Annotated in this window: 42 protein-coding genes (1 of these 42 running past the window's edge); 33 read left to right on the top strand and 9 right to left on the bottom strand. The window is 51.1% G+C overall.

Annotated features, from left to right (window positions below; genetic code table 11):
* The 7 genes from ynfE to ACLQ7H_RS22465 form a co-directional block, all read left to right on the top strand.
* A protein-coding gene (gene ynfE / locus ACLQ7H_RS22495) for a selenate/tellurate reductase subunit YnfE (protein ID WP_411754574.1) crosses the window boundary here: on the top strand, positions 1-2,045 show its 3' portion. The gene continues 409 nt to the left of window position 1, outside the view; the window shows 2,045 of its 2,454 coding nt (coding positions 410-2,454); its start codon lies off the left edge, out of view; it ends in the stop codon at positions 2,043-2,045.
* A gap of 225 nt (positions 2,046-2,270) precedes the next feature.
* Positions 2,271-4,718, top strand: coding sequence for a DMSO/selenate family reductase complex A subunit (locus ACLQ7H_RS22490; protein ID WP_411754573.1), 2,448 nt, complete (start codon positions 2,271-2,273; stop codon positions 4,716-4,718).
* Between the two features lie 11 nt (positions 4,719-4,729).
* Positions 4,730-5,347, top strand: a complete 618-nt coding sequence (locus ACLQ7H_RS22485; RefSeq protein ID WP_411754572.1) for a DMSO/selenate family reductase complex B subunit — start codon at positions 4,730-4,732, stop codon at positions 5,345-5,347.
* A 1-nt stretch (position 5,348) separates the two neighbouring features.
* Positions 5,349-6,209: a DmsC/YnfH family molybdoenzyme membrane anchor subunit gene (locus tag ACLQ7H_RS22480; RefSeq protein ID WP_411754571.1), complete on the top strand. Its 861-nt coding sequence runs from the start codon at positions 5,349-5,351 to the stop codon at positions 6,207-6,209.
* Positions 6,210-6,257: 48 nt separating this feature from the next.
* Positions 6,258-6,866, top strand: coding sequence for a Tat proofreading chaperone DmsD (dmsD, locus tag ACLQ7H_RS22475; RefSeq protein ID WP_021804934.1), 609 nt, complete (start codon positions 6,258-6,260; stop codon positions 6,864-6,866).
* A complete protein-coding gene (gene napF, locus ACLQ7H_RS22470; RefSeq protein WP_411754570.1) occupies positions 6,866-7,432 on the top strand; it encodes a ferredoxin-type protein NapF in 567 nt (188 codons plus the stop codon). Before dmsD ends, napF begins: the two co-directional genes overlap by 1 nt.
* A 121-nt stretch (positions 7,433-7,553) precedes the next feature.
* Positions 7,554-8,699, top strand: a complete 1,146-nt coding sequence (locus ACLQ7H_RS22465; RefSeq protein ID WP_411754569.1) for an MFS transporter — start codon at positions 7,554-7,556, stop codon at positions 8,697-8,699.
* Between the two features lie 51 nt (positions 8,700-8,750).
* Here ACLQ7H_RS22465 and pflA read toward each other — a convergent pair whose 3' ends face one another.
* The 4 genes from pflA to ycaO form a co-directional block, all read right to left on the bottom strand.
* Positions 8,751-9,491: a pyruvate formate lyase 1-activating protein gene (gene pflA / locus ACLQ7H_RS22460; RefSeq protein ID WP_024484611.1), complete on the bottom strand. Its 741-nt coding sequence runs from the start codon at positions 9,489-9,491 to the stop codon at positions 8,751-8,753.
* A 310-nt stretch (positions 9,492-9,801) separates the two neighbouring features.
* The gene (pflB, locus tag ACLQ7H_RS22455) at positions 9,802-12,084 is read right to left on the bottom strand and encodes a formate C-acetyltransferase (protein ID WP_411754568.1); all 2,283 of its coding nucleotides are present in this window, start codon (positions 12,082-12,084) and stop codon (positions 9,802-9,804) included.
* 60 nt (positions 12,085-12,144) lie between these two features.
* Positions 12,145-13,005, bottom strand: a complete 861-nt coding sequence (gene focA, locus ACLQ7H_RS22450) for a formate transporter FocA (protein WP_179246450.1) — start codon at positions 13,003-13,005, stop codon at positions 12,145-12,147.
* Positions 13,006-13,455: 450 nt separating this feature from the next.
* A complete protein-coding gene (ycaO, locus tag ACLQ7H_RS22445) occupies positions 13,456-15,219 on the bottom strand; it encodes a 30S ribosomal protein S12 methylthiotransferase accessory factor YcaO (protein ID WP_411754567.1) in 1,764 nt (587 codons plus the stop codon).
* A gap of 148 nt (positions 15,220-15,367) precedes the next feature.
* Between ycaO and ansB the strand changes: the two genes are divergently transcribed.
* The 18 genes from ansB (at position 15,368) to ACLQ7H_RS22355 (ending at position 36,875) form a co-directional block, all read left to right on the top strand.
* Positions 15,368-16,414, top strand: a complete 1,047-nt coding sequence (gene ansB / locus ACLQ7H_RS22440; RefSeq protein ID WP_411754566.1) for an L-asparaginase 2 — start codon at positions 15,368-15,370, stop codon at positions 16,412-16,414.
* Positions 16,415-16,779: 365 nt separating this feature from the next.
* Positions 16,780-17,625 carry a type VI secretion system baseplate subunit TssF gene (locus ACLQ7H_RS22435; protein WP_411754565.1) on the top strand — a complete coding sequence of 282 codons (846 nt, stop codon included), beginning with the start codon at positions 16,780-16,782 and terminating at the stop codon, positions 17,623-17,625.
* 80 nt (positions 17,626-17,705) lie between these two features.
* Positions 17,706-20,012 (top strand): hypothetical protein, encoded by a 2,307-nt coding sequence (locus ACLQ7H_RS22430; RefSeq protein WP_411754564.1) that lies wholly within the window; start codon positions 17,706-17,708, stop codon positions 20,010-20,012.
* Positions 20,009-20,521, top strand: a complete 513-nt coding sequence (locus tag ACLQ7H_RS22425; RefSeq protein WP_411754563.1) for a hypothetical protein — start codon at positions 20,009-20,011, stop codon at positions 20,519-20,521. The genes ACLQ7H_RS22430 and ACLQ7H_RS22425 overlap by 4 nt, the downstream gene beginning before the upstream one ends.
* 275 nt (positions 20,522-20,796) lie before the next feature.
* Positions 20,797-21,489, top strand: coding sequence for a DUF421 domain-containing protein (locus ACLQ7H_RS22420; protein ID WP_411754562.1), 693 nt, complete (start codon positions 20,797-20,799; stop codon positions 21,487-21,489).
* Positions 21,490-21,736: 247 nt separating this feature from the next.
* A complete protein-coding gene (gene serC / locus ACLQ7H_RS22415) occupies positions 21,737-22,822 on the top strand; it encodes a 3-phosphoserine/phosphohydroxythreonine transaminase (RefSeq protein ID WP_411754561.1) in 1,086 nt (361 codons plus the stop codon).
* A gap of 116 nt (positions 22,823-22,938) precedes the next feature.
* Positions 22,939-24,225, top strand: a complete 1,287-nt coding sequence (aroA, locus tag ACLQ7H_RS22410; protein ID WP_411754560.1) for a 3-phosphoshikimate 1-carboxyvinyltransferase — start codon at positions 22,939-22,941, stop codon at positions 24,223-24,225.
* A 281-nt stretch (positions 24,226-24,506) separates the two neighbouring features.
* Entirely contained in the window at positions 24,507-25,196 is a 690-nt protein-coding gene (gene cmk, locus ACLQ7H_RS22405; protein WP_411754559.1) for a (d)CMP kinase, read from the top strand.
* A gap of 191 nt (positions 25,197-25,387) precedes the next feature.
* Complete coding sequence (gene rpsA / locus ACLQ7H_RS22400; RefSeq protein ID WP_411754558.1) at positions 25,388-27,061, top strand: 30S ribosomal protein S1; 1,674 nt, start codon at positions 25,388-25,390, stop codon at positions 27,059-27,061.
* 60 nt (positions 27,062-27,121) lie between these two features.
* Positions 27,122-27,406, top strand: coding sequence for an integration host factor subunit beta (gene ihfB, locus ACLQ7H_RS22395; protein WP_114191982.1), 285 nt, complete (start codon positions 27,122-27,124; stop codon positions 27,404-27,406).
* Between the two features lie 345 nt (positions 27,407-27,751).
* Positions 27,752-30,028, top strand: coding sequence for a ComEC family protein (locus tag ACLQ7H_RS22390; RefSeq protein WP_114196258.1), 2,277 nt, complete (start codon positions 27,752-27,754; stop codon positions 30,026-30,028).
* 36 nt (positions 30,029-30,064) lie between these two features.
* On the top strand, positions 30,065-31,813 hold the full coding sequence (msbA, locus tag ACLQ7H_RS22385) for a lipid A ABC transporter ATP-binding protein/permease MsbA (protein WP_114196263.1): 1,749 nt from the start codon (positions 30,065-30,067) through the stop codon (positions 31,811-31,813).
* Positions 31,810-32,787 carry a tetraacyldisaccharide 4'-kinase gene (gene lpxK, locus ACLQ7H_RS22380; RefSeq protein ID WP_411754557.1) on the top strand — a complete coding sequence of 326 codons (978 nt, stop codon included), beginning with the start codon at positions 31,810-31,812 and terminating at the stop codon, positions 32,785-32,787. The genes msbA and lpxK overlap by 4 nt, the downstream gene beginning before the upstream one ends.
* A 409-nt stretch (positions 32,788-33,196) precedes the next feature.
* On the top strand, positions 33,197-33,409 hold the full coding sequence (locus tag ACLQ7H_RS22375) for a cold-shock protein (protein ID WP_114196264.1): 213 nt from the start codon (positions 33,197-33,199) through the stop codon (positions 33,407-33,409).
* Between the two features lie 93 nt (positions 33,410-33,502).
* Positions 33,503-34,729, top strand: a complete 1,227-nt coding sequence (locus ACLQ7H_RS22370; protein WP_411754556.1) for a winged helix-turn-helix domain-containing protein — start codon at positions 33,503-33,505, stop codon at positions 34,727-34,729.
* A gap of 144 nt (positions 34,730-34,873) precedes the next feature.
* A complete protein-coding gene (locus tag ACLQ7H_RS22365; RefSeq protein WP_114196261.1) occupies positions 34,874-35,056 on the top strand; it encodes a Trm112 family protein in 183 nt (60 codons plus the stop codon).
* Positions 35,053-35,808 carry a 3-deoxy-manno-octulosonate cytidylyltransferase gene (gene kdsB, locus ACLQ7H_RS22360; protein ID WP_114196262.1) on the top strand — a complete coding sequence of 252 codons (756 nt, stop codon included), beginning with the start codon at positions 35,053-35,055 and terminating at the stop codon, positions 35,806-35,808. The genes ACLQ7H_RS22365 and kdsB overlap by 4 nt, the downstream gene beginning before the upstream one ends.
* A gap of 173 nt (positions 35,809-35,981) precedes the next feature.
* Entirely contained in the window at positions 35,982-36,875 is an 894-nt protein-coding gene (locus ACLQ7H_RS22355) for a YcbJ family phosphotransferase (RefSeq protein ID WP_411754555.1), read from the top strand.
* A gap of 6 nt (positions 36,876-36,881) precedes the next feature.
* Here the strand turns inward: ACLQ7H_RS22355 and elyC are convergent, their stop codons facing one another.
* Positions 36,882-37,664, bottom strand: a complete 783-nt coding sequence (gene elyC, locus ACLQ7H_RS22350; protein WP_411754554.1) for an envelope biogenesis factor ElyC — start codon at positions 37,662-37,664, stop codon at positions 36,882-36,884.
* 151 nt (positions 37,665-37,815) lie between these two features.
* On the opposite strand from elyC, the gene cmoM reads away from it, so the two are divergent.
* The 7 genes from cmoM (at position 37,816) to ACLQ7H_RS22315 (ending at position 48,613) form a co-directional block, all read left to right on the top strand.
* Positions 37,816-38,601 (top strand): tRNA uridine 5-oxyacetic acid(34) methyltransferase CmoM, encoded by a 786-nt coding sequence (cmoM, locus tag ACLQ7H_RS22345; protein ID WP_411754553.1) that lies wholly within the window; start codon positions 37,816-37,818, stop codon positions 38,599-38,601.
* Positions 38,598-39,920 (top strand): chromosome partition protein MukF, encoded by a 1,323-nt coding sequence (gene mukF, locus ACLQ7H_RS22340; RefSeq protein ID WP_411754552.1) that lies wholly within the window; start codon positions 38,598-38,600, stop codon positions 39,918-39,920. Before cmoM ends, mukF begins: the two co-directional genes overlap by 4 nt.
* Positions 39,901-40,620: a chromosome partition protein MukE gene (gene mukE, locus ACLQ7H_RS22335; RefSeq protein WP_114196153.1), complete on the top strand. Its 720-nt coding sequence runs from the start codon at positions 39,901-39,903 to the stop codon at positions 40,618-40,620. The genes mukF and mukE overlap by 20 nt, the downstream gene beginning before the upstream one ends.
* Positions 40,621-40,622: 2 nt before the next feature.
* Positions 40,623-45,071, top strand: a complete 4,449-nt coding sequence (gene mukB / locus ACLQ7H_RS22330; protein WP_411754551.1) for a chromosome partition protein MukB — start codon at positions 40,623-40,625, stop codon at positions 45,069-45,071.
* A gap of 248 nt (positions 45,072-45,319) precedes the next feature.
* Positions 45,320-47,164, top strand: coding sequence for a L,D-transpeptidase (ldtD, locus tag ACLQ7H_RS22325; RefSeq protein WP_411754550.1), 1,845 nt, complete (start codon positions 45,320-45,322; stop codon positions 47,162-47,164).
* Positions 47,165-47,344: 180 nt separating this feature from the next.
* Complete coding sequence (locus ACLQ7H_RS22320; protein ID WP_411754549.1) at positions 47,345-47,893, top strand: DUF882 domain-containing protein; 549 nt, start codon at positions 47,345-47,347, stop codon at positions 47,891-47,893.
* 69 nt (positions 47,894-47,962) lie between these two features.
* Entirely contained in the window at positions 47,963-48,613 is a 651-nt protein-coding gene (locus ACLQ7H_RS22315) for an MBL fold metallo-hydrolase (RefSeq protein ID WP_411754548.1), read from the top strand.
* Between the two features lie 242 nt (positions 48,614-48,855).
* Here the strand turns inward: ACLQ7H_RS22315 and ACLQ7H_RS22310 are convergent, their stop codons facing one another.
* From ACLQ7H_RS22310 to pncB, 4 genes are all read right to left on the bottom strand, one after another.
* A complete protein-coding gene (locus ACLQ7H_RS22310) occupies positions 48,856-50,046 on the bottom strand; it encodes an amino acid aminotransferase (protein ID WP_411754547.1) in 1,191 nt (396 codons plus the stop codon).
* A gap of 273 nt (positions 50,047-50,319) precedes the next feature.
* Positions 50,320-51,420: a porin OmpF gene (gene ompF, locus ACLQ7H_RS22305; protein ID WP_411754546.1), complete on the bottom strand. Its 1,101-nt coding sequence runs from the start codon at positions 51,418-51,420 to the stop codon at positions 50,320-50,322.
* Positions 51,421-51,720: 300 nt separating this feature from the next.
* The gene (gene asnS / locus ACLQ7H_RS22300; RefSeq protein WP_114196147.1) at positions 51,721-53,121 is read right to left on the bottom strand and encodes an asparagine--tRNA ligase; all 1,401 of its coding nucleotides are present in this window, start codon (positions 53,119-53,121) and stop codon (positions 51,721-51,723) included.
* A 238-nt stretch (positions 53,122-53,359) separates the two neighbouring features.
* A complete protein-coding gene (gene pncB / locus ACLQ7H_RS22295) occupies positions 53,360-54,565 on the bottom strand; it encodes a nicotinate phosphoribosyltransferase (protein WP_411754545.1) in 1,206 nt (401 codons plus the stop codon).
* A gap of 242 nt (positions 54,566-54,807) precedes the next feature.
* Between pncB and pepN the strand changes: the two genes are divergently transcribed.
* Positions 54,808-57,426 (top strand): aminopeptidase N, encoded by a 2,619-nt coding sequence (gene pepN / locus ACLQ7H_RS22290; protein ID WP_411754544.1) that lies wholly within the window; start codon positions 54,808-54,810, stop codon positions 57,424-57,426.
* The last annotated feature ends 245 nt before the right edge of the window (positions 57,427-57,671 follow it).

The raw sequence follows: 57,671 nt of genomic DNA, 5'->3' as shown, positions 1-57,671 counted from the left end.
AACGCATCAGTTGGGAAGAGGCTTACAGCGAAATCGCCGCCAGCCTGCAACGTATCGTCGCCAAATACGGCAATGAAGCGGTTTACATCAACTATACCTCCGGGATTGTCGGCGGCAATATCACCCGCTCTTCGCCATATGCCTCGCTGGTTGCCCGCCTGATGAACTGTTATGGCGGTTTTCTCAGCCACTATGGCACCTACAGTACCGCCCAAATTGCCTGCGCGATGCCTTATACCTACGGCAGCAATGAAGGTAACAGCACCTCTGATATTGAAAACAGCAAACTGGTAGTGCTATTTGGTAACAACCCGGCAGAAACCCGCATGAGTGGCGGTGGCATCACCTATTTCCTGGAACAGGCGCGGGAACGTTCAAATGCGCGCATGATCGTCATCGATCCACGTTATACGGATACGGCTGCCGGGCGGGAAGATGAGTGGATCCCGATCCGCCCAGGCACCGATGCCGCACTGGTCGCCGGATTAGCGCATGTGTTGATCAGCGAGGAGTTGGTCGACCAACCGTTCCTGGATAAATACTGTGTGGGTTACGATGAGAAAACCTTGCCTGCAGGTGCGCCAGCCAACGGTCACTACAAGGCTTATATCCTGGGGCAGGGGCAAGATGGTGTTGCGAAGACCCCACAGTGGGCATCCCAAATCACCGGTATTCCGGCCGATCGTATCATCAAGCTGGCTCGTGAGATCGGCAGTGCCAAACCGGCTTATATCTCGCAAGGTTGGGGGCCACAGCGCCAGGCAAATGGTGAGCTCACCTCGCGGGCTATTGCGATGCTGCCGATCCTGACCGGCAACGTGGGGATCAACGGTGGTAACAGCGGCGCGCGCGAGTCAACCTACACCATCACCATTGAACGGATGCCGGTGCTGGAAAACCCGGTAAAAACGCAGATTTCCTGCTTCAGCTGGACCGATGCCATCGCCCGCGGCCCGCAAATGACCGCCAAACGTGATGGAGTGCGCGGCAAAGACAAGCTGGACGTGCCGATCAAGTTTATCTGGAACTATGCCGGTAACACCATCACCAACCAACACTCCGATATCAACAAAACTCACGACATTCTGCAGGATGACTCCCAGTGTGAAATGATCGTGGTGCTGGAAAACTTTATGACCTCCTCGGCGAAATACGCCGATATTCTGCTGCCGGACCTGATGACGGTCGAGCAGGAGGACATCATCCCGAACGACTACGCCGGCAATATGGGCTACCTGATCTTTATCCAGCCAGCGACCTCTGCCAAGTTTGAGCGTAAACCCATCTATGAAGTGATGAGCGAGGTGGCGCGTCGCCTTGGGCCTGAGGTACACCAAAAATTCACCGAAGGGCGCACTCAGGAGCAGTGGCTGCAATATCTTTACGCCAAAATGTTAGAGAGGGATCCCCAGTTGCCGTCCTATGAAGCCTTGCGCAGCATAGGGATTTACAAGCGTAAGGATCCCAATGGGCACTTGGTAGCCTATAAAAAATTCCGTGACGATCCCGCCGCCAACCCGCTGAAAACGCCCTCGGGCAAGATCGAAATCTATTCTGCCAAGTTGGCAGAGATCGCCAGCAGTTGGGAGCTGGAGAAAGACGAAACCATCAGCCCGCTGCCGGTCTATGCCTCAACCTTTGAAGGTTGGGATGACCCGTTGCGTAAAACCTATCCGCTGCAAATGTTCGGTTTCCACTACAAGGCTCGGACCCACTCCAGCTACGGCAATATCGATGTGCTGCAGGCGGCTTGCCCACAGGAAGTCTGGATCAACCCGCTTGATGCCAGCCAGCGCGGCATTGCCAGCGGTGAAACGGTGCGGGTATTCAATGGCCGTGGCGAAGTTCGCGTGGCCGCCAAGGTGACGCCGCGCATCATGCCGGGCGTAGTAGCTATGGGGCAGGGAGCTTGGCATCAAGCCAACATGAACGGCGATCGTATCGATCATGGTGCCTGTATGAACACGCTCACTACCCACCGGCCATCGCCGCTGGCGAAAGGCAATCCGCAGCATACCAATCTGATCGAGATCGAAAAGGTATGAAATAATAATCATTATCAATAATGGCAGCAATATCAGCGATTTATTGATTATGAGCAAAGTGGAACTACCTCTTTTGGAGGATAGTTCCATTTAGAGCAGGTCACAATTAAAACACTTTTACCTGCTTTTTGAAGTCTATCTGCATTGGGAGCGGCGTAACACGTTGATTGCAGGTTTTATTGCCAGTTCCACTGGCTCTTTTATGCAACCCAGAGCGAAGTCATTATGAGTGAATCCGAAAAAAAACCACTGTCCGGGCTACAGTGCTCCAGGCGAAAGCTGGTTAAAAACAGCGCCATTGGCGGGCTTGCCCTCGCCGTTGGTGGCGTTTCCCTGCCTTTCAGCCGTCTTGTCAACGCTGAAACCTCTCCGGCATCCGCCCTTGCCAAACCCGAAGAAAAAGTGGTGTGGAGTGCTTGTACCGTCAACTGTGGCAGTCGTTGCCCGCTGCGAATGCATGTTGTCGATGGAGAGATCAAATATGTTGAAACGGATAATACCGGCGCTGATGTCTATGGTGACAAACATCAGGTGCGAGCCTGCCTGCGCGGCCGTTCGATGCGGCGTAGGGTCTATAACCCAGACCGGTTGAAATATCCAATGCTGCGTGTGGGTAAACGTGGGGAGGGCAAATTCAAACGTATCAGTTGGGATGAAGCCTTTGATCTGATCGGTGCGAACTTACAACGGATTATCAAAGAATACGGTAATGAGGCAATTTATCTCAATTACGGTACAGGTACTCTGGGTGGTACCGTTGCCCGTTCTTGGCCCCCGCTAAACTCTCCTGTAGCTCGCTTGATGAACTGCGTCGGCGGCTATTTAAATCACTATGGCACCTATAGTACCGCACAGATCAGTTGTGCGATGCCTTATACCTATGGAGGCGGTGACGGGAATAGTATCTCGGACGTAGAGAACAGCAAGTTGGTGGTTATGTTTGGTAATAACCCCGCAGAAACCCGAATGAGCGGTGGGGGTATCACCTATCAGTTGGAGCAGGCGCGCGAGCGTTCGAATGCCCGGATGATTATTATTGATCCGCGCTACACGGATACGGCGGCAGGGCGAGAAGATGAATGGATCCCGATCCGCCCAGGCACCGATGCCGCACTGGTCGCCGGATTAGCGCATGTGTTGATCAGCGAGGAGTTGGTCGACCAACCGTTCCTGGATAAATACTGCGTGGGTTACGATGAGAAAACCTTGCCTGCAGGTGCGCCAGCCAACGGTCACTACAAGGCTTATATCCTGGGGCAGGGGCAAGACGGCGTTGCGAAGACCCCACAGTGGGCATCCCAAATCACCGGTATTCCGGCCGATCGTATCATCAAGCTGGCACGAGAGATGGGTAGCGCAAAACCGGCGTATATTTGTCAGGGATGGGGGCCGCAACGCCATGCCAACGGTGAACAGACGGCCCGTTCCATCGCCATGTTACCAATATTGACAGGTAATGTAGGTATTTCTGGCGGTAATACCGGTGCACGTGAAGGGAGTTATTCGCTGCCATTCGAACGTATGCCGACGTTGGAAAATCCAGTAAAAGCCAGCATTTCAGTGTTCTTGTGGACCGATGCGATTGAGCGTGGGCCAGAAATGACGGCAACCTCTGACGGTGTGCGTGGCAAAGAAAAACTGGATGTACCCATCAAGTTTATCTGGAACTATGCCAGTAATGCCTTAATCAATCAGCATTCTGATATTAATAAAACCCACACCATCCTACAGGATGAAAAAAAATGTGAAATGATTGTTGTTATTGACAATCACATGACGTCATCCGCGAAATATGCCGATTTGATATTACCCGACTGTACTGCCTCCGAGCAGATGGATTTCTGTCTGGATGGTTATACCAGCAACTTGGGCTACGTCATTTTTGCCAGTCAGGCAATCCAACCGCGTTTTGAGTGTAAAACTATCTATGAAATGTGCCGCGAAATTGCCAGCCGCTTAGGCGTGGAGGCACAGTTTACCGAAGGTAGGACCCAAGAGCAGTGGTTGCGCCATCTGTATGACAAATCGCGTGAAAAATTGCCTGAGTTACCGGAGTTTGAAGTGTTCCAGCAACAGGGGATTTTCAAAAAAATGGACCCTCGTGGTCATTTTGTTGCTTTCAAGGACTTCCGTAACGATCCCGTCAGCAATCCATTGAAGACGCCTTCAGGAAAAATCGAGATCTATTCCGCCCGCTTGGCGGAGATCGCTCAGACTTGGCATTTACCCACCGGAGATATTATCGATCCGTTACCGGTTTATGCGCCAGGGTTTGAAAACTATAACGATAAGCTAAGCGAAAAATATCCGCTGCAAATGACCGGTTTTCATTATAAATCTCGTGTGCACTCCACTTACGGCAACGTCGATGTACTCAAGGCGGCCTGCCTGCAGGAGATGTGGATCAATCCGATTGATGCCCGGCGCCGTAATATCAACAACGGTGATCTGGTAAAAATCTTTAACGATCGTGGTGAAGTACATATTGCTGCCAAGGTGACACCGCGCATCATTCCTGGGGTTGTCGCTCTGGGAGAAGGTGCTTGGTATGCCCCGGATGAAAACAAGATTGACCATGGGGGGAGTATGAATGTCTTAACGACTCAGCGTCCTTCTCCACTGGCAAAAGGCAATCCTCAACACAGCAATTTAGTTGAAGTCACCAAGATCTAAGGGAACAGCTAATGACAATACAATATGGTTTTTATATTGACTCTGCACGCTGTACCGGTTGCAAAACCTGTGAGCTTGCCTGTAAGGATTACAAGAACCTGACCCCGGACGTCAGTTTCCGCCGCATCTATGAGTATGCCGGCGGTGATTGGCAGCAGGACGGCGATAGCTGGCACCAGAACGTGTTTGCCTATTACCTGTCGATCGCTTGTAACCACTGTGAAGATCCCGCTTGCACCAAAGTGTGCCCAAGTGGCGCCATGCACAAGCGGGAAGACGGCTTTGTGGTGGTGAACGAAGAGGTGTGCATCGGTTGCCGTTACTGCCATATGGCTTGCCCATACGGCGCACCGCAGTACAACGAAGCGAAAGGGCACATGACCAAGTGCGATGGCTGCTATGAACGCGTCGCCGTTGGCCAAAAGCCGATTTGTGTCGAATCCTGCCCGCTGCGTGCCCTGGATTTTGGCCCGATCGACGAACTGCGTAAACAACATGGCACCCTGGCGCAAGTGGCACCGTTACCGGCTGCGCATTTCACCAAACCGTGCATCGTACTGAAACCTAACGCCAACAGCCGCCCGAGTGGTGACACTACCGGCCATCTGGCTAATCCGAAGGAGGTTTAAAATGGCAACGGGATGGCATGAATGGCCGCTGATGGTGTTCACCGTATTAGGGCAGTTTGTGGTGGGCGGCGTCATCGTAATGGGGCTGGCGTTGATCGCCGGTAATCTGACCGATCGCCAGAGTAAGGCGGTACACGGTTCTATGTTTTTCCTGTGGTTGCTGATGGGGATCGCCTTTATCGCCTCCGTGATGCACCTGGGGACGCCGATCAAGGCCTTTAACTCACTCAATCGCATCGGTGAGTCGGCGTTGAGTAATGAGATCGCCAGCGGTTCGGTGTTTTTTGCGGTTGGCGGCCTCTATTGGCTGTTGGCAGTGTTGAAAAAAATGCCGCAGGGGCTGGGTAAAGCCTGGCTGGTGGTCACCATGGTGCTGGGCCTGCTGTTTGTCTACGCCATGACGCGTGTCTACCAGATCGATACCGTACCGACCTGGCATAACGGTTACACCACGCTGAACTTCTTCCTGTCAGTGTTTATCGGCGGCCCGCTGTTGGGCGTTTTGCTGCTGCGGGCGGCCGGTTTGCAAGTGGCTAGCCGTGGCCAATTGATGATGATCAGCGTGCTGGCGCTGCTGCTTAGCCTATGCTCGGCGCTGTTGCAGGGCAGTGAATTGGCTACCATCAGCAGCTCGGTACAGCAGGCGTCGGCGCTGATCCCGGAATATGGCCAACTGATGGTATGGCGGCTGGTATTGCTGGTTCTCGGCCTGGGTTGCTGGATTTGCCCGCAGTTGCGTCGTGGTAACGCCAGTGTGATGGGGTTGACCCTGGGCTTTGTGTTAGTCTTTGCCGGTGAGTTGATCGGCCGTGGCGTGTTCTACGGCCTGCATATGACCGTTGGCATGGCCGTGGCTGGCTAACGTTAATCTGGGCGCGGCCTGGCTGCGCCCCTGGAGAAGCCCCAAGTTATGATGCTTGAAAAAATTGCCCTGACTGGCCGTGTGCTAGGTGTTTTATTGTATGCCCCACCGGAGAGCAAAGAGTGCCAGCCTTTACTGGATTCTCTGGCCGACCCGCAGTGGTTGACCGAATGGCCTTATGAAGGCGCACAAGAGGCAGCTGCACTGATTGCCGAAGGCCTGACTGGAAATCAGCCAGAGACGTTGTCAGAGGCTTATCAACGTCTGTTTGTTGGCCCGCATACGTTGGTTGCTCCGCCTTGGGGTTCGGTCTACCTGGATAGAGAGAGCGTGCTGTTTGGTGATTCGACGCTGCGCCTGCGCCAATGGTTGCGGGTGAACGGTATCGAAGCCCAGCGCGACCAGAATGAGCCGGAAGACCATATTGGCACTTTGCTGATGATGGCGGCCTGGCTGGCCGAAGAGAAGCAGCACAAAATGATTTCCGGGCTGATTGCGCTGCACATTCTGCCTTGGGCACCGCGTTATCTGGAACTGCTGCAGCAACATGCCGGACATCCGTTCTATCAAGGCGTGGCTCAGTTGGCACAAATCACGCTGGCAGCCTGGGCGGAAGAGTGCCCGTCACCGGTGCCGAGCCTGGAACTGTATTTCTGATGAATAACGACCAGCAGTTATCTGCGCAAGGCAATAGCCGACGCCGGTTGCTGACTGGTTGGCTTGATCGTAGTAAATCCTTGCCTGAGCGGGAAGCACCTTCTGTGACATTGCCTGTGGTGGCTCGTCCACCTCAGGCTTTGCCGGAGGTGTTGTTCAGCGCGTTGTGCAACGGCTGTGGCGGCTGCGTGAGTAGCTGCCCGTATGGTTTATTGAGCCTCGATCAAGGCAAGGCGGTTTTGAGCATCGATTTCACCGAGTGTGATGCCTGCCGTAAATGCACCAGTGCCTGCCAAACCGGGGCGCTGCGTGACAAAATGCCCTGCGATACGCTGCTGCGCCCGCAAATCAGCCATAGTTGCCTGGGGCGGCAAGACAACTGCCGAATGTGTACCATCAACTGCCCGCAACAGGCTTTATCCTTCCAGCTTTCTGAAAACGGTGCCCGCCAATTGCAGTGTGACGATACGCTGTGTAATGGCTGCGGACTGTGTAAGCTATCCTGCTTTCATGGGCATATTTCCCTGGCCGCCTCGGGTGAAAAATCGCTGCCGGAACAGCTATAAAGCCACTTTTAACCCGTTGTTAAACATATTGTGCGATCGCCCGTTAACCGCCGATTGACTTTTTTATCGCCAGTGGCATGATGCGCGCACTCTACTCTGTCTGTTCGGTTTCAATTTCACTATGTCCGCATATTCTCGCCCAGTGCTTATGTTGCTCTGCGGTCTATTGCTGCTTACGGTTTCGATCGCCGTTTTGAACACTTTGGTTCCCCTTTGGTTAACGCATGCCCAATTGCCAACCTGGCAAGTGGGGGTGGTCAGTTCGTCTTATTTTACCGGGAACCTGGTGGGAACGCTGGTGGCGGGCAAACTGATCAAGCGGATTGGCTTTACCCGCAGTTATCATCTTGCCTGTCTGGTCTTTGCCTTCGCTACCGTGGGTATGGTGCTGTCGTTGGACTTCTGGAGCTGGATCGGCTGGCGCTTCTTTGCCGGGGTAGGGTGTGCCTGGATTTGGGTGATCGTTGAAAGCGCGCTGTTGCGCAGCGGTAACTTGAGTAACCGTGGCCAACTGCTGGCGGCGTATATGATAGTTTACTATCTCGGTACGGTTGCGGGGCAGTTGCTGCTAAGCAGTGTTTCAACCCAACTGCTGGATGTGGTGCCGTGGGTGACCGCCGTTGTGATGGCCGCCATGCTGCCGATGCTGTTTGCACGGGTGAATCACCAGGATGACGAGCCGCAGCAGGCCTCGATCTGGCAGATGTTTAAACGTCGTGACGCCCGGTTGGGCATCAACGGCTGTATTATCTCGGGGATTGTGCTGGGCTCGCTGTACGGCCTGATGCCGCTGTATTTAAACCATCAGGGGATGAGTGATGCCAACGTGGGCTACTGGATGGCGCTGCTGGTCAGTTCCGGTATCGTGGGTCAGTGGCCTATCGGGCGCTTGGCCGATCGCTATGGTCGCCTGCTGGTGCTGCGTATTCAGGTATTCGTGGTGATCCTTGCCAGCATCGCGATGCTGGGTAACTATGCGATGGCTCCGGCGCTGTTCATTCTGGGCTGCGCTGGCTTTACCCTGTACCCGGTGGCGATGTCCTGGGCTTGTGAAAAGGTGCTGCCCCATCAGTTAGTGGCGATGAACCAGGCATTATTGATGAGCTATACCGTCGGCAGCTTGCTAGGCCCATCGATGACGTCGATGCTGATGCAGAGCTACTCCGATCGGTTGCTGTTTGTGATGATTGCGGTAGTCGCTTTGATTTATCTGGTGATGCTGCTGAAGAAACCCGACCATCACCATACTCCGTTGGCCGCGGCCTGAAAGACAAAACCCGGCAGATAAGTCGGGTTTTTTGTTCGAACCGGGAGAGGCTTAATAGATCACTTTATGGCCGTAGCTTTCCAGGATCCCTTTTACTCGATCCATGGTGTCGGCTTTTGGCGGATGAACGCCGTCCAGCTTGTACTCTTCGCCCATCGCGATCCATTTATGCTTGCCTAGTTCGTGGTAAGGCAACAGCTCAATCTTCTCGATATTGGTCATATCCTTGGTGAACTCACCGAGCAGATGCGTCGATTTATCATCATCAGACCAGCCCGGTACCACCACGTAGCGGATCCAGGTGCGTTGATTTCGCTTGGCCAGATAACGGGCAAACTCCAGCGTGCGATGGTTGGAGACCCCCACCAGGTTCTGGTGAATATCGTCATTCATCTGTTTCAGATCGAGCATTACCAGGTCGGTAGTATCCAGCAGCTCATCGATCACCGGGTCGTAACGGCGGACAAAACCGTTGGTGTCCAGACAGGTACTGATGCCTTCCTTGTGACAGGCGCGGAACCAGTCGCGGACAAATTCGGCCTGCAGGATCGCTTCGCCACCGGACGCCGTTACGCCGCCGCCGGAAGCGTTCATAAAGTGGCGGTAGGCCACGGTATCGGTCATCAGCTCTTCAACCGTGACCTCTTTGCCGCCGTGGGTGTCCCAGGTATCGCGGTTATGGCAGTACAGGCAGCGCATCAGGCAACCCTGGAAGAACACGATAAAGCGGATACCAGGGCCATCAACGGTGCCACAGGATTCGAAAGAGTGGATGCGGCCTTTCAAGGACATTGCGGGTTTCTCCAAAATTGACTGTCAAACGCAGTCTAAAATAGGCTGGTAACCGCCAGGCAGGGAATCAACGATGTGGCGAAAAAAGGCGCCAGGTAAAACGATTCCTGTTGGCCGGTTACGTACCGGATCACTGTTTTGCCAGATATCCATGCAGTATATACCCTTGACTGGCTAAGCAGCAGCGTAGATACCTGGCAAAACAGACTCAAAACCAGAGTCAGGGGTTATGTAGTAAAAAGGCCGGAATATCCGGCCTTGGTGAGACTTGTTCTGCGGGGCAGAGCGATCCGCCCCGGCGAAACACTGATTAGATCGACTGGGTGAAAGTACGAGTAATCACGTCTTGTTGCTGTTCTTTGGTCAGCGAGTTGAAGCGTACTGCGTAACCCGATACGCGGATGGTCAGCTGAGGATATTTCTCAGGATTTTCCATCGCGTCCAGCAGCATTTCACGGTTCATCACGTTCACGTTCAGGTGCTGACCGCCTTCGATGGACGCTTCGTGGTGGAAGTAACCATCCATCAGACCCGCCAGGTTGGCTTTACGCACGTCGTCGTCTTTACCCAACGCGTTAGGCACGATGGAGAAGGTGTAAGAGATACCATCCTTCGCATAGGCAAACGGCAGTTTGGCTACGGAGGTCAGTGAGGCTACAGCACCTTTCTGATCGCGGCCGTGCATTGGGTTGGCACCTGGACCAAATGGAGCGCCAGCACGACGACCATCTGGAGTGTTACCGGTTTTCTTACCATAAACCACGTTAGAGGTGATGGTCAGCACGGACTGAGTTGGCACCGCATTACGGTAGGTACGAAGTTTCTGAATTTTCTTCATGAAACGTTCTACCAGGTCACAAGCGATGTCATCGACGCGAGAATCGTTGTTACCGAACTGCGGATATTCACCTTCAATTTTGAAGTCGACAGCCAGGCCGTCTTCGTCACGGATGGTGGATACTTTGGCGTACTTGATAGCAGACAGGGAGTCGGCTGCTACGGACAGACCCGCGATACCACAAGCCATGGTGCGATAAACATCACGGTCATGCAGAGCCATCAGTGCAGCTTCATAGCTGTACTTGTCGTGCATGTAGTGAATGATGTTCAACGAGGTCACATACTGCTTGGCCAGCCAGTCCATGAAGTGGTCCATACGTTCCATGACTTTGTCATAGTCCAGCACGGTGTCCATCATTGGGGCTTCTTTCGGGCCAACCTGCATTTTGAGTTTTTCATCAACGCCGCCGTTGATTGCGTACAACATGGTTTTCGCCAGGTTGGCACGCGCACCGAAGAACTGCATTTGCTTACCGACAATCATCGGGCTGACGCAACAGGCGATGGCATAGTCATCGTTGTTGAAGTCTGGGCGCATCAGGTCGTCGTTTTCATACTGTACGGAGGAGGTGTCGATAGACACTTTCGCGGCGTATTTTTTGAAGTTCAACGGCAGTTTTTCAGACCACAGGATGGTCATGTTTGGCTCTGGAGATGGCCCCATGGTGTACAGCGTGTTCAGGAAGCGGAAGCTGTTTTTGGTCACCAGCGTACGACCATCAACACCCATACCTGCCAGGGATTCTGTTGCCCAGATTGGGTCACCAGAGAACAGCTCATCATACTCAGGAGTACGCAGGAAGCGAACCATACGCAGTTTCATGACCAGATGGTCGATCAGTTCTTGCGCCTGGAGTTCAGTCAGTTTACCGGCCTTGATATCGCGCTCAATGTACGCGTCCAGGAAGGTAGATACGCGGCCGAAGGACATGGCTGCACCATTCTGGGATTTCACCGCGGCCAGGTAGCCGAAGTAGGTCCACTGTACGGCTTCTTGAGCGGTGGACGCTGGGCCAGAAATGTCGTAGCCGTATTTGGCAGCCATTTCTTTAATCTGAGCCAGGGCACGGTGCTGTTCAGCAATTTCTTCACGCAGCTGGATGGTCATTTCCAGATCTTCGCCATTTTCCAGACGGCTCTGCAGAGACTTGAACTGGTTCAGCTTGTCAGCCATCAGGAAGTCGATACCGTACAAAGCAACGCGACGGTAGTCACCGATGATACGACCACGGCCATACGCATCTGGCAGACCGGTTAACACGCCAGACTTACGGCAGTTCAGGATGTCTTTGGTGTAAACATCGAATACGCCCTGGTTGTGGGTTTTGCGGTATTCGGTGAACACTTTCTTCACTTGTGGATCCAGTTCACGGCCATAAACCTTGCATGAACCTTCAACCATCTTGATGCCGCCGAATGGGATCAGCGCGCGCTTCAGAGGAGCATCGGTCTGCAAACCAACGATGGTTTCCAGATCTTTGTTGATATAGCCCGCATCATGAGAAGTCACGGTAGAGACGACATTGGTATCGAAATCAACTGGCGCATGGGTGCGGTTTTCCAGTTTGATCCCTTCCATAACTTTGTCCCACAGAGTGGTAGTGGCTTGACTTGCGCCAGCCAGGAAGGATTCATCACCCTCGTAAGGAGTGTAGTTTTTCTGGATGAAGTCACGTACGTTGACTTCTTTCTGCCAGTCACCTTCGCTGAAACCTTGCCAAGCGGTCGCTAACTTCTCGTTAAGTTCGGTCATTATACACCTACCTTCTAATGTGAATTTCTTTGTAAACCCGGCGCCGTGCCAGCCAACAGATTAGTGATTCTGTTGGCCGCCACGCAGATAAATTACCCAGTAAGTCAACCCAACCAGCAGACCACCGCCAATGATGTTACCAATGGTGACGGGGATCAGGTTGTCGATGATAAAGTTGCTTACGGTCAGATGAGCGAATTGCTCGGGTGCTGCCCCCACGGCTTGCCAAAACTCTGGCGTGGCAAAGTGCTTAACCACTATACCCATAGGGATCATAAACATGTTGGCGATACTGTGCTCAAAGCCGCTGGCAACAAACATGGCCACCGGCAGGATCATGGCGAACATCTTGTCCATCAGGCTGCGGCCGGAGTAGCTCATCCAGACCGCCAGGCAAACCATCAGGTTAGCCAGGATACCCAGACAGACGGCTTCGATAAAGGTGTGGTGCAGTTTATGGTCGGCGGTTTGCAATACGTTCAAACCCCACAGGCCATTGGCTGCCATATACTCGCCTGAGAACCAGATAAGAGCAACGAAGAACAGGGCACCAATCAGGTTGCCAATATAGACGTTTAACCAGTTAAGAGCCAGTTGCCCCCAGGTAATACGCCCGCTGGCTTTGGCAATCACGGTCAGTACGGTGGAGGTAAACAGGTCCGCCCCGCAGACGACGACCAGCATTAACCCCATGGAGAAGCAGATACCACCCACCAGCTTGGCGAGGCCGAAAGGAATGGCGGCGGTGCCGGTGGTCGCTGTGATATAAAAAACAAAGGCGATAGAAATGAACACACCTGCGGTGATCGCTAAATAAAAAGTCGTCAGCGGATGCTTGGTGGCTTTATACACCCCCGCATCCTCGGCAACTTTCGCCATAGCGGCAGGTAACAGCATATCGAAGGGGTTGTCAGCTCTCACACTAACTCTCGCTCTTAAGGGTTATTACAACACACTGAGATACTAGCAAAGCAGTATAGGGTAAAAATTGACTTGGATCATAACGCGCGGAAGTAAAACGGCTTAAAACCGCAAAATCAGTAGGGTTTATTGAGTTATATTGTTGATTTTTATGTAAAAAATATTTTTTAATGTTTACAAAAAATTTTGAAGTTAACGGCGCTTTGGGCTGAGAAGAGTTAAATTTTTGTACTTATTGTCGCTTTTTAATGAATGAACGTTAATTAATGGGTAATTAATATTTCACGCTGGCGTAACAATTGGCGGTTTAATTATCCTGTTGGCCGATAAGTGCGCTTTTTTATAAAAACATTCAACACTAGGGTTTGCCTGTTTTTTGATCGACGATCGCATCAAGGCTGCTTCTTTGGGAGTAACGCCGGTAACGTTCTACCGGCGTATCAATCAGGCTTATGCCTGCGCCCAATGACGGCGTTTGGCGGTTTGCAGTTTTTCGTAAGCCGCCAACAGCGCTTGATGCGCTGGTAGAGCTTTCAATTCACTGTCGATGGCAAACAGACCGTTGAAGCGCTCTTCGCCGCTCATGGCCGCAGAGGCCGCATCAACCGCGTCCTGGCCATACATCTTCACGAAGGCCGTATGATATTGGGCAGGGTCGCGTTCTGGCTCCAACGCCAACAGCAGCAACGTCTGCAGGCAACGATAGTAGTTGCTGCGCTCAGGGGTAAACAGCGAGGCGTTGAACTCCTGCGTCCACTCGGCCCAGATCAGCGCCTGTTCGAGATCGCCACCGGCTAGTGCCAGCATGGATTTCAGTTCGCCAACGCGCAGGGTGTACCAGGCGTTGTCTTTACCTGACGCAATGCCCAACAGTTCGCGTACGCGGGTAAAGTCGTCTAACCCTTCATCATCCAACTGCTGGATCAGTGCCAGATACTCTTCCGGCTCCAACTCGCTGCCTGGCAGTTGCAGTAGGGTTTCGCGCAGGTGTGCGCCCATGCTGTTGTTTGCCAGCAGCAGATCTTCTGCGGGATAGATGTCGGACATCCCCGGTACGATGATGCGGCAGGCGTAAACGTCCAGGTGTTCGTAATCGGCGATGTACACTTCGGCATCTTCTTTATTAAAGATGCTCATCAGGGTGGCGAACTCTTCCTGCGTACTGCCGCTGAAGCTCCAGTCGACAAACGGATAGTCGGCATCCTGTTTGAACATATCCCAGGAGATCAAACCGCTGGAATCGATGAAGTGAGTTTCCAGGTTGGCGTGCTCGGCCACTTCTTCGTCATCGAAGGTCGGGGCGGTAAACACATCCAGATCTTTTAAGCCGCGCCCTTGCAATAGCTCGGTAACGGTACGCTCCAGTGCGACCCCGAAATCGGGGTGAGCGCCAAAGGAGGCAAAGCAAGTGCCGTTGGCGGGGTTGAACAACACCACGCAGATCACCGGATAGTTACCGCCTAACGAAGCGTCATAAGAGAGGATCGGGAAGCCTTCGGCCTCCAGCTTGGCGATCGCCTCAACTACGCCTGGATAGCGGTTCAGCACTTCGCTCGGGATTTCCGGCAGGCTGATGGACTCGGCGATGATGCGGTTTTTCACATAGCGTTCGAACACTTCGGAAAGGCCCTGAACCCGCGCTTCGTTGGCCGTATTGCCAGCGGACATGCCGTTGGACACATACAAGTTGCCGATGATGTTCATTGGAATATAGACGGTCTGCTGATCCGACTGGCGGGAGAAGGGTAGGGCGCAGATGCCACGATCGCTATTGCCAGACTGCAGATCGATCAGATCGCGGGCAGTCAACTCCTGTTCCGGATCGTAGAAGGCGTGGGTGCGCTCATCCAGGATACCTTGTGGCAGCGAGTTGTCGGCCGGGATCGGGAACCATTTTTCATTGGGATAGTGAACGAAATCGCCTTCGGCAATCTGTTGGCCCAAATAGAAATCGGCGAAGAAATAGTTGGTCGACAGGCGCTCGAAATACTCGCCCAGCGCGGAAGCCAGCGCGGCCTTTTTGCTGGCACCCTTGCCGTTGGTGAAGCACAGCGGGCAATCGCGATCGCGGATATGCACTGACCAGACGTGTGGCACCGGATTCAGCCACGAGGCTTCTTCGATATTGAAACCCAGATCGGTTAATTTCTGCTGAAAACGGGCGATGGAGTCTTCCAGCGCAGCGTCTTTGCCAGGAATAAAAGTTTGCGTCATTGTCTTCACTTATGTGGCGTACTAAAAACGCGCAATGATACGGGGTTTTACTCTTAAGCTCCACGTATTCCTAAAGCCGATCAGATGTCACAGTTATTTTGTGGATAAAGACGATAATTCAGCGGGTTATCAATAACGGAGAAACATAATGAAATCAGTAAAACTTAGCGTATTGGCATTACTGTTGGCCGGGGCTTGCGGTTCGGCACTGGCGTTACCTAATATCACCTTGCTGGCCACCGGCGGCACTATCGCTGGTGGCGGAGACTCGGCAACCAAATCCAACTACACCGCAGGTAAACTGGGCGTTGAGGCGTTGGTGGATGCCGTGCCGGAATTGAAAAAGGTTGCCAGCGTGCAGGGCGAGCAGGTGGTCAACATCGGTTCCCAGGATATGAATGACGAGGTCTGGCTCAAGCTGGTCAAGAAAATTAACGCGGACTGCGCCAAAACCGATGGCTTCGTGATCACCCACGGTACCGACACGCTGGAGGAGACTGCCTATTTCCTGGATCTCACCGTCAAGTGCGAAAAACCGGTGGTCATTGTCGGGGCGATGCGTCCGGCAACGGCCATGAGCGCCGATGGCCCATTTAACCTGTACAACGCGGTTGTCACGGCTGCCGACCCTCAATCGGCCAAGCGTGGCGTGCTGGTGGTGATGAATGATACGGTGCTTGATGGCCGCGACGTGACCAAAACCAATACCACCGGCGTACAGACTTTCCAGTCGCCTAACTTTGGCCCGTTGGGGTATATCCACAACGGCAAAATCGACTACCAACGTTCGCCACAGCGCAAGCACACCAGCGAAACGCCGTTTAACGTCGACCAGATGAGCACGCTGCCGAAGGTTGGTATTATCTATAACTATGCCAACGCTTCCGATGCGCCAGCCAAGGCGCTGATTGCCGAAGGTTATCAAGGGATCGTCAGCGCCGGGGTGGGTAACGGCAACCTGTATAAAACCGTGTTTGATACGCTGGCCACGGCGGCTCATAACGGCGTGGCGGTAGTGCGTTCCTCCCGTGTGCCTACCGGTTCAACCACCGAAGATGCGGAAGTGGATGATACTAAACTCGGTTTTGTGGCTGCCGGAACGCTGAATCCGCAAAAAGCGAGAATTTTGCTACAGCTGGCATTAACTCAAACCAAAGACGCCAAACAGATCCAGGCTATGTTTAATCAGTATTAATTCCTAGGTTCGCGCGGGGGCTTCATGCCCCCGTTTTCCCAAGGGGACGGGGTAGAGTGCGCCAACTTATTATCCATTAAATGGATAATTCTTAGTTGAAATATTAACGCAAAGCAATAACGCTTATTGTTTATTAGTTGGCAATTTTTATGACCAATAATGAATTCCAACTGGTACTCGGAGATTTTTTTATGTAGCATAAGCAATTGGCTTTTCTAATTAATTATAAAAATGCATGAATCAATATGCAGTTATTGTTTAAGTGAATAATCAGTTTTCCTTTGCATGCTTTCGTTATTGACCAGGTTTTCTTATGTCATATCCATCAAGTTAATATGGCGTAATGTCATCTATGGAAATAATGAATGGAATCATTTGAAGACTTGTTTCGAGATGAATCAGACTACCTACAGCAGTTGGCTGAATATCAGGCTAAGGGTGCTCCTCATCTATTGAATTTTTTGCCCAATTCACGCGATCCCGATATGGCACGATTAGTGGAAGGATTTACCGTTTTAACGGCGCGTGTACGGCAAAAAATCAGGGATGATTTTCCTGAAATAACCCACAACCTGCTTGCTGGCGTCTGGCCATTGCCGCTGCGCCCAATTCCATCAACCTCGGTTATCCAGTTTTCCCCTAAGAACGGTGGTATTGATAATGCAACAGATGTACCGAGGCAAAGCCAGATATTTGCAGAGTATGACGATCACACTACTACCTTTCAGACCTGTCATGAGCTACATATTGAACCGCTAACATTGATCGGCCGCGAGTCACCAACGGCTCCTACAACACCTGCTAATGGGCAAGAGCAAAATCAAGAACAGGCTCCGGCAGAGCAAACACCGGTAACTGCGGCTTCTCCGACTCCGGGGCAAACACCAAGCCAGGAACAGGCCTCGCTAGCGCAGACCAATGAGGAAATCAAACCAGAAACGCCCCCATCTGAAACACATACACTGACGTTTTACAGCCTCTACATGCACTTATGTCACTGGCCTTTTTATGACGCCAACGGCGAATTGCCACGTCCTGCCTATTGGGGGGATTGCATTGAGTTTGAGGTGGCTGAGCGGGCGAAAGAGAAGATACGGGGCTGCTTTGTTAGGCAGAATGGTTCTAATACGACCAAGTTAGCCATACTGCCCAAAGGGACAGTCATTACCATTGGAGAAAACATAAAAATAATAATGGTTGGTATAAATTAGACAGCATTGATGAGGGCGAAGCCCTTAACATCCCGCCTAATACCGACAGTATGGTGGGTTTTTATGTCTTTCCTAGTGAAATGACCCAAGTAGCAGGCAATCAGTATAAGGTAGAAAAGCTTCCCGATAGTGATGCTGGGGTAGTAGGTCAGCCGGTTTATGCCAAACCGGAGAAAGCGGACAAGCTGTTATTAAGTCTGTTACCCCGTGGTGCAAAAATACAGATTGGCGATAAAAAAGGTAAGTGGGGCAAAATCGACAAACTGCTCGTTGGTAAAGTTTATCCGTCATTGCCCAAAGATGATGACGGTAACTTACAGGGCTGGATTGATTTAACTCACTTAAAGGCGGTGGTTAAGCCCCTGATAATGGATGAGGTGAAGGTGCTGGAAATACCTTACCCCGTTAAGGCGGGAGAGTTAATGGGGTATCCGGGAATATATCAGGGCCTAAGTGCTGCCGAGCAGACAATGGATAGCCCGTTACTGGTTCATCTCGAAGTCTTTACTCCAGAAGAGATGCCTGCCTTTATAGAACTTACCAAGACACGGGCAGTGCAACAAATAGAGGATAAAAAAGCGCTGCTTAAAGTCAACCGTGATGCTGTATTGTACCACGCCTCAACGGCGGAGAAAGAGATTGCCACCGACGTTCAGGTTGCCAAAGTGGCAGAGTCCAGAGCGAAAGGGAAATGGTTGGAAGTCAAAAAGCAACGGATCGGTGTTATTGATAAAAAATATTTAAGTGCTTATCGTTCTTTAAGTAGAAAACCGATTAAAGCAGAATACACGATCGGTGCGGAGCATAAACAATCTGTTGCAGATGCGTTGAATATCGATCTGATGGAAGTCCCTGATAAGGTGTTTTTCTACGGTGAATGTTTAAACCGCTTGGGAGCTCGAGTTACGACAGTCTCCCCTGACAAGACTCATCCTCTGAGGGAAATACATTTTACACCGGAGAATGACAGTGCCTCTTATTGGATTGAGGCCAATAAACTGGATGCCAAGGGGAAAAAAATCGATCCAAATCAGAGGATATCTGCCTGGATGAAACATCCATTACAGATGGATAATAAACAGGCCGGCAAGGTCTATTTTGAGCAGGTTTTTGCTAAAAGCGAAATTGAAGAGACAGAACATTGGGCAAGTGACGCTGAAGGCTCGTTTTGGTGGCAACTGAAAACCGGTAACAAAGACAGTGTGATCGGCACGGACAGTTTTGCCGAAGTGGAAGGATGGGTAAAATGCGCTGCCCCGGCGGTCACTCGCCATCATCCGTGGGAATGGCCCTTGTTTCATACTCTACAGGAAACCGCCACCCCCGCACAGGAGTTGGAGCGTAACCACCGGTTGCGTTTAGATCCTGCTGATCGGACTGAACTAATGCAAGCGCTGTATAAAATTCTAGGTGGTACGATGCGGCAAGTCGCTGACAGTGAGGAGCAAGAAGATACTGGCCTACTGAAGGCGGAAAATTTAAAAACGGCGCTGAGATACCCTTGGCTATCACAGCAATTCTCTCATCTGATTGTGAATTATGAGAGCGAGTGGTTTGCGGATAAGGCACTGAGCAAATGGCATCAATTGGATGAAATGCTGAAAAAATATCTCTGTCTGCCCCAGAGTGAAGCTGAAACAGCAGAGGCTTATAAAAAACGTCTGGAGATAGAATTAGCACCTTGGCAGGCAGAAAAGGAACAGCGCATTAAAAAGTTGCTGTGGTGGGATGACGTGGCAGGAAAGCATGGTTTTCCGGTGGATGCTAAGGTATGGCATTTTCATCCGGTGGGGATGCTTTCAATAACTATAGATTTGGATAAAATTATCAGGGAGATTGGTGATATTATTTCTCATGGAGAGGGTAATTATGAATCTTATAACACCGGAACAAAAGGGGTTGATGGTGGAAAAGTTGGGTTTTCTTTTGTTAATCCACCGCCAGGAACCGTCACAGGAAAAACTATAAATGAAATTTTAGAAACTGATGCGTTATCTGGTACGAATGTAAATAGAATGTTTGCGACAGGAAAGTACCAAACTGTTATAAGAACCCTCCGGAGCGCTAAGTTAAAAATGAAATTGACTGGTGATGAATTATATGACTCCGAAATGCAAGAGCGAGTTTTTCGCGAATATCTCATTGATAAGGCAGGCCAAGGGGCTTTGGGGCTTTTTGTCAAAGAAAGGGTTGGTACACTAAATGCAGCTCAGCTTGCTGCAGCAAAGGAGTGGGCGTCGATAGCAGCACCATCTGGTGAAACTATTTCTGATGGAAGAGTATCAGATGGTACTCTATCCTATTATGAATCAGCAGCTAACTTTGCTAATCAGCAATCAACGATTCGTTTAAGAGAGAAGTTACTGGAAATTTGGAGTCCACAATGAAAGTAAACATGATGTCACTTGTATTTGTTTGTTGCTTTATTGGCTATCTTGCTTGTGCCAATGGTGAAAGTATCAGCCGCAAGGCTTTGGGTGACGGAGGGGTTAAAATAAAAATAAACTATCCAAATAGCGACGGGTGTTCTTTTTCTTTCAGTCCTGTAAATTTCTGTGATGATAGACATACAATAATAATTAACAAGGCGCTTGCAGAGAAATCACCAAATTTTTTTAAAGATTACATATTAATATCAATCTCTGAACGTAAGAAATACCATCAGCGTTCAATTGTGGTGATAAATAGTTTAAATGGTGAAGTATATCCTGTGCCTATTGATACTTACTCTGGGAGGAATTCAATAGAAGATGGTAAGATTAATTTTAACTTAGAAAGTAATAAGTTATGTATTGAGGGGGATATCCTTGTTTACAGAGCTATAAAAAGTGGTTATTTTTGCTTCATCTTAGAAGGGGGTAAATTCACTGGGTATTCCACAGCATATATGAAATGATTAAAAGATATGTTATCTGAATGATATTTTCAGATAACCATGCTTCCCCTATGGATGCCACGGTGTGGCATTTTCGTCCAGTGTGGGCCTGTGATAAACCAGCGCATACTGGAGACTGATGTTTAAATTACACTATCCATCAACAGTAAAACCAACCCTGGCGGATATCTATTGTTGATAAAGATATCTGCCAGAAGTATGAGAATGTGGCAGCAACCCCGCCTCCACGATCCCGACTATGCTGTAGGAGATCCCCATAACGCAGGAACGATTTCATGCAGGCATTTGATATCCAAAGAATGGCATTTGACGAGACCACGCCAGAGTTTCTGGCCGAGGTGGCGCTACGCTGCCTGTTCACTTTTTTGCTGGTGTTTATCTTCTTAAAAATGACTGGGCGACGCGGTGTACGCCAAATGTCGCTGTTTGAAGTGCTAATCATCCTGACTCTGGGGTCCGCCGCTGGTGACGTCGCGTTTTATCACGATGTTCCTTTGCTACCGGTGCTGATGGTGTTTGTTTCCATCATGGTGATGTACCGCTTTTCCACCTGGCTGATGGATCGCTTTCAAAAACTCCAGACCTGGATGGAGGGCGAGCCGTTGATTCTGGTCAGTGAGGGGCTGTTCGATTGGGATATTCTGTGCCGGGAAAATATCACCCACGATGAGTTCTTTATGGAACTCCGTCAAGCCGGTGTTGAGCACTTGGGGCAGGTGAGATTGGCCATTCTAGAGGTGAACGGCACTATATCGGTATATTTCTACCCGGATGAGCAGGTACGGCCCGGGTTACCGGTGTTACCGGCAAAATGCGTCAAAAGCGTGGTTGAGATTGATGTGGAGGGCGATTACGCCTGCGGCATGTGTAGCCTGATCTCCACCTTGAGGCCATCACCCGAACACGACTGCCCACGCTGTGGCAACCGTAAATGGATCGCGGCACTGTCCCATAGCCGGGTAAGCTGAATACAGCACAAAAAACCGCGTTAACCCGCTGAATACGCCAGTGTCACAGCGTTTTATGGCACAAATAAACCCAGAGGCCGCAGAGCCTGTTATTTGCGGTCTCGCCAGTTTCCTGCCCTTGGAACAATAAGCATTGCAGCCGGGTTACGTGAGTGATAAAACCGATAGAGTTGGTTAACATCAGCGTTAACCTCGGGCATATGTCGAAAGCCGGTTTTACGGCGCACAGTGAATGTGGTGAGGGGAAATGACTCAGGTTTATAATTTTAGCTCAGGCCCGGCGATGCTGCCGGTTGAAGTGTTGCGTCGTGCGGAACAAGAGCTGTGCAACTGGCACGGTCTTGGCACTTCGGTGATGGAAATTAGCCATCGCAGTAAAGAATTCATCGCCGTCGCCGAACAGTCCGAACAGGATCTGCGCGATCTGCTGAAAGTCCCCGCCAACTATAAAGTGCTGTTCTGCCACGGTGGTGCCCGCGCGCAATTCGCCGCGCTGCCACTGAACCTGTTGGGCGATAACACCACTGCCGACTATATCGATGGCGGCTACTGGGCGCACAGCGCGATCACCGAAGCGGAAAAATACTGCCAGCCTAAGGTGATTGACGTTAAAACCACCGTTGACGGCTTAAGCGGCATCAAGCCGATGAAAGAGTGGCAACTGAGCGATAATGCGGCTTATGTCCACTATTGCCCGAACGAAACCATCGACGGCGTGGCCATTGATGAAACGCCAGATTTTGGTGATAAAGTGGTGATTGGCGATTACTCTTCGACCATCCTTTCCCGTCCGTTGGATGTCAGCCGTTTCGGCGTTATCTATGCGGGCGCACAGAAAAACATTGGTCCGGCAGGCCTGACGCTGGTGATCGTGCGTGATGACCTGCTGGGTAAAGCGCGCCGTGAAGTCCCGTCGATCCTGGACTACACCGTGCTGGCAGAAAACGACTCGATGTTCAACACGCCGCCAACCTTCGCCTGGTATCTGTCTGGTCTGGTCTTCAAATGGCTGAAAGAGCAGGGCGGCCTGGTGGAAATGCAAAAGCGCAACCAGGCCAAGGCCGAGTTGCTGTATAGCACTATCGATCAGTCGGACTTCTACCGTAGCCGCGTGGCTGTTGCCAACCGCTCCTGGATGAACGTGCCGTTCCAGCTTGCCGATGCCGCACTGGACAAAGTGTTCCTGAGCGAGGCAGAAGCCATTGGCCTGCAGGCGCTGAAGGGCCACCGTGTAGTTGGCGGCATGCGTGCTTCCATCTATAATGCGATGCCGTTGGCGGGCGTGAAGACTCTGACCGACTTTATGGTCGACTTTGAACGTCGCCATGGTTGATAGCCACCGCCCGCATTGAACGGGCGGTCGTACCGCTGTTGTCCTTTTGCATTAAAGCGGCTCCGGCATTATCCCGGGGCCGTTTTGTTTATCAGATTCTGGAGAGTTTTGTTCACATGGTGGATTCCCTGACGTTACAACCGGTTGCTTTAGTCGATGGCACCGTCAACTTACCCGGCTCCAAGAGCGTATCCAATCGGGCTTTGCTACTGGCTGCGCTGGCGCGGGGAACGACCCGGCTTACCAACCTGCTGGACAGCGACGACGTGCGTCATATGCTGAATGCCTTGCAGGCGCTGGGGGTGAATTACCAACTCTCTGACGATCGCACCACCTGTTCCGTTGAGGGCAACGCTGGCCCATTGGTTGCCACGCAACCGTTGGAGCTGTTTCTCGGTAATGCCGGTACGGCAATGCGTCCGTTAGCGGCGGCACTGTGCCTGGGAGAGGGCGACGTGGTGTTGACCGGTGAGCCGCGCATGAAAGAGCGCCCGATCGGCCATCTGGTGGATGCCTTACGCCAGGGCGGTGCGCAAATCGATTATCTGGAACAAACCGATTATCCACCAGTGCGCCTGCGTGGCGGTTTTCGCGGCGGCGACGTCAGCGTTGACGGCAGCGTTTCCAGCCAGTTCCTGACCGCCTTGCTGATGATGGCACCGTTAGCGGCCCAAGACACCGCTATCCATATTGTGGGTGAGCTGGTTTCCAAACCTTATATCGATATTACCCTGCACCTGATGAAAACCTTCGGTGTCGAGGTTACGCATGATAACTATCGCGTGTTCCATATCCGTGGGCAGCAGACTTACCGTTCGCCAGGCGACTATCTGGTGGAAGGGGATGCCTCTTCAGCATCCTATTTCCTGGCCGCTGCGGCGATTAAGGGCGGCACCGTACGCGTTACCGGTATCGGTAAGAAAAGCGTGCAAGGCGATACCAAATTTGCCGACGTGCTGGAAAAAATGGGCGCGCGCATCACCTGGGGCGATGACTTTATCGAATGCAGCCGCGGCGAGCTCAAAGGCATCGATATGGATATGAACCATATTCCAGATGCGGCGATGACTATTGCCACCACCGCGCTGTTCGCGACCGGGCCAACCACCATCCGCAATATCTACAACTGGCGGGTAAAAGAAACCGACCGTCTGGCAGCGATGGCAACAGAACTGCGCAAAGTTGGCGCAGAGGTCGATGAAGGTGAGGATTACATTCACGTCGTGCCGCCAGGCAAGCTGCAGTTTGCCGAGATTGGTACCTACAACGATCACCGTATGGCGATGTGTTTCTCGCTGGTGGCACTCTCCGATACGCCTGTGACCATTCTTGATCCGAAGTGCACCGCCAAGACCTTCCCGGACTATTTTGAGCAGTTGGCGCGCATCAGCCAGTTGGCTTAATCCTCCCCATTATCCTGGTCAATTGGCCTCGTCTGAGGCCTTTTTACTTGCACTTCTTGTACGCACTCAGCGAGTGAAACTTTGCCAGCGACGTAGCCTTTACGTCGCTCTCCCGCATACCCGCTATACTTTTTTGCGCAATAGTGCCCATATTTTCGACAACCAGACAGTTCTCGGTAACAGTAAACACTACAGACGCGTATAATACGCCCCCGAATCTGCTCCTACTCGGGCAGAGAGCAGGCGTGTTCCTGTGAGGTTTCTACCTGAAGGAGAGAGAAATGACGGCTACAGTTCCGGTGATAACCGTTGATGGACCAAGTGGTGCAGGCAAAGGCACGCTGTGCAAAGCGCTGGCAGAATCCCTTGGTTGGCGTTTGCTGGATTCCGGCGCGATTTATCGCGTACTGGCCCTGGCAGCGTTGCACCATCAGGTGGATATCACCTCTGAAGAGGCGTTAGTCCCCTTGGCCGCCCATCTCGACGTCCGCTTTGTTGCTCAGGACGGCAAGCTGCAGGTTATTTTGGAAGGTGAGGACGTCAGTAATGAGATCCGCACCGAAACCGTTGGCAATACGGCTTCGCAAACGGCTGCATTCCCACGAGTTCGTGAGGCGCTGCTGCGCCGCCAACGCGCATTTCGCGAGACACCGGGCCTGATTGCCGATGGCCGTGATATGGGGACGGTGGTGTTCCCAGATGCGCCGGTTAAAATTTTCCTTGACGCCAGTTCCGAAGAGCGCGCGCATCGTCGCATGCTACAGTTGCAGGAAAAGGGCTTTAATGTTAACTTTGAACGTCTTTTAGCCGAGATAAAGGAACGGGATGACCGTGACCGTAATCGGGCTATTGCGCCACTGGTACCGGCTCTCGATGCTCTCGTGTTGGATTCTACCAGCATGTCGATCGAAGAAGTGATCCAGCGGGCGTTGGCATATGCACATGAAGTTTTGGCGTTGCCGCAGCAATAAGCGCGGCGGCGTTTTTAGCTTTTTGTTATATTTGTCATCGTACTGCATAGCAGTAACTGAATATATCGGGTAAAATTTTACCCCTGTAACCTAAACCTTGTCGGCAGGAAGCCAATGGCAAGGTATGTGAAACAACCCCATTCGGCGGGATGCTAAATGGACGTTAAACTATAGAACCCTGAAGATTAAACATGACTGAATCTTTCGCTCAACTCTTTGAAGAATCCCTGAAAACAATCGAAACCCGTCCGGGTTCCATCGTTCGTGGCGTTGTAGTTGCTATCGATAAAGATGTCGTACTGGTTGATGCCGGTCTGAAATCTGAATCTGCCATCCCGGCTGAGCAATTCAAAAACGCCCAGGGCGAGCTGGAAATCCAGGTTGGTGACGAAGTTGACGTTGCGCTGGACGCTGTTGAAGATGGCTTCGGTGAAACTCTGCTGTCCCGTGAGAAAGCTAAGCGTCACGAAGCTTGGATCACGCTGGAAAAAGCTTACGAAGAAGCTGAAACTGTCGTCGGTGTTATCAACGGCAAAGTTAAGGGTGGCTTCACTGTAGAGCTGAACGGTATTCGTGCGTTCCTGCCAGGTTCCCTGGTTGACGTGCGTCCAGTTCGCGACACTCTGCACCTGGAAGGCAAAGAGCTTGAGTTTAAAGTCATCAAGCTGGATCAGAAGCGCAACAACGTTGTTGTTTCTCGTCGTGCAGTAATCGAATCCGAGAACAGCGCAGAGCGCGATCAACTGCTGGAAAACCTGCAGGAAGGCATGGAAGTTAAAGGTATCGTTAAGAACCTCACTGACTACGGTGCATTCGTGGATCTGGGCGGCGTTGACGGCCTGCTGCACATCACTGACATGGCTTGGAAACGCGTTAAGCACCCAAGCGAAATTGTCAACGTGGGCGACGAAATCACTGTTAAGGTGCTGAAGTTCGACCGCGAGCGTACTCGTGTATCTCTGGGCCTGAAGCAACTGGGCGAAGATCCATGGGTTGCTATCGCTAAACGTTACCCAGAAGGCACCAAGCTGACTGGTCGTGTTACCAACCTGACTGATTACGGCTGCTTCGTGGAAATCGAAGAAGGCGTTGAAGGTCTGGTACACGTTTCTGAAATGGACTGGACCAACAAAAACATCCACCCGTCAAAAGTTGTCAACGTTGGCGACGTAGTGGAAGTTATGGTTCTGGACATCGACGAAGAGCGTCGTCGTATCTCCCTGGGTCTGAAACAATGCAAATCTAACCCATGGCAGCTGTTTGCAGAAACCCATAACAAGGGCGACCGTGTTGAAGGTAAAATCAAGTCTATTACTGACTTCGGTATCTTCATCGGCCTGGATGGCGGCATCGACGGCCTGGTTCACCTGTCTGACATCTCCTGGAACGTTGCAGGCGAAGAAGCAGTACGTGAATACAAAAAAGGCGACGAAATCGCAGCTGTTGTTCTGCAAGTTGACGCAGAGCGTGAGCGCATCTCCCTTGGCGTGAAACAACTGGCTGAAGACCCGTTCAATAACTACCTGTCTATGAACAAGAAAGGTGCAATTGTTACTGGTAAAGTCACAGCAGTTGACGCTAAAGGTGCTACAGTTGAATTAGCAGGTGGTGTAGAAGGTTACCTGCGTGCTTCAGAGGCTTCTCGCGACCGCATTGAAGACGCAACTCTGGTTCTGAACGTTGGTGATGAAGTTGAAGCGAAATTCACCGGTGTTGATCGTAAGAACCGCGTTGTCAGCCTGTCCGTTCGTGCTAAGGACGAAGCTGATGAGAAAGATGCAATTGCAACGGTTAACAACAAACCGGAAGAAAGCAACTTCTCCAGCGCTATGGCTGAAGCTTTCAAAGCTGCAAAAGGCGAGTAATGACGGGGGGCGGCTCTGTCGCCCCGATACGGTAGTTTAGCTGCAAAGCTTGGAGGAACTATGACCAAGTCTGAACTTATTGAAAGACTTGCTGGCCAGCAATCTCATATACCAGCGAAGGCTGTTGAGGATGCAGTGAAAGAAATGCTTGAACATATGGCTGCTACATTGGCTGATGGTGAGCGCATTGAGATCCGTGGATTCGGCAGTTTTTCTCTTCACTACCGTGCTCCTCGTGTGGGACGCAATCCGAAAACTGGTGACAAAGTTGAGTTGGACGGTAAATACGTTCCTCACTTCAAGCCAGGTAAAGAATTGCGTGACCGCGCTAACATCTATGCATAGGTAGTGAACCGGGCATGGTGTTATTGCCTAACATAGTGTTATTGCCTAAGAGAATACGAACGGCACCTTAACTGGTGCCGTTTTTTTATGGTCACAAATTACCTTTTGCTCTACGCCATATCACCTCATTTGCCCTCTGTTGCATTCCCTGATTTCTCAGTCTGCCTCACAAAATAAATAGCATCGCTGTTGCCTGGGAAACTATCTGTCGAGGCGTGCTGCAATACGCGCTATTCCTGTTGGTGACAACATTTCCTCAGCCACATACTTCACACACCCAAGAACCCAACGTGCGGACGTGAAAAACACACTCCCCAGAAAGGATTATTCATCATTAAGCTCACCGTGTCTGACGTGGCATTAGCGCTTGTCCTTGGAATGTTGCCGCTGCTCATCTTGCCTACTTTACCCGACTATCGCGTGCAGATAGTCGTGCTGTTGGCTTCACTACTGCTTATGTTCATGAGTAAATTTTACTGGCGGTTGAGTAAACAGTTGATGTTTATCGCCATCTTTCTGGTGGGTTTTATTTGGGCCACCATTAATGGCACGGTAATGCTTGGTCAGATTGAACAATATTCCGGCACTAAAGTGCAGGTCTTGGGGGAAGTAGAGAGCCTCTATCTGGAAGGAAATAATCAACAGCGGATTGTTTTCCGCGCACATAAAATCAATCAGCGATGGGTCTTTCCACCGTTGTCGATCAGCATCAAGTGGGATGATGCTTTGCCTTATTGCGCCGGGCAACGTTGGTTTCTGACACTGAGTTTGCGGCCGGTGCATAGTCAACTGAACCAGGGCGGATTTGACGGGCAGCGCTGGGCCATTGCGAATCGTCGTCCACTGAATGGATCACTGTTATCCGCGCAGCCATTGACGAGTGATTGTGGCTGGAGACAACAACTTGTCAGTGAGGCTCAGCGACAATTAGCCGATAATGATTTTGCCGGAGTGTTGCTGGCATTGGGCTTTGGTGAAAGCGCACTGATCCCACAACAAACGCGGATAATGTTACAACAAACAGGCATCGCCCATTTGATGGCGATTTCTGGTCTGCATATCACGATTGCGGCGCTATTTGGTTGGCTACTGGTGCGTGGAATTCAGTTTTTTATGCCACAAGACTGGATAAGCTATCGCATCCCGCTTGCTGTGAGTTGGATGGTGGCATTGCTCTATGTCTGGTTGGCGGGGAGCAATCCTCCTGCAATCAGAGCAATGCTGGCACTGAGTTTCTGGATCGTATTAAGGCTAAACGGCATTCTCTTTCATGCATGGCAAGTCTGGCTGGGCTGCATTACGTTGATTCTGCTGGCCGACCCCTTGAATGTGCTGTCAGACAGTTTTTGGTTATCGTGTTTTGCGGTGGGGTCATTAATTTTCTGGTTTCAGTGGTGTCCTTTACCTCAGCGATTTAATCAGGGTTGGAAGTGGGCATGGTTGCGCTGGGGTCACTTACAACTGGGAATGATGTTGCTGCTTATGCCGATGCAGATTGGACTCTTCCAAGGGGTGAGTTTGAACTCATTGCCCGCCAATCTCTGGGCAGTGCCGCTGGTCTCATTCATCGTGGTACCGTTGGTGTTGATAGCCCTGCTGCTCATTTCGTTTCCTTTACTCAGTGGTTGCATGTGGTTCATCGCCGATCGCCTGCTGGTTTTTATTTTCTGGCCGATGCCTTTGTTGCAACAAGGATGGACAAACTTTGGTGAGCGCTGGCTGGCGATGAGCCTCATTGGCTGGATGGGTGTGGTCATATGGCGTTTTCGCTGGTGGCACTCCAACCCTATTTCTGTATGTTCTATGTCAGTGGTGATCACGCTTTGGATGTTTAAAAGTGACAAAGAACAATGGCGTCTGGATATGTTGGATATCGGACATGGTTTGGCTGTGCTGATCGTGAAGAATGACAAGGCCATTATTTACGATACCGGTAATCGTTGGCCGCAAGGGAGTAGCGCTGAACGCACAGTGATCCCCTACCTAAGGTGGCGCGGGATTACGGTTGAACAGATAATTATCAGCCACGATCATGCCGATCACGGGGGAGGGTTGCCTGAAATGCAAAGTGCATTTCCATTGGCAAGTGTGCGGACTCCTTGGGCGGAAAGCGGGCATTTACCTTGCCAGCAGGGGAATCAATGGCATTGGCAAGGACTGGATTTTACCGTGCTATGGCCTGAAAACGCAGCTAATAATGCAGGCAATAATGAGTCTTGCGTCATTCGTGTCACTGATGGGCAGTTCTCGGTGCTCTTAACAGGGGATATCGAGCAAAAAGCCGAACTGGCGCTGGTACGTCAACTTCGTGGGGAATTGGCTGCCGATATTCTGCAGGTTCCCCATCACGGTAGCTCGACATCGTCCAGCCCACCTTTTTTACGCGCTGTCCGGCCTGAACTCTCCCTTGCTTCGGCTTCACGCTATAATGCATGGCGTTTGCCGTCGAAAAAAATAGTCAGCCGATATGCGGAAAATAACGCAAATTGGCGCGATACTTCACGCTCTGGTCAGCTAAGTGTGTTTTTTTTCGGCAACTACTGGCAAATAAAAGGATTTCGGGAACAATTAATGCCACGTTGGTACCATCAGCGGTTTGGCGTAAGGGGTGATAATGCGTAGAATAGGCCGCTATTTCTTCCAATGCTGGTTAATTGCATGATGAATGATAAAGATCTCTCCACCTGGCAGACATTCCGTCGCCTTTGGCCGATGATCGTCCCGTTTAAAGCTGGTCTGATTGCTGCGGCCATTGCGCTAATTCTTAATGCCGCCAGTGATACCTTCATGCTGTCATTGCTAAAACCTTTACTCGACGATGGGTTTGGCAAATCGAACAGCTCTATCCTGATGTGGATGCCGCTGGCTGTCATTGGGTTAATGCTGGTACGTGGGATTACAGGGTTTGTATCGAGTTACTGTATTGCCTGGGTTTCCGGTAAAGTCGTGATGCAAATGCGTCGTCGCCTGTTTGGTCACATGATGAATATGCCTGTGGCATTCTTCGACCAGCAATCGACCGGTACGCTTTTGTCACGTATCACTTATGACTCGGAGCAGGTTGCCTCATCTTCTTCGGGGGCGTTGATCACCGTGGTTCGTGAAGGCGCCTCTATTATCGGTCTGTTTGCCATGATGTTTTATTACAGTTGGCAGCTTTCCCTGATTCTGATTGTTATTGCCCCCATCGTCTCCTTTGCTATCAGATTGGTCTCCAAGCGTTTTCGTGGGATCAGCAAGAACATGCAAAGCACGATGGGTCATGTCACTACCAGTGCAGAACAGATGCTGAAAGGGCATAAAGAAGTGCTTATCTTCGGGGGACAGAAAGTTGAAACCGAACGTTTCAACAAGGTAAGCAACCTGATGCGTCAGCAAGGGATGAAGATGGTCTCTGCCTCGTCGATCTCTGACCCGATCATCCAACTGATTGCCTCTCTGGCTCTGGCGTTTGTTCTTTATGCCGCGAGTTTCCCGTCGGTGATGGAAACGCTCACCGCAGGTACCATTACCGTTGTGTTCTCTTCAATGATTGCATTGATGCGTCCGTTGAAGTCACTGACCAACGTGAATGCGCAATTCCAGCGGGGTATGGCGGCGTGCCAAACGCTGTTCTCTATTCTGGATATGGAGCAGGAGAAAGATGACGGTAAGCTTGAAGTAGAGCGCGCCAAGGGTGAAATCGAATTCCGCAACGTCACGTTCTACTATCCGACTAAAGAGACGCCAGCGCTGCGCGATATCAATCTGCATATTCCAGCAGGTAAAACCGTGGCTCTGGTTGGACGTTCAGGTTCCGGCAAATCGACAATTGCCAATCTGCTGACGCGGTTCTATGACATCCAACAGGGCGAAATCCTCATGGATGGTCACGATCTGCGTGAATATACGCTCTCTTCGTTGCGTAATCAGGTCGCTCTGGTTTCGCAAAATGTCCATCTCTTCAACGATACAATTGCCAACAATATCGCCTATGCGCGCAGCGATCATTATAGTCGTGAGGAAATTGAAAAGGCTGCCCGGATGGCCTACGCGATGGACTTCATTGATAAAATGGATAATGGTCTTGATACCATTATCGGTGAGAATGGTGTCCTGCTTTCCGGTGGGCAACGCCAACGTATCGCGATTGCCAGGGCGTTATTGCGAGACAGCCCGGTTTTGATCCTGGATGAGGCCACTTCCGCGTTGGATACCGAATCTGAGCGGGCTATTCAGGCAGCCCTCGATGAGTTGCAGAAGAACCGTACATCTCTGGTTATCGCTCACCGATTGTCTACGATCGAGAAAGCGGATGAAATTCTGGTCGTTGAAGATGGGCGGGTGGTTGAGCGCGGTGGACACCATGAGCTGCTTGAACATAAAGGTGTTTATGCACAACTTCATCGGATGCAATTTGGCCAATGATTGAACGCATCTGGTCAGGGCGCTCGCCGCTATATCTGTTCTTATTGCCATTGTCATGGCTGTACGGATTCGTGACTTTTGCGATTCGCTGCAGTTATCGGGCAGGATTAAGACGAAGTTGGCATGCGCCCCGGCCAGTTGTCGTGGTTGGCAATCTGACCGCTGGAGGTAATGGTAAAACGCCCGTCGTTATCTGGCTGGTTGAGCATCTGCAGCAGCGAGGATTGAAAGTTGGTGTTGTCTCCAGAGGTTACGGCGGCAAGGCCGATCACTATCCTTTGGTTCTGACTTCGACCACGCAAACGTCAGAAGCCGGGGATGAACCCATGTTGATATTCCAGCGGACCGGTGCGAGCGTTGCTGTGGCTCCCAAGCGGGTGGAAGCTGTTCAGGCATTATTGAAGCAAAATGATGTAGACATCATTATCACTGACGATGGTTTGCAACATTATGCATTGGGCCGTGACTTTGAGATTGTGGTGATCGACGGCAAGCGGCGCTTCGGCAATGGTTGGTGGCTACCGGCTGGACCTATGCGCGAGAGGGCCTCACGGTTGAAAACAGTTGATGCCGTCATCGTCAATGGGGGGGAGGCGCGAACCAAAGAGCTCGGAATGACGCTGGCGCCATCTCTTGCAGTTAATCTTGCGACGGGGCAACGTAAACCTGTTGAAGAGTTGGCATCAGTCGTGGCGATGGCAGGAATTGGCCATCCTCCGCGTTTTTTTGCCACGCTGTCAGCATTGGGAATGAAGACAGAGCGCAATGTCACTTTCGCTGACCATCAGGCCTACAGTCTTGAACAACTCTCGGTTTTGACGCAGGGTGATCAGGTTTTGCTGATGACTGAAAAAGATGCGGTCAAATGCCGTAATTTTGCGCAATCCAATTGGTGGTATCTCCCGGTCGATGCCGTTTTTGATCGGGCGTCTGGCGAGCAATTATTGGCAAAGATTATGGGATTGATTAAATAAATCCCGTTTTCCAACGATGAGTTGTAAATTTAAAAAGAATAGTTTCAATAAGATAAAATTTATCTGACGTTACTTATTCAATTACATTATTAAAGAGTTGCGCTTATGGTATTTTTATGAGTAAATGCTTGTCGGCCTGTGATACAGGCGTATTTATGTTTGTGTTTAGAGTAAAGCAGTTCCTCCAAAGACGTTATCACCTGATTCCGCTTCCATGATGAACCTTCTGACTAAGTGCCTCCCATAAGTAACGTATCTGAAAGATCGGCCATCTATGCCATATGGCAATTAATTAATAGTATAAAAGTGCTCAAAAGCGGTTTAATTCGAAAACTTTACGTTGGGCAACAGCATCCGAACAATAATAAAAAGCGTTGTCATGGATGCCCACAAAAAAGGAAATAATAATATGATGTTAAAAATGGGTCGCGTGAAATGGTATAACCAAATGAAAGGTTACGGCTTTATTTCACCACTGGATGGCAGCAATGATGTTTATGTCAGTCGCACGGCAATTGCCAATACCGGCAGTAAGTCACTGAATGAAGGTCAATGCGTCGAATTTACTACGTATAAAAGTGTTTACCACGGCCCAGCCGCCGCGGACGTCATTGCCTTCTGATGACTCATTTCGCCAGCGCTAACCTTTACAGGTTTTACGCGCTGGCGAAAATATGTTATCGATATCCATTGAATAGTTATCTTGGATATCGTAATGCCAGCACAGGTTATCTCCCTCTCCACTGCGCGCGTGCTTCATCTTGCTGCTCAGGGTCTTAAAAATCCTCCTACGCGCAAAGCGACGCCAGCCGATCTGCTTGACGTTATCCGTACCATGGGTTTGCTGCAAATAGACACGATCAGTGTGGTTGCGCGAAGTCCTTATCTGGTGTTATTCACTCGCCTTGGCGACTATCCTGCTGAATGGTTGGAAAACGCACTGGCTGCAAAACAGCTCTTTGAGTACTGGGCGCACGAAGCCTGCTTCATCCCAATCGAAGATTTTGCACTGCTCCGCCACCGCATGCTTTATCCGGAACATCTCGGATGGAAATACTCCCCAGAATGGCGAGAAAAACATCATCAGGATATTGAGGATTTGTTGGGGCATATCGCACAAAATGGTCCGGTACGTTCAGCCGATTTTTCCCGTGAGAACAAAAACAGCACGGGCTGGTGGGATTGGAAACCAGAAAAACGTCATCTGGAAACCTTGTTTACTGCCGGAGAGTTAATGGTCAGTGAGCGCAAGAATTTTCATCGCGTTTACGATTTAACCTCACGCATACTGCCGGATTGGAATGACGATCGCGACACACTTTCTGCTGCTGAGGCGCAGTACGAGATGTTGCGCCGCAGTAGTCAATATCTGGGTATTTTCAAAGCGGAGTGGCTGGCCGATTACTATCGACTGAAACGTATTCCGCTGAGAGGCGTCATCAACCGTCTTGAAGAAGACGAAGAGATCGCGCAGGTCAGCGTTGAAGGATTCAGTGAACCCTTTTATGTACACCACACTCTATTCCCTCTGCTGGCACAATCAGCATCCCAATCAATTACCTCAACGGTAACCTCTTTGCTTTCGCCATTTGATCCGATCGTTTGGGACAGAAAGCGTGCTTTAGCCTTGTTTAATTTCGATTACCGGATTGAATGTTATACGCCGCAGGCCAAGCGACAGTATGGTTACTTCGTCTTGCCGATTCTTCATCGGGGTGAGTTGATTGGGCGGACGGACGCCAAGATACACCGAAGAGAACAGGTTTTCGAAGTCAAAGCACTCTATCTTGAACCGGGGACCAAAGTGGGATCGCGGCGGATCAACGATCTGACCAAGGCGATCAGCCAATGTGCGCGATGGCATGGTGCGACCCGCGTGGTGATTGGCGCGGTGCCGGAAGCATTGCGCGCAAGCTGGCAGGGTGGATGGGAAATCGTGTAAAAAAATCTGGTCAAGGCGGGAAGTATTTTTGCCGGGCGACCCTCTGCGTATTTATGATCACCCACAGCGATTAACGGTCTGGGAAGGGTTATGATATCCTTTCAATCTTTGGTTTTATTCAGATATCTCCAACGTGGAGGAAGCATGGATCATCGTTTGCTTGAAATTGTTGCGTGTCCGGTTTGTACCGGGAAACTCTATTTCAATAAAGAAAATCAGGAATTGGTGTGTAAAGTGGATGCACTGGCTTATCCAGTGCGCGACGGGATTCCGGTTTTGCTGGAAAACGAAGCGCGTTCCCTTTCGGTTGATGAGAAACATCCATGAGTTTTATTGCAATCATTCCAGCTCGTTATGCTTCCAGCCGCTTACCGGGTAAGCCGCTTGCCGACATCAATGGTAAGCCAATGGTGGTGCATGTCATGGAGCGGGCGTTGGAGTCTGGTGCGGATCGGGTTATTGTCGCGACCGACCACCCTGATGTCATGAAAGCCGTTGAAGCCGCAGGTGGGGAAGTGTGCATGACCCGGCCTGATCATCAGTCAGGCACGGAACGCCTTGCCGAAGTCATCGAACGCTATGGTTTCTCTGATGACGAGATTATCGTCAACGTCCAGGGTGACGAGCCGCTCATCCCGTCAGTAATTATTCGTCAGGTTGCTGAAAACCTTGCTGCGTCGCAGGCGGGAATGGCAACACTGGCTGTCCCTATCGAGAGCGCTGAAGAGGCGTTCAATCCAAATGCTGTGAAAGTGGTTATGGATGCGCAAGGGTATGCTTTGTACTTTTCCCGGGCGACGATTCCCTGGGAGCGTGAAAGGTTTACCCATTCCCGTGACAACATCGGCGATCACTTCCTGCGGCATATTGGCATTTATGCTTATCGCGCGGGTTTCGTCCGCCGTTATGTGACCTGGGAGCCAAGCGCATTGGAGCAGATTGAACTGCTCGAACAATTGCGCGTTCTCTGGTATGGCGAGAAAATTCACGTTGCGGTGGCGAAGGCCATTCCTTCTGTCGGTGTAGATACACCGGAGGATTTGCAGCGCGTACGGGATCACTTCTCGCAAGTAAAATAGGTATATAACCGGGATGAATTCCTTCATTCCGGTTGATTCTTTTCTTTTGGCATCAATCCTGACTATTCTGAATTCCCACTGGTTTTATCCGCTGTTCTTTGATCTGTATTGAAGAAATCATCCGCTGATACTCACATGATAGTGCTGCATTTTCGCTTACGCGCAGGATATCTATGGAACAGTTAATCGCAGAGTTGAGTATTGTCCTTGGTGAATCTATTTCGCGACTTGAATGCGTAAGCGAGCAACCTTACGCCCATCTTTATGCCATGTATGACAAAGAAGGGAATGCGATCCCGCTTTTGGCGAAAAGCTATGTTTGTCCAGGCGTTGCGCAGCAAGAGGCCTATAAATTATCGATGTTGGCGCGCGATGGCTATGTGCGTTTGCCGACGGTCTATGGTTTGGTTGTCACCAGTCAGGCGCCATACAAAGAGATCCTGCTGATGGAGCGGTTGCGCGGTGTGTCAGTTGAGGCACCCGCACGTACGCCGCAGCGTTGGGACATGCTGATGGATCAAATCGTTGAAGGTATGTTGGCGTGGCACCGTATTGACAGCCATGGCTGTGTGGGGACGGTCGACAGTACGCAAGAGAATAACTGGCGCAGTTGGTACATGCAAAGGGTCGAGGTGTTGTGGTCGACGGTCATCAATATGAATTCGTCACAAATAACGCTGGAAGATCGCACCGCGCTTTACCGTGCCAAAGGCAGCTTGCCGCGCCTGTTCGAGGGATTCAATGACAGTGCCGTATTGGTACATGGCAATCTCAATCTGCGCAGTATGCTAAAAGATCCGCGCAGCGATCAACTGCTGGCGATGCTCAATCCAGGCAACATGTTATGGGCGCCGCGGGAATACGATCTGTTCCGCCTTTGTGATGATGGCTTATCCGGGCAACTGTTATACCGTTATCTACAGAAAGCGCCAGTTGCTGAGTCCTTCGTCGCGCGCCGCTGGTTGTATGTCATGTGGGAAGCGATCGACCGGTTCTTGCACACGGGCAAATTCGATCGTCTGGCCTTTGAAAATGCCAATAAACAGTTGCTTCCGTGGCACGAATAATCTGGGTTAACGATCGTCACCTTTAACCTGCTGCCAGAGCTGGCCCAACTTTTCGTACCAGACCCTTTCGCTATGCGACAGATACATTGCCTGCGGCAGGACTTTCTCCCACCAATTCAGTGGAGACTCGATCGCCAACTGATTTGCAGGCACCGGGATGGGATGCAACCCTTTTTTCTGGAAGAAGACGATAGCTCGGGGCAGATGGTTTGCTGATGTGACCAGCAGGAAAGGGTCGCTACCGACCAGACGTGCGACTTCTTCGGCTTCCTGCCCGGTATCCCGAGGTTTATCCAGTAAAATAATATCCCTGTCGGGCACACCCAGACTCTCGGCTACCAATGCAGCCGTTTTCGCACTGCTTACCGGGTTGGTTTTTGCGGCAGCGCCGGTAAAAATCAGTTTTGACCCAGGATGCGCCAGATACTGACGAACGCCTTCTGCTACGCGCGGCAGACTGTTGCCAATCAGGTTTGAACTGGGTGCCCAAGAGGGATTGAAAGTATAGCCACCGCCAAGCACCACGATATAGTTGATCGCCACTTGTTCGTTATAGGTTGGGCGTCCGTTATAGGTTGGATAGCGTGACTCAACGGGTTTTAACAGGCGATCGGCGATCGGTTGCAAGCTTAGCAGCAGCAAAATTAACCAACTGAGAGAAAAAAACACTTTCCCTGTTTTTTGCCAGCGGGTAAACCACAGCAAAATGAGGGCCACAGCCATCAGCGCCAACAGGAAAGGAAGTGGCATGAGCAGGCCACCAACAACTTTTTTCAGGTCAAATAACATCTAAAACGGGTCCTTTTGGGCGAAAAACCGACATCCAGGCAAGATAGCGCGCCAAGAAGATTCATTCTAAGCCAGCCTGTGCCAAAATAGCAGGTTTGAAGCGAACTCATTCACTCTGATGTAACAGATTTATCGGGCGGGGCCGATCTCCATGCAGGATCGCAATTTTGACGACATTGCTGAAAAGTTCTCACGCAATATCTATGGCACAACCAAAGGTAAGATTCGTCAGGCGGTACTGTGGCAGGATCTCGACGGACTGTTGGCCCAGCTCCCTCAACGGCCATTGCGGATTTTAGATGCCGGTGGCGGCGAGGGATTAATGGCCTGCGAATTGGCCGCTTTAGGACATAAGGTATTGTTGTGTGATCTCTCAAGTGAGATGATCGCGCGGGCGAAAGTGGCTGCACATGAAAAAGGTGTGAGCCAGAACATGCAATTTGTACAAAGTGCGGCACAAGATATCGCACAGTACTTGGAACAGCCGGTTGATCTGATATTGTTCCATGCAGTGTTGGAATGGGTGGCCGATCCGCAACAGGTATTACAGGCGTTAGAAGCCTGTCTGGCACCCGGCGGGGCACTCTCCCTGATGTTTTTTAACTACAATGGGCTGTTGATGCGACACGTTGTGGTAGGTAATTTTCTCTACGTCAATGAAGGGATGCCTATCAAGAATAAACGTTCGTTGTCACCCGATCACCCGCTTAATCCCCCCGATGTTTATCGGTGGCTGGAAGAGATGGGGATGTGCATCAGTGGTAAAACCGGCGTGCGGGTTTTCCACGACTATTTGAAGAATAAGCAGCAACAAACACAGGATTTTGCCGAACTACTGGCGTTGGAACAGCGCTACTGCCGGCAGGAACCGTTTGTGAGTTTGGGGCGCTACATTCACGTTATGGCGCATAAACCCAATCTGAAGGACGAATTATGAGTGAATTTTCCCAGACTGTACCCGAACTGGTCGCCTGGGCCCGGAAAAATGACTTCTCGATTTCGCTCCCAACGGAACGACTTGCCTTTCTGTTGGCGATTGCGGCCCTCAACGGTGAGCGCCTTGATGGTGAAATGAGCGAGGGCGAACTGATAGATGCATTTCGCCACGTCAGCAAAGGCTTTGAGCAAACGAATGAAACCGTGGCGGTGCGCGCCAATAACGCCATCAATGATATGGTGCGCCAACGTCTGATCAACCGCTTTACCAGCGAACTGGCGGATGGCAATGCCATTTACCGTCTGACGCCGCTGGGCATTGGCATTACGGATTACTACATTCGTCAGCGCGAATTTTCAACGCTGCGGCTTTCCATGCAGTTGTCGATGGTTGCGCAGGAACTGAAACGCGCAGCCGATGCGGCGCAAGAGGGCGGTGATGAGTTTCACTGGCATCGAAACGTGTTTGCGCCACTCAAATACTCGGTCGCAGAAATTTTCGACAGTATCGATATGACCCAGCGGATCATGGATGAACAGCAGCAGGGTGTAAAAGAGGATATCGCTGCGTTGCTGAACCAGGATTGGCGGGCGGCGATTTCCAGTTGTGAAATGTTGCTGTCGGAAACGTCCGGTACACTGCGGGAGTTGCAGGATACGCTTGAAGCTGCCGGTGACAAACTGCAGGCCAATCTGTTCCGTATTCAGGAAGCGACGATGATTGGAATCGAGCTGGGTTTTGTCGATAAACTGGTGTTTGATTTACAAGCCAAACTCGACAGAATCATCAGTTGGGGCCAGCAGGCTATCGATCTGTGGATCGGCTATGACCGACACGTACATAAATTTATCCGTACGGCGATCGACATGGATAAAAACCGGGTATTTGCCCAGCGCCTGCGGCAATCGGTTCAGAACTATTTTGACAGTCCATGGACGCTGACGTTTGCCAATGCAGATCGCCTGCTGGATATGCGTGATGAAGAGCTGGGCTTGCGCAGTGAGGAAGTGACCGGTGAGTTGCCACCTGAGCTGGAGTTTGAGGAGTTCAGCGAGATCCGCGAGCAATTGGCTGCACTGATCGAACAGGCTCTGCTGATTTATCAGCAACAGAATACCCCGCTGAATTTAGGGTCAGTGATGCGCGAGTATCTCACCCAATGTCCGCGTGCCCGTCATTTCGATGTGGCACGTATTGTGGTCGACCAGGCTGTACGCCTGGGTGTGGCTGAAGCAGATTTTTCAGGGTTGCCGGCTGAATGGCAGGCAATCAATGATTACGGAGCCAAGGTGCAGGCCCATGTCATCGACAAATATTGAACAAGTAATGCCAGTAAAACTGGCACAGGCGTTAGCCAATTCGTTGTTTCCAGCGCTTGATAGCCAGTTGCGCAGTGGCCGCCATATCGGCATTGATGAACTGGACAATCATGCCTTCCTGATGGATTTTCAGGACGAACTGGAAGCATTTTACACGCGTTACAGCGTTGAACTGATTCGTGCGCCGGAAGGATTTTTCTATCTGCGCCCGCGTTCTACCACGCTTATCCCGCGCTCGGTGTTATCCGAGCTGGATATGATGGTCGGAAAGATCCTCTGCTACCTCTACCTCAGCCCGGAACGTTTGGCGCACGAGGGGATTTTCAGTCAGCAGGAGCTGTACGACGAACTGTTGAGTCTGGCGGACGAGAGCAAATTGCTGAAGTTTGTTAACCAGCGCTCTACCGGCTCCGATCTGGATCGTCAGAAGTTGCAAGAGAAGGTGCGCACGTCACTCAACCGCCTGCGTCGTTTGGGCATGATCTATTTCATGGGTAATGACAGCACCAAATTTCGTATTACCGAAGCGGTATTCCGCTTTGGTGCTGATGTCCGTAGCGGTGATGACGTGCGCGAATCGCAACTGCGTATGATCCGTGATGGTGAAGCCATGCAGGTGGAAAACAGTCTGTTACTGAATGATGAAAGCGACGATGAACAGCAGACTGGAAATGCGTCAGAAAGCGGAGAGGATGAATAGGAATGATTGAACGCGGTAAATTTCGCTCACTGACCCTGGTTAACTGGAACGGTTTTTTTGCCCGGACCTTTGATCTCGATGAATTGGTAACCACGCTTTCGGGCGGTAACGGGGCGGGTAAATCCACCACCATGGCCGCTTTCGTCACGGCGCTGATCCCCGATCTCACCTTGCTGCACTTTCGCAATACTACCGAGGCTGGTGCAACCAGCGGCTCGCGCGATAAAGGTCTGCACGGCAAATTACGTGCCGGGGTCTGCTATTCCACACTGGATGTGGTGAACTCGCGGCATCAGCGCGTCGTCGTGGGTGTGCGCTTGCAGCAGATCGCCGGTCGCGACCGCAAAGTGGATATCAAACCTTTCGTCATCCAGGGATTGCCGACGGCCATTCAACCTACGCAGATCCTGACCGAAACCGTCGGTGAGCGTCAGGCGCGGGTGCTCTCGTTGCAGGAACTGAAAGAGCGGGTGGAAGAGATGGAAGGGGTGCAGTTCAAGCAATTCAACTCCATCACCGACTATCACTCGCTGATGTTCGATCTGGGGGTGATTCCTCGCCGGCTCCGCTCTTCCGCCGATCGCAGCAAGTTCTATCGCCTGATTGAGGCATCGCTTTACGGCGGTATCTCCAGCGCTATCACCCGCTCACTGCGCGACTACTTGCTGCCAGAAAATAGCGGCGTGCGCAAAGCGTTCCAGGATATGGAAGCCGCGCTGCGGGAAAACCGTATGACGCTGGAAGCCATTCGCGTCACGCAGTCCGACCGCGATTTGTTTAAGCACCTCATTTCGGAAGCGACATCTTATGTGGCGGCAGACTATATGCGCCATGCCAACGATCGCCGCATCCATCTCGACAGTGCGTTGGTGCTGCGTAATGATCTGCTGACCAGCCGCAAGCAGTTGGCCCATGAACAATTCCGCCATGTTGATATGGCGCGTGAATTGGCGGAGCACACCGCGTCTGAATCCGATCTTGAAACCGATTATCAGGCCGCCAGCGATCACCTGAATCTGGTGCAGACCGCCATGCGCCAGCAGGAGAAAATTGAACGTTATGAATCTGATCTTGAAGAATTAACCTACCGTCTTGAAGAGCAGAACGAAGTCGTGGCGGAGTCCAGCGAACTTCATGCCGAACACGAAGCCCGTTCTGAAGCGGCTGAGCAGGAAGTGGATGAACTGAAAAGCCAGCTTGCAGATTATCAGCAGGCGCTGGATGTGCAGCAAACACGCGCAATTCAATACCAGCAGGCGCTGCATGCGCTCGAAAGAGCCCGTGAACTCTGCCAGCTTCCGGATCTGACGGCAGACAATGCCGAGCAATGGCTTGATACGTTCCAGGCGAAGGAGCAGGAAGCAACCGATATGTTGCTGATGCTCGAGCAGAAAATCAGCGTTGCTGATGCCGCGCACAGCCAATTCGAGAATGCTTACCAGTTGGTGGTAAAAATCGCGGGCGAAGTCAGCCGCAGTGATGCCTGGAAGACGGCACGCGACCTGCTGCGCGACTGGTCATCCCAACAGCATCAGGCTGAGCGGGTACAACCGCTACGTATGCGTCTGTCTGAGCTGGAGCAACGCCTGCGCGAACAACAGGATGCCGGGCGTCAGTTGCAGGAGTTCAGCAAGCGCTGCGGTCAGGATTATCAGCCTGAGGATCTGGATGAACTGCAGGCTGAGCTTGAACAACAGATTGAAGAACTGACGCTCTGCGTGTCGCAGGCGGGTGAGCGCCGCATGGAAATGCGTCAGGAGCACGAGCAGTTGCAACAGCGCATCAAAGCCCTTACCGCCCGGGCACCGGTCTGGCTGGCGGCGCAGGATGCGTTGTCGCAATTGAGCGAGCAGAGCCGCGAGCCGCTGGAAACCAGCCAGCAGGTTACGGAATACATGCAGCAATTGTTGGAGAGCGAACGTGAGACTACCGTCGAACGTGACGAAATCTCCGCGCGTAAACGTATCATTGATGCGCAAATTGAGCGTCTGAGCCAGCCAAGCGGTGCTGAAGATCCGCGTATGATCACGCTCGCTGAACGCTTTGGTGGTGTTCTGCTGTCTGAAATTTACGATGATGTCACCATTGATGACGCACCCTATTTCTCCGCGTTGTACGGTCCATCCCGTCATGCCATCGTCGTTCCTGATCTGTCGTTGATTCGCGATCAACTGGACGGATTGGAAGAGTGCCCGGAAGACTTGTATTTAATCGAAGGGGATCCGCAGTCCTTTGATGATAACGTCTTTGGTGTGGAAGAGCTGAACCGCGCAGTAGTGGTCAAAATTGCCGATCGTCAGTGGCGCTATTCACGTTTCCCTGAAGTGCCGCTCTTTGGTCGCGCTGCGCGTGACAACCGTTTGGACGTGCTGCATAAAGAGCGTGAAGATCTGGCTGAACGCTACGCCACGCTCTCTTTCGATGTACAAAAAATTCAGCGTGCGCATCAGGCGTTCAGTCGTTTCATCGGCAGCCATTTGGCTGTCGCTTTTGATAATGATCCTGAGGCTGAAATTCGCCTGCTTTCGACCCGTCGCAGTGAGATTGATCGCGCGCTGAATGCCCATGAAGGGCAGAACCAGCAGCAACGTCAGCAGTATGAGCAAGCAAAAGAGAGCGTGGCAATACTGAATCGCTTGCTGCCTCGTGTTGCGCTGCTGAGCGATGAAACGTTGGAAGATCGTGTTGAAGAGATGCGTGAAGAGCATGATGAGGCGCAGGCATCAGCACGATACATTCAGCAGCATGGCGCATCTCTGGCAAAATTGGAGCCATTGCTGTCCGTGTTGCAAAGCGATCCTGAGCAGCATGAACAATTGAAAGAGGATTATGCCCAGGCGCAGCATGTGCAGCGTCTGACCAAGCAGCAAGCGTTCTCCCTGACGGAAGTGGTACAGCGTCGCTCACACTTCGGCTATACCGACTCGGCGGGCATGCTGACCGAAAACTCCGATCTGAATGACAAACTGCGCCAGCGCCTGGAACATGCCGAAGCCGAACGTACGCGCTGTCGTGAACTGTTGCGTCAGCATCAAACCCAATTTACCCAGTACAGTCAGGTTCTGGCGTCGCTGAAAAGTTCCTACGATGCCAAGCGTGACATGCTCAAAGAGTTGGGGCAGGAGTTACAGGATATTGGCGTTCAGGCAGATGCCAGCGCTGAAGTTCGCGCCCGCACTCGCAGGGATGAATTGCATGCCGCACTCAGCAATAACCGTGCCCGTCGCAATCAGCTTGAGAAGCAACTGACGTTCTGTGAAGCTGAAATGGACGCGTTACAGAAGAAACTGCGCAAACTTGAGCGTGACTATTACTTGATGCGTGAACAGGTGGTGACGGCGAAAGCTGGCTGGTGTTCCGTGATGCGTCTGGTCAAGGATAATGGCGTGGAGCGCCGCTTGCACCGCCGCGAACTGGCGTATATGGACGGTGACGAATTACGTTCGATGTCGGATAAGGCATTGGGGGCGCTGCGTCTTGCCGTGGCGGATAACGAACATTTGCGTGATGTGCTGCGTCTTTCAGAAGATCCCAAACGTCCTGAGCGTAAAATCCAGTTCTATATCGCCGTTTACCAACATCTGCGCGAGCGTATCCGTCAGGATATTATTCGTACCGATGATCCGGTGGAAGCGATTGAACAGATGGAGATTGAGCTGGGTCGCCTGACCGAAGAGCTGACGGCGCGCGAGCAGAAGCTGGCGATTAGCTCAAAAAGCGTCTCCAACATCATTCGTAAAACCATTCAGCGTGAACAGAATCGTATCCGCATGCTGAATCAGGGATTGCAGGCCGTCTCCTTTGGTCAGGTGAAGAGTGTACGCCTCAATGTGAACGTGCGTGAAGCCCATGCGACACTGCTTGATGTGCTCTCTGAGCAGCAGGAGCAGCATCAGGATTTGTTTACCAGTAATCGCCTGACCTTCTCTGAAGCGCTGGCAAAACTGTATCAACGCCTGAATCCGCAAATCGACATGGGGCAGCGCACGCCGCAAACCATTGGTGAAGAACTGTTGGACTACCGCAACTATCTGGAAATGGAAGTTGAAGTCTTCCGTGGCTCTGATGGTTGGTTACGGGCTGAAAGTGGTGCGCTGTCGACCGGTGAGGCGATCGGTACCGGGATGTCGATTCTGGTTATGGTGGTACAGAGCTGGGAGGAAGAGTCCCGTCGCCTGCGTGGAAAAGATATTTCCCCATGCCGGTTACTGTTCCTCGATGAAGCGGCGCGTCTGGATGCGAAGTCGATCGCCACGCTGTTTGAGCTTTGCGATCGTCTCGAAATGCAGTTAATCATTGCTGCACCGGAGAATATCAGTCCAGAGAAAGGCACAACCTACAAGCTGGTGCGTAAGGTATTCCAGAACCATGAGCATGTACATGTGGTGGGCTTGCGCGGCTTTACGCCAATGGAACCTCCCGTTGTGACCAGTCATTCCACGGAGAATTAGACTTCCTCTTGAGAATACGTCACGCGCTGTACAAAAAGTCGCCAAAAGGCGACTTTTTTCATCTGCTTAGCGCATTAGCAGAACAAACTTTATTTGACGTTATAGGTAAAATGACGCCAATATTCGGTAGCAAACGTTTATTATTTATCGGCAAAGCAAAAGCCGCTTTCTGTTTGTATACTTAAACCAATAATCAGTGCTGAATAACGGGTTGCCCGTTATTTTTTGACATTATCAGGGGGCAAGGGATGATGCTTAAGAGCGAACGTTCTCTTAGACGGATAGTTGTGGGCTGTGCACTTGCGTATAGCCTTTCGCCTGTTTTTCAGGCGTGGTCAGCTATGCCAACGCTTCCTGGGGTATCGCATGCGATATCCGCTCAGCAGGGTAGCAACGAGTTATTGTCGGCATTACCAAAAAGTATTAAACCTTTTTTCCTTTCTACCTTGTCCTCGCTGTATGCCTCTAATCAGATGCAACCGATGTGGCAAGACAGTGGGGCCGTCCAACAGTTCGAGCAACAATTGGCTGAACTGGCTATTTCCGGAATACAACCACAGTTTACCCAGTGGGTACGGTGGTTGAGCGATCCGGCGGTAACCGGTATGGCGCGTGATATTGTGCTGTCCGACGCGATGCTGGGCTACTTGCAGTTCACATCCGGCGTTGGTGCCAATGGCAGTAACTGGCTCTATACTTCTGTACCTTACAAAATGTCGGTGCCCGCCAGCACGGTGATTAATCAATGGCAGATGGCATTGCGCAATGGAACGCTGGACAGCTATGTCCGTACCCTGGAACCCCACCATCCGCAGTATGCAAAAATGCATAAGGCCTTGAAAGCTATGCTGACGGATAACCACCCATGGCCACAAATGGTCAATAGTCCGAGCTTGCGTCCGGGCCAACTGAGTGATGATATTCCGGCTTTGCGAGAGATTCTGGCACGCAGTGGAATGATGACACCTCAGCCTATTGCCAAGAGTGTGGATGAAACCGTACCGGTCCAGACGCCAGATAAAAATGTTCCGGCGGTCGATGACGATCTTTCTGTTGATGAAAGTGTCGCGCAGAATAATACATCACCGACGGTGGTGAGTCCTGCCGCAGCGCCTATTCAGGATGTTGTGGCACCACCGAATACCAGTGCAGGTGCTTCCCCTGTTCCTGCCGTTGCGGTAGTCGACAATCGCTACACGGACGATCTGGTGGAAGGGGTGAAACGCTTTCAAAAATGGCAGGGTTTGGAGGATGACGGAATCATTGGCAAGCGTACGCGTGACTGGTTGAACGTGACGCCACAAACCCGTGCCACCCTGCTGGCGCTGAACATTCAGCGCTTGCGTATTTTGCCTGGTAATGTCGAAACCGGCATTATGGTGAATATTCCCAATTACTCGCTGGTTTACCATCTCAATGGCGTGGAAGTTCTCTCTTCACGGGTTATCGTCGGTCGTCCAAGCCGTAAAACGCCGCTGATGAGCAGCGCACTAAACAACGTGGTCGTTAACCCGCCATGGAATGTCCCCACCAAACTGGTGCGTGAAGATATCCTGCCTAAAGTGATGGGGGATTCGAGCTATTTACAGCGCCATGGTTATATGCTTATTTCGGGGGGTGGTGATGCGCAAGTGGTCGATCCTTCAATGATTGACTGGAGTATGGTGTCTACGCGTAACTTCCCGTATCACATCCGCCAGGCACCGGGTGCCTCGAACTCGCTGGGGCGCTTCAAGTTCAACATGCCAAGTTCGGATGCGATCTATTTGCACGATACGCCGAATCATAATCTGTTCCAGAAGGATATCCGCGCGCTAAGTTCCGGTTGTGTACGCGTCAACCGTGCCTCGGATCTGGCTAACATGCTGTTGATGGACGCGGGATGGAATAATGCCCGTGTCAATTCGACATTAAAAGCGGGCAACACGACGTTTGTTCCAATCCGCCACCGTATCCCGGTTCAGCTTTACTATCTGACTGCCTGGGTATCGGATGACGGGAAACCGCAATTCCGCACAGATATTTACAATTATGACAATACAGTGAGATCTGGTGCACAAATCCTTCCACAAGCTGAACTTTTACTGCAATAAATGCAGTAAATCTCAATAAGTAACGGTCTGATAATTGGGTACTACGATGAGAGTCTTATCCTGTGGCTCTCATCGGCCTTTCTGCAACGCGGGTTGACTCGCTTTGCGATGACGGTTAAGGTTCGGGAAGCACAGTAATGTGCTTATTTTTTGACTCTTTTGCCGGGTATCAGACAGTTCATGGATCAAATAGATAATCATCGCCGTAAATGGTTGGCATTAGGTACTGCCGCTATGGGGATCGCACTGCTTCCAGGGCAGGCGTTCGCAACTCTCTCAACTCCTCGTCCGCGTATTTTAAAGTTGAATAACCTGAATACCGGCGAATCCATCAAGGCTGAGTTCTTTGACGGAAAAACGTATAACAAGGATGAGTTAGCCCGGTTGAATCATTTGTTTCGTGACTACCGAGCCAACAAAATGAAAACCATTGATCCTCGTCTCTTCGACCAACTCTATCGGTTGCAAGTGTTGATGGGGAACAATAAGCCAGTTCAATTAGTTTCAGGTTACCGTTCGCTGGTAACCAATGACGATTTGCGAAAGCACGGACGGGGTGTTGCGAAGCACAGCTATCACACCCAAGGGCGCGCCATGGATTTTCATATCGAAGGCCTGCAACTCAGTAATATTCGCAAAGCGGCATTAAAAATGCGGGCGGGTGGTGTAGGATTTTATCCACGCAGTAACTTCGTGCATATTGATACCGGCCCGGTTAGATCCTGGTAGTTATCAGCATGTTGGGTTAGCATACGGGCAATAGTCATTATTGCCCGTCATTGCCCGTCGTGGAGCTTTATGAAATATCTCATTATTCCAGTCACCGCCTTCAGCCAAAACTGTTCATTGATTTGGTGTGAAAAAACCAAGCAGGCCGCCATTGTTGACCCCGGCGGTGATGCAGACAGAATTATCCAACAGGTTGCCAACCAGGGTGTAGAAGTTAAGCAGGTCCTTCTGACTCACGGTCATCTGGATCACGTCGGCGCGGCTGCAGAGATCGCCGCCCACTATCAGGTGCCAATAGTTGGACCACAGAAAGAAGATCTTTTCTGGCTGGATGCGCTGCCAGAGCAGAGCCGGATGTTTGGTCTGGAAGAGTGTGCACCGCTGTCACCGACTCAGTGGTTGGAGGAGGGTGATGAGGTCAGGGTGGGTGACGAGACGCTGTCCGTTCTGCACTGTCCCGGTCATACGCCGGGTCATATCGTCTTCATTAATCAGACGCAGCGCCTGGCAATATCCGGTGATGTTTTATTCAACGGTGGAGTGGGTCGCAGTGACTTCCCTCTTGGCGACCATCAGGCGTTGATTAATGCGATCCGGACTAAATTGTTGCCTCTGGGTGATGATATGGCGTTTATTCCCGGCCATGGTCCTCCCATGTCGACATTCGGTCAGGAGCGCAGGAGTAATCCTTTCCTGCAAGATGAACTGCCTATCTGGTAAACACCCGTCATACTTCACGCTGCAGGTGCGTTGACTGCGTCCTCGAACCCCAGTCACATAGTTATCTATGCTCCTGGGGATTCTCGGCCTTGTCGCCTTCCCGCAACTCGAATTATTTAGGGTGTCTACCCGCCATACTTCAAGCTGGAGATGCGTTGACTGCGGTCTTAAACCTCGCTCAAGTAAAAAAGCCAGCGGAGATAATTCTTCCCGCTGGCTTTTTTACTGCTCAGGCGCTGTGATTACAGCACAGCGACAATGGCTTCACACAGTGGAGCCATATTGTCTGGGGTCATGCCAGCTACGTTGACTCGACCTGAGTTCACAGCATACACCGCAAACTCATTACGCAAACGCAGTACCTGTTCTTTGGTCAGGCCACTGAACGAGAACATACCGTTCTGCTCAATGATGAAGCTGAAGTCCTGCTCTGCGCCTTTTTCTCGCAGCGTATTAACAAACAATTGACGCATGCGGTGAATACGCTGACGCATATCAGTCAGTTCCTGCTCCCAAATGGCACGCAGTGCTTCATTACCCAGAATAGTGGCAACAATCGCGGCACCGTGTGACGGCGGGTTGGAGTAGTTGGCGCGGATACCCGCTTTAACCTGGCTGAATGCGCGCTCTGCGGTTTCAGCATCAGCCGCAACCAACGTACAGGCACCCACGCGCTCGTTGTACAGACCAAAGTTTTTGGAGTAGGAACTGGCAACCAGCAATTCATTATGGCTGGCAGCAAAAATGCGCAAGCCTTGGGCATCTTCTTCCAGACCCTTGGCGAAACCTTGATACGCGAAGTCAAACAGTGGCAGCCAACCTTTCTTCGCAGAGATTTCGGCTAACGCAGCCCATTGCTCTGGCGTTGGGTCAATCCCTGTCGGGTTATGACAGCAACCGTGGAACAGAACCACATCACCGGCTTGCGCGGCTTGCAGGCTCTTGACCATGCCATCAAAGTCCAGCGCATGATTGGCAGCATCGTAGTAAGCATATTCAGCCACGTCCAGACCGACTGAAGAGAAGACGTTCTTGTGGTTAGGCCAGGTTGGATTGCTGATCCAGATACGTTTGGCATTGGTCTGATTGGCAATGAAATCGGCTGCAACACGTAAACCACCGGTACCGCCAGGGGTTTGTGCGGTTTTTGCACGCTTGTCACTGATGATGGCGCTGTCCTTGCCAAACAGCAATTCCTGAGTGCAACTGGCGAAAGCGGGCAGGCCTTCAATGCTCAGATAATTTTTGGTGCTTTCGTTTTCCAGCAGATACTGCTCTGCTTTTTTAACGCTGGTCAGAACCGGGGTTTTACCCGTTTCATCTTTATAGACGCCAATACCCAGATTAATTTTGGTAGGGCGTTCGTCAGCGCGGAAAATGTCAGTCAACCCCAGAATAGGATCGGCAGGTGCGGCAGTGATTTTCTCAAACATGTCAGAAGCTTCCGTGGCTTGGTGTTTATCGGTCAGAGGTATCAGGTTACCGCCAGTTAACGGCTTTGCCAACCGTTTGCGATAAGAAAGAAAAGATTGTTATGCAAGCAGGCTCGCAATGAGGAAAACTTAACAAGAAGGGGAGAGAAAAAGGATCGTTTTTATGTTTTTTAACCACTAAAAAATGCAAAAGGCAGAGCCGAAGCCCTGCCTTAACTATCATTCAAACTGAACCACTACCATCTAAACTAAACGTTCAGATAAACAGCGGAATTAGAACTGGTACACCAGACCAACAGCAACGATATCATCGCTGTTAACATCCAGTGGGTTGTCGTCGTTAATCTGATTGATCAGGTAATCAGCATAAACAGACATGTTCTTGTTGAAGTAGTAAGTCGCGCCGACATCAATGTATTTAACCAGATCAGCATCACCTACGCCTTCGATGTTTTTGCCTTTAGACTGGACGTATGCCAGAGATGGGCGCAGACCGAAGTCGAACTGGTACTGTGCAACCAATTCAATCACCTGGGTTTTGTTAGCAAAACCGGGACCGCTTGCAGCGCCAGGGGCTACAGATGAAGCCAGAACGTCGATTGCAGACAGGTTACGGTATTCAGCATACATTGCAGCCAAGTACACGTTGTTTGCATCATATTTCAGAGCAGTTGCCCACGTTTCAACTTTATCACCGCTACCGATAGCTGAGTTAGCCTGGCCATCAACACGGTCAGACGCGCCGTAGGCACCAGAAATGCCAACACCGATTGGTGAGGTGTAAGAAGTTGAAATACCATAGCCGTCACCGTTAGCACGCTCCAGGTCGCCACGGTCATTTTTACCCTGGTACTGTACTGCGAAATCCCAGCCATCAACCAGGCCGAAGAAGTTGTTGTTGCGATAAGTAGCAACGCCAGTGGTACGACCAGTCAGGTAGCCATCGGTGTAGGCAGAGTCGCCACCGAATTCTGGCAGCATGTCGGTCCAGCTCAGGGGGTCGTAAACAACACCGTAGTTGCGGCCATAATCGAATGAACCGTAATCAGCAAATTTCAGACCAGCGAAGCCCAAACGGGTTTTGTTACCGGTTTGTGCGTCTTCACCATTTTCAGTGTGGTTCGCTTGAATGTTGTATTCCCACTGGCCGTAACCGGTCAGTTGGTCAGTGATTTGCGTTTCACCTTTGAAGCCAAAACGGACGTATGACTTGTCGCCGTTGCTGCCATCGTTGTCGGAGAAGTAGTGCAGACCGTCAACTTTACCGTACAGATCCAGTTTGTTGCCGTCTTTGTTATAGATTTCTGCTGCGTTTGCTGCACCAGCAGCCAGCAGAGCCGGGATAACCACTGCAAGAATGTTGCGCTTCATCATTATTAATTACCCTCATTGGTGTTATTTGGACACCTTGCCACTGCCGACAATAATTTAGGGAACTATTGTTGAGAGTTTGGTGTCTCCTGTGTCTGAACGCAGTGTTCCATTCACTGACCTGTTAATCCACACCGAAAATGCTACGAATCCCCTAATCCTGTTTCAGAAAGAAACTATGTATTACAAAATGTAAAAAATAGGGAACTTTGTGACAAAGGTCTAAGTTTAAAAATGTAAAAGGCCAGCATTGCTGGCCTCTGTTTTGTAACAAAATTGTATTTATACTGAAGAAATATAGCTTTAGAACGTGGCGTTTCGTGGTGTTCTTGGGAACGGGATCACGTCCCTGACATTTTGCACGCCAGTGACATAGGCGATTAAACGTTCAAAACCGAGTCCAAAGCCGGAATGCGGTACGGTACCGTAGCGACGCAAATCGCGATACCACCAGTAATCTTCTTTATTCAGACCCATCTCTTCCAAACGCGCATCCAAAATATCCAGACGCTCCTCACGCTGCGAACCGCCGATGATCTCGCCGATTCCTGGTGCCAATACGTCCATGGCCGCGACGGTTTTTCCGTCAGCATTCATACGCATGTAGAAGGCTTTGATGTCCTTCGGATAGTTCTTAACTACGACGGGTGCTTTAAAGTGTTTCTCAGCCAAATAACGCTCGTGTTCAGAGGATAGATCGATACCCCATGAGACATCATTCTCAAACTTCTGACCGCTCTTAATCAGAATCTCAACGGCGTCGGTATAGTCAACCTGGGCGAAATCGGAGGAAACGAATCTTTTCAGACGATCCATGGCATCTTTATCTACCCGTTCATTAAAGAACGCCATGTCGTCAGCACGTTCATCAAGCACGGCCTGGAATACATATTTCAACATTTTCTCGGCCAGCGCGGCCGCATCATCAAGCGTTGCGAACGCGACTTCTGGCTCAATCATCCAAAACTCAGCCAGATGGCGGCTGGTATTGGAGTTTTCAGCACGAAAAGTGGGACCGAAAGTGTAAACTTTTGACAACGCACAGGCGTAGGTTTCGCCGTTCAACTGACCCGAAACGGTCAGGAAGGCCTCTTTACCGAAGAAGTCTTCGCTAAAATCGACTTTACCTTCATCGGTGCGCGGCAGGTTTTCCAGATCCAGCGTGGAAACGCGGAACATCTCGCCAGCACCTTCAGTATCGGACGCAGTAATCAGCGGGGTGGAAACCCAGAAATAACCGTTTTCATGGAAAAAGCGGTGCAGCGCCTGCGCCAGGGTATGGCGAACGCGCGCCACAGCACCAATCATATTGGTACGTGGGCGCAGGTGGGCGACTTCACGCAGGTATTCGATACTGTGGCGTTTAGCCGCCATCGGATAGGTATCGGGATCGTCGACCCAACCCACGACTTTCACCGTGGTCGCCTGAAGTTCAAAACTCTGGCCTTCACCAGGGGACGCAACAACCGTGCCGGTTACTTCAACCGAACAACCCGTGGTCAGGTGCAGAACCTCATCCTGATAATTGGGCAGAGAATTATTAACGACGGCCTGTAAGGGATTAAAGCAGGAGCCGTCATAAACGGCGAGGAAGGAGATACCAGCTTTAGAATCTCTCCGGGTACGCACCCAACCGCGGACGGTGACTTCGCTGTCAACCGCAGCACGGCCTTGCAGTACGTCGACTACAGGCACAACGCTCATAGATTTCTCTCTTTAATAAATGTTTATTCAGGATAACGGACACCCCAATTCCGGGGATTTTGCTATGTTACTTACCGTGGTGCAGGACACAAGCAGAAATAGCGGCTCTGGGGCAACATTTGTTGCGTTTACGTGGAATAGAGGCGTAAGACGGGAATTAATCGCAATCAGGAAGGAAAAGTGGTGGTTGCGCGCACAGACCGCGGCAGTTATCTGCGCACGGCCTGTGAATTGGCGATCAACTGGCTTTTTTCACCAGAGGCAAATCGAAGGCTTTGCGTAGCGCTTTAACAAACGCTTGGTCATGACAGATGGTTTTACCTGGGCTATCTGACAATTTGGCTACGGGTTTTCCGTTGCATTCCACCAATTTAATCACGATGTTCAGTGGTTTCACCCCGGGAATGTCGCAGGTCAGACGAGTACCAATCCCGAAAACCAATTTTACCCGCGTGTAGAAATGGCGGTACAGATCCAGCGCCTTGTCCAGATCCAGATTATCGGAGAACACCAGTGTTTTGGTCATTGGATCGATACCCAGCTTCTGATAGTGGGCAATCGCTTTTTCTCCCCATTCAACCGGATCCCCAGAATCATGTCGCAACCCGTCATAGCGGTTGGCAAACTGAGCGCCGAAATCCCGCAGAAAGGCGTCCATAGCGATGCAATCTGTCAGGGCGATACCGAGTTGTGCTGGATACTCATCCAGCCAGGCCTGCAATGCAGCCCGCTGACTGTTGGCCAGCACGGGACTGATTTGCTGATGCGCCTGGAACCATTCATGGGCTTGGGTGCCGACAGGTGAAAGATTCAGTTGACGAGCCAGATCGTAGTTGCTCGTCCCGACCAAATAAGGAAACTCGGCTTTCAAGGTGCTGACGATAGCGTGCTGGACCTTGCCTGAAAAACGGCGGCGTGTGCCAAAATCCATCAGTTTGAAATGCGAGATATCAATATCTGACGCCATCTTTTTGAAACGCGCCAGCTTCTTGTGTAACTGGTCTACTGCCATTTCGACAGTAACTTGTGACGAACGATGTCGATGCACCACTTCGCTGATCACCGCCAGCAAAGGCACTTCCCACATGATCACTTCACGCCAGGGACCTGCAATGCGGATCGTGAGCTTACCGTCCTGGTTGATCACTTCGACCTGCTGCGGCTTGAAGCGAAAATCCTTCAGCCAGTGCAGATAGTCTTCCTGGAAAAAGGGCAGGCTGCTGAGGTAGTGGTATTCGGCCTCTGTCAGCGCCATTGCGCTCATCATCTTGACTTGCGCGCGGATTTCCTCAGCATATTCACCCAGTAATTCATCACCACGGCATCTGAATTCCGCCGCAACAGTAATGTTATGGTATCTGTGATAGACCGCTTGCTGCATATGCAGCTTATAAGCATCGGTATCGAGTATTGAGGTCAAGAGCGGGGAAGCGTATTGGGTCATGGCGCGTTACAGCGTCCTCGTTAGGAGCAATTCCACATTCGGGATAATCGTCAAAGTTGAAGGAGTATACCTTGATTATCCTGTTATTGAAGTCTCATCACACCATAAAAGCACGGCACAGGTCGAGGATTAAACGTGCCCTCGGCGTTAAGTTATGTTTTTTAACGTTACCATTTTGCAACCTGCCCGTAACCAGAATAGACTCGTTGAACATAACTTACTGAACGTTGAAAGGGTTTTTTATGACACATCAACCGCAAGCAAAATTCCGTCACGATTATCGTGCTCCGGACTACACCATTACCGATCTGGATTTGAATTTTGAACTGGATGCGGAAACGACCAAAGTCACGGCGACCAGTGAGATTAAACGCCTGGGAGCCATTGGCGCGCCGCTGGTATTGAATGGCGAAGACCTGACGTTGGTGAGCGTTAATGTTAATGGGCAACCCTGGCCTAGTTTTCAGCAACTGGAAAATACGCTGATTATCAATCAACTGCCTGATACATTCACGTTAACCATAGTAAATGAGATCCACCCGGCTAAAAACAGTGCCCTTGAAGGGCTGTATCTCTCCGGCGAGGCATTGTGCACCCAATGTGAAGCCGAAGGTTTCCGCCACATTACCTATTATCTCGATCGTCCAGACGTTTTGGCACGTTTCACCACCCGGATTGTTGCGGATAAAGCGCGTTATCCTTTCTTGTTGTCCAACGGCAACCGTATCGATCAGGGCGATTTGGGTGATGGGCGCCACTGGGTAAAATGGCAGGATCCGTTCCCGAAACCCTCTTATCTGTTTGCTTTGGTCGCCGGGGATTTTGATGTTTTGCGTGACACCTTTACCACCCGTTCGGGTCGTGATGTCGCGCTCGAACTCTATGTTGACCGCGGTAATCTTGATCGTGCCGATTGGGCGATGGCTTCACTCAAGCAGTCCATGAAGTGGGATGAAACCCGTTTTGGCCTGGAGTACGATCTCGACATTTATATGATCGTGGCCGTCGATTTCTTCAATATGGGGGCGATGGAAAACAAAGGGCTGAACATTTTCAACTCCAAATATGTGCTGGCCAAAGCGGAAACCGCTACGGATAAAGACTATCTGAATATAGAAGCGGTGATTGGTCACGAATATTTTCATAACTGGACCGGCAACCGCGTGACCTGCCGCGACTGGTTCCAATTGAGCTTGAAAGAGGGGCTGACGGTATTCCGCGATCAGGAGTTCAGTTCTGATTTGGGTTCGCGCCCGGTAAATCGTATTGATAATGTACGCGTCATGCGTGGCGCTCAGTTTGCTGAAGATGCCAGTCCGATGGCGCATGCGATCCGCCCGGATAAAGTCATTGAAATGAATAACTTTTATACGCTGACAGTGTATGAAAAAGGGTCAGAAGTGATTCGTATGATGCATACGCTGCTTGGAGAAGAGAAATTCCAGGCGGGTATTCAGCTCTATTTTGAACGTCATGACGGCAGTGCCGCCACCTGTGATGATTTCGTTCAGGCAATGGAAGACGCATCAAATGTCGATCTTTCCTTATTCCGCCGCTGGTATAGCCAGGCGGGGACACCGGTGTTGACCGTGCGTGATGAATATGATGCGGAGCATAAGCAATACCGTTTACATGTTAGCCAGAAAACCCCGCCTACCGCCGATCAAGCTGAAAAGTTGCCGCTGCATATCCCTCTGGATATTGAGTTGTATGATGAAGCAGGGAATGCCATCACATTGCAGCGGGACGGCAAGCCGGTCCACCATGTGCTGAATGTCATGGCCGCTGAGCAGACTTTTGTTTTCGATGGTGTGGATCACATGCCGATCCCTTCTTTATTACGTGAGTTTTCTGCCCCGGTAAAACTGGATTATCCCTACAGTGACCAGCAACTGACATTCCTGATGAAACACGCCACCAACGAATTTTCACGTTGGGATGCGGCGCAGAGTCTGCTGGCCACATACATCAAACTCAACGTCGCGCGTCAGCAGCAGGGACAGGCGCTGTCTCTACCACTGCACGTTGCCGATGCTTTCCGCGCCGTATTGCTGGATGAGAATCTCGATCCTGCACTTGCAGCCCAGATTCTGACGTTGCCGTCGGAAAATGAGATTGCTGAGCTTTTCGACACCATCGATCCATTGGCTATTTCCGCGGTGCATGAAGCGATTACCCGTTGTCTGGCAACTGAAATGGCAGACGAGTGGCTTGCTGTTTACAACGACAACAAGATTGCTGAATACCGTGTAGTACATGCTGATATCGCCAAACGTACGCTGCGCAATGTATGCCTGCACTATCTGGCATTTGGGGATACCAAACTGGCTGATAAGTTGGTGAGTGACCAGTATTATCACGCCGATAACATGACCGACTCTTTGGGTGCCCTGAGTGCTGCGGTCTCTGCGCAATTGCCTTGCCGGGATACGTTGATGACCGAGTTTGACGAGCGCTGGCATCAGGATGGATTGGTGATGGACAAATGGTTTGTTCTGCAAGCTACCAGTCCGGCGGCGGATGTGTTGGATAAGGTCAAATCGCTGTTGAACCACCGTTCGTTCACGCTGAGTAATCCCAACAGATTGCGTTCACTGATTGGTGGATTTGCCTCTGGCAATCCGGCAGCCTTCCACGCGGTTGACGGTAAGGGTTATCAGTTTCTGGCTGAGATTCTTAGGGATCTGAATACGCGTAACCCGCAAGTGGCAGCGCGACTGATCGAGCCACTGATCCGTTTGAAACGCTATGATGCACCTCGGCAGGTGATGATGCGGGGGGCGTTGGAGCAATTGAAGGGATTGGAGAATTTGTCTGGCGACCTTTATGAGAAGATCAGTAAGGCGCTTGATGCGGGGTGAGTTTTTTATTGCAATTTTGATATTTCTGACTTTCAAAAGAAGGCTTTGTTGGTTGATTGCTTTGGGTTTTGTTTCGTTCTTCCAGTGTGAAGATCGGCAATCAAGCAGGGGACAAAAGCGTGTCCCCTGCACCCGCGCTTTCCGCAGCATGAATTGCCCGCGTTGCGGGTGCCCTCGGTTGTCATTCCGGCGGACGGGTCGGCTTTAGGCTACAGGTCCCTGTAGCCGGACGCCTTTCGCCGCCG

This window comes from Serratia sp. (in: enterobacteria) (assembly GCF_046715635.1).
In the GTDB taxonomy this organism is placed as follows: domain Bacteria; phylum Pseudomonadota; class Gammaproteobacteria; order Enterobacterales; family Enterobacteriaceae; genus Chania.
This window is presented reverse-complemented; position numbering and strand designations above follow the sequence as displayed.

Coding starts and splice junctions, on each gene's coding strand:
- ansB (WP_411754566.1), top strand. CDS start 15,368: ATGAAATCAGTAAAACTTAGCGTATTGGCATTACTGTTGGCCGGGGCT.
- pflB (WP_411754568.1), bottom strand. CDS start 12,084: ATGACCGAACTTAACGAGAAGTTAGCGACCGCTTGGCAAGGTTTCAGC.
- aroA (WP_411754560.1), top strand. CDS start 22,939: ATGGTGGATTCCCTGACGTTACAACCGGTTGCTTTAGTCGATGGCACC.
- kdsB (WP_114196262.1), top strand. CDS start 35,053: ATGAGTTTTATTGCAATCATTCCAGCTCGTTATGCTTCCAGCCGCTTA.
- ACLQ7H_RS22425 (WP_411754563.1), top strand. CDS start 20,009: ATGAAAGTAAACATGATGTCACTTGTATTTGTTTGTTGCTTTATTGGC.
- mukE (WP_114196153.1), top strand. CDS start 39,901: ATGTCATCGACAAATATTGAACAAGTAATGCCAGTAAAACTGGCACAG.
- ACLQ7H_RS22310 (WP_411754547.1), bottom strand. CDS start 50,046: ATGTTTGAGAAAATCACTGCCGCACCTGCCGATCCTATTCTGGGGTTG.
- asnS (WP_114196147.1), bottom strand. CDS start 53,121: ATGAGCGTTGTGCCTGTAGTCGACGTACTGCAAGGCCGTGCTGCGGTT.
- pflA (WP_024484611.1), bottom strand. CDS start 9,491: ATGTCCTTGAAAGGCCGCATCCACTCTTTCGAATCCTGTGGCACCGTT.
- serC (WP_411754561.1), top strand. CDS start 21,737: ATGACTCAGGTTTATAATTTTAGCTCAGGCCCGGCGATGCTGCCGGTT.
- ihfB (WP_114191982.1), top strand. CDS start 27,122: ATGACCAAGTCTGAACTTATTGAAAGACTTGCTGGCCAGCAATCTCAT.
- ACLQ7H_RS22320 (WP_411754549.1), top strand. CDS start 47,345: ATGGATCAAATAGATAATCATCGCCGTAAATGGTTGGCATTAGGTACT.
- ACLQ7H_RS22365 (WP_114196261.1), top strand. CDS start 34,874: ATGGATCATCGTTTGCTTGAAATTGTTGCGTGTCCGGTTTGTACCGGG.
- msbA (WP_114196263.1), top strand. CDS start 30,065: ATGATGAATGATAAAGATCTCTCCACCTGGCAGACATTCCGTCGCCTT.
- rpsA (WP_411754558.1), top strand. CDS start 25,388: ATGACTGAATCTTTCGCTCAACTCTTTGAAGAATCCCTGAAAACAATC.
- pepN (WP_411754544.1), top strand. CDS start 54,808: ATGACACATCAACCGCAAGCAAAATTCCGTCACGATTATCGTGCTCCG.
- mukB (WP_411754551.1), top strand. CDS start 40,623: ATGATTGAACGCGGTAAATTTCGCTCACTGACCCTGGTTAACTGGAAC.
- dmsD (WP_021804934.1), top strand. CDS start 6,258: ATGATGCTTGAAAAAATTGCCCTGACTGGCCGTGTGCTAGGTGTTTTA.
- ldtD (WP_411754550.1), top strand. CDS start 45,320: ATGATGCTTAAGAGCGAACGTTCTCTTAGACGGATAGTTGTGGGCTGT.
- ACLQ7H_RS22370 (WP_411754556.1), top strand. CDS start 33,503: ATGCCAGCACAGGTTATCTCCCTCTCCACTGCGCGCGTGCTTCATCTT.
- cmoM (WP_411754553.1), top strand. CDS start 37,816: ATGCAGGATCGCAATTTTGACGACATTGCTGAAAAGTTCTCACGCAAT.
- napF (WP_411754570.1), top strand. CDS start 6,866: ATGAATAACGACCAGCAGTTATCTGCGCAAGGCAATAGCCGACGCCGG.
- pncB (WP_411754545.1), bottom strand. CDS start 54,565: ATGACCCAATACGCTTCCCCGCTCTTGACCTCAATACTCGATACCGAT.
- ACLQ7H_RS22355 (WP_411754555.1), top strand. CDS start 35,982: ATGGAACAGTTAATCGCAGAGTTGAGTATTGTCCTTGGTGAATCTATT.
- ompF (WP_411754546.1), bottom strand. CDS start 51,420: ATGATGAAGCGCAACATTCTTGCAGTGGTTATCCCGGCTCTGCTGGCT.
- elyC (WP_411754554.1), bottom strand. CDS start 37,664: ATGTTATTTGACCTGAAAAAAGTTGTTGGTGGCCTGCTCATGCCACTT.
- ACLQ7H_RS22435 (WP_411754565.1), top strand. CDS start 16,780: ATGGAATCATTTGAAGACTTGTTTCGAGATGAATCAGACTACCTACAG.
- ACLQ7H_RS22315 (WP_411754548.1), top strand. CDS start 47,963: ATGAAATATCTCATTATTCCAGTCACCGCCTTCAGCCAAAACTGTTCA.
- ACLQ7H_RS22465 (WP_411754569.1), top strand. CDS start 7,554: ATGTCCGCATATTCTCGCCCAGTGCTTATGTTGCTCTGCGGTCTATTG.
- ACLQ7H_RS22480 (WP_411754571.1), top strand. CDS start 5,349: ATGGCAACGGGATGGCATGAATGGCCGCTGATGGTGTTCACCGTATTA.
- mukF (WP_411754552.1), top strand. CDS start 38,598: ATGAGTGAATTTTCCCAGACTGTACCCGAACTGGTCGCCTGGGCCCGG.
- cmk (WP_411754559.1), top strand. CDS start 24,507: ATGACGGCTACAGTTCCGGTGATAACCGTTGATGGACCAAGTGGTGCA.
- ACLQ7H_RS22485 (WP_411754572.1), top strand. CDS start 4,730: ATGACAATACAATATGGTTTTTATATTGACTCTGCACGCTGTACCGGT.
- ACLQ7H_RS22430 (WP_411754564.1), top strand. CDS start 17,706: ATGACCCAAGTAGCAGGCAATCAGTATAAGGTAGAAAAGCTTCCCGAT.
- lpxK (WP_411754557.1), top strand. CDS start 31,810: ATGATTGAACGCATCTGGTCAGGGCGCTCGCCGCTATATCTGTTCTTA.
- ycaO (WP_411754567.1), bottom strand. CDS start 15,219: ATGACGCAAACTTTTATTCCTGGCAAAGACGCTGCGCTGGAAGACTCC.
- ACLQ7H_RS22420 (WP_411754562.1), top strand. CDS start 20,797: ATGCAGGCATTTGATATCCAAAGAATGGCATTTGACGAGACCACGCCA.
- ACLQ7H_RS22490 (WP_411754573.1), top strand. CDS start 2,271: ATGAGTGAATCCGAAAAAAAACCACTGTCCGGGCTACAGTGCTCCAGG.
- ACLQ7H_RS22375 (WP_114196264.1), top strand. CDS start 33,197: ATGATGTTAAAAATGGGTCGCGTGAAATGGTATAACCAAATGAAAGGT.